This is a genomic window from Streptomyces sp. NPDC056503 (genome assembly GCF_042794995.1).
GTDB lineage: Bacteria > Actinomycetota > Actinomycetes > Streptomycetales > Streptomycetaceae > Streptomyces.
On sequence record NZ_JBHTST010000022.1, the window covers coordinates 1 to 55,718 of the forward strand.

At 73.5% G+C, this 55,718-nt stretch carries 51 protein-coding genes and 2 pseudogenes; 23 read left to right on the forward strand and 30 right to left on the reverse strand.

Going from position 1 to position 55,718, the window contains the following annotated elements:
• Positions 1-72: 72 nt before the first annotated feature.
• The gene (locus ACFQ8C_RS09335; protein WP_383453933.1) at positions 73-504 is read right to left on the reverse strand and encodes a VOC family protein; all 432 of its coding nucleotides are present in this window, start codon (positions 502-504) and stop codon (positions 73-75) included.
• A gap of 211 nt (positions 505-715) precedes the next feature.
• Between ACFQ8C_RS09335 and ACFQ8C_RS09340 the strand changes: the two genes are divergently transcribed.
• Positions 716-2,056: a phospholipase D-like domain-containing protein gene (locus tag ACFQ8C_RS09340; RefSeq protein ID WP_383453935.1), complete on the forward strand. Its 1,341-nt coding sequence runs from the start codon at positions 716-718 to the stop codon at positions 2,054-2,056.
• Between the two features lie 209 nt (positions 2,057-2,265).
• On the opposite strand, the gene ACFQ8C_RS09345 is transcribed toward ACFQ8C_RS09340, so the two are convergent.
• On the reverse strand, positions 2,266-3,666 hold the full coding sequence (locus tag ACFQ8C_RS09345) for a Mucin-2 (RefSeq protein WP_383453938.1): 1,401 nt from the start codon (positions 3,664-3,666) through the stop codon (positions 2,266-2,268).
• Between the two features lie 442 nt (positions 3,667-4,108).
• Complete coding sequence (locus ACFQ8C_RS09350; RefSeq protein WP_383453940.1) at positions 4,109-4,684, reverse strand: helix-turn-helix domain-containing protein; 576 nt, start codon at positions 4,682-4,684, stop codon at positions 4,109-4,111.
• A gap of 122 nt (positions 4,685-4,806) precedes the next feature.
• Here ACFQ8C_RS09350 and ACFQ8C_RS09355 point away from each other — a divergent pair, with 122 nt between their 5' ends.
• The 5 genes from ACFQ8C_RS09355 to ACFQ8C_RS09375 all read left to right on the forward strand — a co-directional run bounded on the left by ACFQ8C_RS09355 (position 4,807) and on the right by ACFQ8C_RS09375 (position 9,647).
• Positions 4,807-5,643 carry an EamA family transporter gene (locus ACFQ8C_RS09355; RefSeq protein WP_383453943.1) on the forward strand — a complete coding sequence of 279 codons (837 nt, stop codon included), beginning with the start codon at positions 4,807-4,809 and terminating at the stop codon, positions 5,641-5,643.
• Positions 5,644-5,683: 40 nt separating this feature from the next.
• Positions 5,684-6,391 (forward strand): B3/4 domain-containing protein, encoded by a 708-nt coding sequence (locus tag ACFQ8C_RS09360; RefSeq protein ID WP_383453945.1) that lies wholly within the window; start codon positions 5,684-5,686, stop codon positions 6,389-6,391.
• A 124-nt stretch (positions 6,392-6,515) separates the two neighbouring features.
• Positions 6,516-7,415: a dihydrodipicolinate synthase family protein gene (locus ACFQ8C_RS09365; protein ID WP_383453947.1), complete on the forward strand. Its 900-nt coding sequence runs from the start codon at positions 6,516-6,518 to the stop codon at positions 7,413-7,415.
• Positions 7,416-8,051: 636 nt separating this feature from the next.
• Positions 8,052-8,363, forward strand: a complete 312-nt coding sequence (locus ACFQ8C_RS09370) for a hypothetical protein (protein ID WP_383453949.1) — start codon at positions 8,052-8,054, stop codon at positions 8,361-8,363.
• A gap of 597 nt (positions 8,364-8,960) precedes the next feature.
• A complete protein-coding gene (locus ACFQ8C_RS09375) occupies positions 8,961-9,647 on the forward strand; it encodes a response regulator (protein ID WP_383453951.1) in 687 nt (228 codons plus the stop codon).
• Between the two features lie 3 nt (positions 9,648-9,650).
• Here ACFQ8C_RS09375 and ACFQ8C_RS09380 read toward each other — a convergent pair whose 3' ends face one another.
• Complete coding sequence (locus tag ACFQ8C_RS09380) at positions 9,651-11,396, reverse strand: GAF domain-containing protein (RefSeq protein WP_383453954.1); 1,746 nt, start codon at positions 11,394-11,396, stop codon at positions 9,651-9,653.
• A 616-nt stretch (positions 11,397-12,012) separates the two neighbouring features.
• On the opposite strand from ACFQ8C_RS09380, the pseudogene ACFQ8C_RS09385 reads away from it, so the two are divergent.
• From ACFQ8C_RS09385 to ACFQ8C_RS09400, 4 genes and pseudogenes are all read left to right on the forward strand, one after another.
• Positions 12,013-12,486 (forward strand): annotated as a pseudogene (locus ACFQ8C_RS09385) (CBS domain-containing protein); the annotation flags it as partial.
• Between the two features lie 156 nt (positions 12,487-12,642).
• Positions 12,643-13,632 carry an Acg family FMN-binding oxidoreductase gene (locus ACFQ8C_RS09390; RefSeq protein ID WP_383454093.1) on the forward strand — a complete coding sequence of 330 codons (990 nt, stop codon included), beginning with the start codon at positions 12,643-12,645 and terminating at the stop codon, positions 13,630-13,632.
• 194 nt (positions 13,633-13,826) lie between these two features.
• Entirely contained in the window at positions 13,827-14,165 is a 339-nt protein-coding gene (locus ACFQ8C_RS09395) for a hypothetical protein (RefSeq protein WP_383453956.1), read from the forward strand.
• 191 nt (positions 14,166-14,356) lie between these two features.
• On the forward strand, positions 14,357-15,019 hold the full coding sequence (locus ACFQ8C_RS09400; protein ID WP_383453959.1) for a DUF4389 domain-containing protein: 663 nt from the start codon (positions 14,357-14,359) through the stop codon (positions 15,017-15,019).
• A gap of 11 nt (positions 15,020-15,030) precedes the next feature.
• Here the strand turns inward: ACFQ8C_RS09400 and ACFQ8C_RS09405 are convergent, their stop codons facing one another.
• The 5 genes from ACFQ8C_RS09405 to ACFQ8C_RS09425 form a co-directional block, all read right to left on the reverse strand.
• The gene (locus tag ACFQ8C_RS09405; RefSeq protein ID WP_383453961.1) at positions 15,031-15,615 is read right to left on the reverse strand and encodes a hypothetical protein; all 585 of its coding nucleotides are present in this window, start codon (positions 15,613-15,615) and stop codon (positions 15,031-15,033) included.
• A gap of 47 nt (positions 15,616-15,662) precedes the next feature.
• The gene (locus tag ACFQ8C_RS09410) at positions 15,663-16,208 is read right to left on the reverse strand and encodes a flavodoxin domain-containing protein (RefSeq protein WP_383453964.1); all 546 of its coding nucleotides are present in this window, start codon (positions 16,206-16,208) and stop codon (positions 15,663-15,665) included.
• Positions 16,205-16,654, reverse strand: coding sequence for an Hsp20/alpha crystallin family protein (locus ACFQ8C_RS09415; RefSeq protein WP_383453966.1), 450 nt, complete (start codon positions 16,652-16,654; stop codon positions 16,205-16,207). Before ACFQ8C_RS09415 ends, ACFQ8C_RS09410 begins: the two co-directional genes overlap by 4 nt.
• Positions 16,655-16,716: 62 nt before the next feature.
• The gene (locus ACFQ8C_RS09420; protein ID WP_383453969.1) at positions 16,717-17,040 is read right to left on the reverse strand and encodes a hypothetical protein; all 324 of its coding nucleotides are present in this window, start codon (positions 17,038-17,040) and stop codon (positions 16,717-16,719) included.
• Entirely contained in the window at positions 17,037-17,945 is a 909-nt protein-coding gene (locus ACFQ8C_RS09425; RefSeq protein WP_383453970.1) for a universal stress protein, read from the reverse strand. The genes ACFQ8C_RS09420 and ACFQ8C_RS09425 overlap by 4 nt, the downstream gene beginning before the upstream one ends.
• Before the next feature lie 835 nt (positions 17,946-18,780).
• On the opposite strand from ACFQ8C_RS09425, the gene ACFQ8C_RS09430 reads away from it, so the two are divergent.
• From ACFQ8C_RS09430 to ACFQ8C_RS09440, 3 genes are all read left to right on the forward strand, one after another.
• Complete coding sequence (locus tag ACFQ8C_RS09430; protein ID WP_383453973.1) at positions 18,781-19,236, forward strand: SRPBCC family protein; 456 nt, start codon at positions 18,781-18,783, stop codon at positions 19,234-19,236.
• Positions 19,237-19,477: 241 nt separating this feature from the next.
• Positions 19,478-20,017: an ArsR/SmtB family transcription factor gene (locus tag ACFQ8C_RS09435; protein ID WP_383453975.1), complete on the forward strand. Its 540-nt coding sequence runs from the start codon at positions 19,478-19,480 to the stop codon at positions 20,015-20,017.
• Positions 20,014-21,309: an MFS transporter gene (locus ACFQ8C_RS09440; protein WP_383453977.1), complete on the forward strand. Its 1,296-nt coding sequence runs from the start codon at positions 20,014-20,016 to the stop codon at positions 21,307-21,309. Before ACFQ8C_RS09435 ends, ACFQ8C_RS09440 begins: the two co-directional genes overlap by 4 nt.
• A 109-nt stretch (positions 21,310-21,418) precedes the next feature.
• Here the strand turns inward: ACFQ8C_RS09440 and ACFQ8C_RS09445 are convergent, their stop codons facing one another.
• Complete coding sequence (locus tag ACFQ8C_RS09445) at positions 21,419-22,219, reverse strand: hypothetical protein (protein WP_383453980.1); 801 nt, start codon at positions 22,217-22,219, stop codon at positions 21,419-21,421.
• Positions 22,220-22,658: 439 nt separating this feature from the next.
• On the opposite strand from ACFQ8C_RS09445, the gene ACFQ8C_RS09450 reads away from it, so the two are divergent.
• Both ACFQ8C_RS09450 and ACFQ8C_RS09455 read left to right on the forward strand, forming a co-directional pair.
• Positions 22,659-23,006, forward strand: a complete 348-nt coding sequence (locus ACFQ8C_RS09450; protein ID WP_383453982.1) for a hypothetical protein — start codon at positions 22,659-22,661, stop codon at positions 23,004-23,006.
• A gap of 198 nt (positions 23,007-23,204) precedes the next feature.
• A complete protein-coding gene (locus ACFQ8C_RS09455; protein ID WP_383453983.1) occupies positions 23,205-24,392 on the forward strand; it encodes a substrate-binding domain-containing protein in 1,188 nt (395 codons plus the stop codon).
• A gap of 342 nt (positions 24,393-24,734) precedes the next feature.
• Here ACFQ8C_RS09455 and ACFQ8C_RS09460 read toward each other — a convergent pair whose 3' ends face one another.
• Both ACFQ8C_RS09460 and ACFQ8C_RS09465 read right to left on the reverse strand, forming a co-directional pair.
• Complete coding sequence (locus ACFQ8C_RS09460) at positions 24,735-25,208, reverse strand: AbfB domain-containing protein (RefSeq protein ID WP_383454096.1); 474 nt, start codon at positions 25,206-25,208, stop codon at positions 24,735-24,737.
• 21 nt (positions 25,209-25,229) lie between these two features.
• Positions 25,230-27,575: pseudogene (locus ACFQ8C_RS09465) on the reverse strand (AbfB domain-containing protein); the annotation flags it as partial.
• Between the two features lie 334 nt (positions 27,576-27,909).
• Between ACFQ8C_RS09465 and ACFQ8C_RS09470 the strand changes: the two are divergent.
• Positions 27,910-28,992 (forward strand): glycoside hydrolase family 43 protein, encoded by a 1,083-nt coding sequence (locus ACFQ8C_RS09470; RefSeq protein WP_383453985.1) that lies wholly within the window; start codon positions 27,910-27,912, stop codon positions 28,990-28,992.
• Positions 28,993-29,029: 37 nt separating this feature from the next.
• On the opposite strand, the gene ACFQ8C_RS09475 is transcribed toward ACFQ8C_RS09470, so the two are convergent.
• The 11 genes from ACFQ8C_RS09475 to ACFQ8C_RS09525 all read right to left on the reverse strand — a co-directional run bounded on the left by ACFQ8C_RS09475 (position 29,030) and on the right by ACFQ8C_RS09525 (position 39,681).
• Positions 29,030-30,502 carry an insulinase family protein gene (locus tag ACFQ8C_RS09475; protein WP_383453986.1) on the reverse strand — a complete coding sequence of 491 codons (1,473 nt, stop codon included), beginning with the start codon at positions 30,500-30,502 and terminating at the stop codon, positions 29,030-29,032.
• Positions 30,499-31,848 (reverse strand): M16 family metallopeptidase, encoded by a 1,350-nt coding sequence (locus ACFQ8C_RS09480; protein WP_383453988.1) that lies wholly within the window; start codon positions 31,846-31,848, stop codon positions 30,499-30,501. Before ACFQ8C_RS09480 ends, ACFQ8C_RS09475 begins: the two co-directional genes overlap by 4 nt.
• Before the next feature lie 2 nt (positions 31,849-31,850).
• Complete coding sequence (locus tag ACFQ8C_RS09485; RefSeq protein WP_383453990.1) at positions 31,851-32,426, reverse strand: DUF5825 family protein; 576 nt, start codon at positions 32,424-32,426, stop codon at positions 31,851-31,853.
• The gene (locus tag ACFQ8C_RS09490; protein ID WP_383453992.1) at positions 32,419-34,329 is read right to left on the reverse strand and encodes a RiPP maturation radical SAM C-methyltransferase; all 1,911 of its coding nucleotides are present in this window, start codon (positions 34,327-34,329) and stop codon (positions 32,419-32,421) included. The genes ACFQ8C_RS09485 and ACFQ8C_RS09490 overlap by 8 nt, the downstream gene beginning before the upstream one ends.
• A gap of 17 nt (positions 34,330-34,346) precedes the next feature.
• On the reverse strand, positions 34,347-35,033 hold the full coding sequence (locus ACFQ8C_RS09495) for a pentapeptide repeat-containing protein (protein ID WP_383453994.1): 687 nt from the start codon (positions 35,031-35,033) through the stop codon (positions 34,347-34,349).
• Complete coding sequence (locus ACFQ8C_RS09500; RefSeq protein ID WP_383453996.1) at positions 35,026-35,712, reverse strand: DUF6445 family protein; 687 nt, start codon at positions 35,710-35,712, stop codon at positions 35,026-35,028. Before ACFQ8C_RS09500 ends, ACFQ8C_RS09495 begins: the two co-directional genes overlap by 8 nt.
• Positions 35,709-36,374: a DUF6445 family protein gene (locus ACFQ8C_RS09505; protein ID WP_383453997.1), complete on the reverse strand. Its 666-nt coding sequence runs from the start codon at positions 36,372-36,374 to the stop codon at positions 35,709-35,711. Before ACFQ8C_RS09505 ends, ACFQ8C_RS09500 begins: the two co-directional genes overlap by 4 nt.
• Entirely contained in the window at positions 36,374-36,997 is a 624-nt protein-coding gene (locus tag ACFQ8C_RS09510) for a DUF6445 family protein (protein WP_383454000.1), read from the reverse strand. The genes ACFQ8C_RS09505 and ACFQ8C_RS09510 overlap by 1 nt, the downstream gene beginning before the upstream one ends.
• Positions 36,994-38,265, reverse strand: coding sequence for an MFS transporter (locus ACFQ8C_RS09515; protein WP_383454003.1), 1,272 nt, complete (start codon positions 38,263-38,265; stop codon positions 36,994-36,996). Before ACFQ8C_RS09515 ends, ACFQ8C_RS09510 begins: the two co-directional genes overlap by 4 nt.
• The gene (locus ACFQ8C_RS09520) at positions 38,262-39,431 is read right to left on the reverse strand and encodes a methyltransferase domain-containing protein (protein ID WP_383454005.1); all 1,170 of its coding nucleotides are present in this window, start codon (positions 39,429-39,431) and stop codon (positions 38,262-38,264) included. Before ACFQ8C_RS09520 ends, ACFQ8C_RS09515 begins: the two co-directional genes overlap by 4 nt.
• A gap of 91 nt (positions 39,432-39,522) precedes the next feature.
• Complete coding sequence (locus ACFQ8C_RS09525) at positions 39,523-39,681, reverse strand: hypothetical protein (protein ID WP_383454008.1); 159 nt, start codon at positions 39,679-39,681, stop codon at positions 39,523-39,525.
• Positions 39,682-40,217: 536 nt separating this feature from the next.
• On the opposite strand from ACFQ8C_RS09525, the gene ACFQ8C_RS09530 reads away from it, so the two are divergent.
• The 4 genes from ACFQ8C_RS09530 (at position 40,218) to ACFQ8C_RS09545 (ending at position 44,427) form a co-directional block, all read left to right on the forward strand.
• Positions 40,218-40,805, forward strand: coding sequence for an Imm21 family immunity protein (locus tag ACFQ8C_RS09530; RefSeq protein ID WP_383454011.1), 588 nt, complete (start codon positions 40,218-40,220; stop codon positions 40,803-40,805).
• Between the two features lie 245 nt (positions 40,806-41,050).
• A complete protein-coding gene (locus tag ACFQ8C_RS09535; RefSeq protein WP_383454013.1) occupies positions 41,051-41,431 on the forward strand; it encodes a MauE/DoxX family redox-associated membrane protein in 381 nt (126 codons plus the stop codon).
• A gap of 268 nt (positions 41,432-41,699) precedes the next feature.
• Complete coding sequence (locus ACFQ8C_RS09540) at positions 41,700-43,511, forward strand: TerD family protein (RefSeq protein WP_383454016.1); 1,812 nt, start codon at positions 41,700-41,702, stop codon at positions 43,509-43,511.
• Positions 43,512-43,758: 247 nt separating this feature from the next.
• On the forward strand, positions 43,759-44,427 hold the full coding sequence (locus ACFQ8C_RS09545) for a DUF1707 domain-containing protein (RefSeq protein WP_383454019.1): 669 nt from the start codon (positions 43,759-43,761) through the stop codon (positions 44,425-44,427).
• 349 nt (positions 44,428-44,776) lie between these two features.
• On the opposite strand, the gene ACFQ8C_RS09550 is transcribed toward ACFQ8C_RS09545, so the two are convergent.
• Both ACFQ8C_RS09550 and ACFQ8C_RS09555 read right to left on the reverse strand, forming a co-directional pair.
• Complete coding sequence (locus ACFQ8C_RS09550) at positions 44,777-45,943, reverse strand: esterase-like activity of phytase family protein (RefSeq protein WP_383454021.1); 1,167 nt, start codon at positions 45,941-45,943, stop codon at positions 44,777-44,779.
• Between the two features lie 352 nt (positions 45,944-46,295).
• Positions 46,296-47,708 carry a PASTA domain-containing protein gene (locus tag ACFQ8C_RS09555; RefSeq protein WP_383454023.1) on the reverse strand — a complete coding sequence of 471 codons (1,413 nt, stop codon included), beginning with the start codon at positions 47,706-47,708 and terminating at the stop codon, positions 46,296-46,298.
• A gap of 288 nt (positions 47,709-47,996) precedes the next feature.
• On the opposite strand from ACFQ8C_RS09555, the gene ACFQ8C_RS09560 reads away from it, so the two are divergent.
• Together ACFQ8C_RS09560 and ACFQ8C_RS09565 are read left to right on the forward strand one after the other, a co-directional pair.
• Positions 47,997-48,974 carry a GlxA family transcriptional regulator gene (locus tag ACFQ8C_RS09560; protein WP_383454026.1) on the forward strand — a complete coding sequence of 326 codons (978 nt, stop codon included), beginning with the start codon at positions 47,997-47,999 and terminating at the stop codon, positions 48,972-48,974.
• 73 nt (positions 48,975-49,047) lie between these two features.
• On the forward strand, positions 49,048-49,806 hold the full coding sequence (locus ACFQ8C_RS09565; protein WP_383454029.1) for an MBL fold metallo-hydrolase: 759 nt from the start codon (positions 49,048-49,050) through the stop codon (positions 49,804-49,806).
• A gap of 46 nt (positions 49,807-49,852) precedes the next feature.
• Here the strand turns inward: ACFQ8C_RS09565 and ACFQ8C_RS09570 are convergent, their stop codons facing one another.
• Together ACFQ8C_RS09570 and ACFQ8C_RS09575 are read right to left on the reverse strand one after the other, a co-directional pair.
• Positions 49,853-50,200: a hypothetical protein gene (locus ACFQ8C_RS09570; protein WP_383454031.1), complete on the reverse strand. Its 348-nt coding sequence runs from the start codon at positions 50,198-50,200 to the stop codon at positions 49,853-49,855.
• Entirely contained in the window at positions 50,197-50,520 is a 324-nt protein-coding gene (locus tag ACFQ8C_RS09575) for a hypothetical protein (RefSeq protein ID WP_383454033.1), read from the reverse strand. Before ACFQ8C_RS09575 ends, ACFQ8C_RS09570 begins: the two co-directional genes overlap by 4 nt.
• Positions 50,521-50,966: 446 nt before the next feature.
• On the opposite strand from ACFQ8C_RS09575, the gene ACFQ8C_RS09580 reads away from it, so the two are divergent.
• Positions 50,967-51,179, forward strand: a complete 213-nt coding sequence (locus tag ACFQ8C_RS09580; RefSeq protein ID WP_383454035.1) for a hypothetical protein — start codon at positions 50,967-50,969, stop codon at positions 51,177-51,179.
• 89 nt (positions 51,180-51,268) lie between these two features.
• Here the strand turns inward: ACFQ8C_RS09580 and ACFQ8C_RS09585 are convergent, their stop codons facing one another.
• The 3 genes from ACFQ8C_RS09585 to ACFQ8C_RS09595 all read right to left on the reverse strand — a co-directional run bounded on the left by ACFQ8C_RS09585 (position 51,269) and on the right by ACFQ8C_RS09595 (position 55,508).
• The gene (locus ACFQ8C_RS09585) at positions 51,269-51,796 is read right to left on the reverse strand and encodes a DUF305 domain-containing protein (protein ID WP_383454038.1); all 528 of its coding nucleotides are present in this window, start codon (positions 51,794-51,796) and stop codon (positions 51,269-51,271) included.
• Positions 51,797-51,804: 8 nt separating this feature from the next.
• Positions 51,805-53,181: a DUF1996 domain-containing protein gene (locus ACFQ8C_RS09590; RefSeq protein ID WP_383454041.1), complete on the reverse strand. Its 1,377-nt coding sequence runs from the start codon at positions 53,179-53,181 to the stop codon at positions 51,805-51,807.
• A gap of 209 nt (positions 53,182-53,390) precedes the next feature.
• Positions 53,391-55,508: a discoidin domain-containing protein gene (locus ACFQ8C_RS09595; RefSeq protein ID WP_383454043.1), complete on the reverse strand. Its 2,118-nt coding sequence runs from the start codon at positions 55,506-55,508 to the stop codon at positions 53,391-53,393.
• Positions 55,509-55,718: the final 210 nt, after the last annotated feature.

The window sequence follows — 55,718 nt, forward strand, 5'->3', positions numbered from 1 at the left end:
CGGGGAACATCGGGGCAGCCGATGTTCCCCGAGGCCGGAGACGGGTCCCCACCCCGTGGTCCCGGAGGGGAATCAGCCGAGGCAGAACTCGTTGCCCTCGATGTCCTGCATCGTGATGCACGACTCGTTGACGTCATCGGCGCGCTGCGTCAGCACGTGCTTCGCGCCGAGCGCCATCAGCCGTGCGCATTCGGCCTCAAGCGTGGCCAGGCGCTCCTCACCCACGAGCCCGGCGCCGGTCCGCACATCGAGATGCACCCGGTTCTTGACGACCTTGCCTTCGGGAACTCGCTGGAAGAGCAGGCGCGGGCTCACACCCGAGGGATCCGTGCACGCGAAGTAGATCTCGTCCTCGGGCGGCAGCGAGCGGTGGTACTCCTCCCACGTGGCAAAGCCCTCCGGGACCGCCGGTACGACGTACCCCAGCACCCCGCACCAGAAGGCGGCGAGGCGCGCAGGCTCCGCACAGTCGAAGGTCACTTGGAACTGCTTGATCGTTGACATCGGCGCACGATAACAGGGCCCTTCCCATCTCCCCAGGTCGGGAGGTCCGCACGTGGTCGGGAGGAGGCGCCTGCCACGCGCTGCCGTGGCGTGCGGTCGCAGGGGCGGACCGAGGTCCGTGCCTCCCCGAAGGGAACCTGGGACGCGATCCCGGCCGGCCACTCCCCTGCTGCCAAAGACCGGTTACGGGACAACCCTTAAGGTGGCGGCCGTGATCAAGAACAGGTTCCTCACCGCCCTCCTCATCGTGGGCCTCCTCGGGGCGGGTGCGCCGGCCGCCACCGCGCAGGACGAGACGTACGTGAAGACCGGCGTCGTCTTCAACAAGCCGACCGGCACGACCGCCGAGCAGGGCGCGATCCTCAGCCACCTCGGGCGCCTCGTCAACGGCGCCCCCAGCGGGTCGACCATCCGCATATCCCTGTACGCGTTCGGGTCGTCCTGGCTCGCCGACCAGCTCGTGAAGGCGCACCAGCGCAACGTGAACGTGCAGGTCCTCGTCGACGACACCACCATCGGCGCGACGTGGATGGGCACGTCCGGGAAGACGGTCCGGGACAAGCTCCAGGCCGCCTTCGCGACGCAGTCCGCGCCCGGTCAGACCTCGTGGTTCCGGGTGTGCGCGGCAGGCCGGCCGTGCCTGGCCGCGGGAACGAGCGGCGTGAACCACAACAAGTTCTTCCTGTTCTCCCACTCCACCGGCAGCGGCTCGCCGACCACGGGCGCGGTGGTCGAGAACATCGTGGTGCAGTCCTCCGGCAACCTCACCACGTGGGACCGCGAGTCCGGCTGGAACGACGCGATGACCGTCACCGACAACGCCGCCCTGCACGCCGGCTACGTCCGCTACTTCGACCTGATGGCCGCTTCGCAGGCGCAGCCGGACGGGTCGAAGACGGTGAGCGACCTGGCGATCGACGTGGAGGCCGGGCAGGCCAAGGGCTACTTCTTCCCGCGCTCCTCGACCGACGTCGTCGAGAACATCCTGAGCATGGTCGAGACCCGCGTGCCGAACGCCGACGGGACCACCGCTCCGGTCTGCCACGGGAACACCCCCGGGCACGGCACGGCGGACGGCCGCACCGTGATCCGCATCGCCAACGGGCACATCTCGCGTCCGGCCGTGGCGGAGAAGCTCTGGACCCTCGCCGACGCGGGCTGCTACGTCGACGTCGTCTACGGCAAGCTCTCCGACTACTCGGCCGTCGGCACGCACCGGGAGACGGCGTACTGGCTGACCCGGTCGACCGAGAAGGGGAAGATCTCCCTCCACCGCCTGGAGAACGACGACGTGAAGAACCCGGCCGCGCCCGAGGTCTCCGGCACGGCCACCCACACCAAGTACCTGCTGATCGAGGGCTCGTACAAGGGCGTGAAGGACCAGAAGCTGGTCTTCACGGGCAGCCACCCGTACACCGGCCTGGCACTCACCGCCAACGACGAGGCGCTCCTGAAGTACGTCGGCGCCGAGATGCACGACGCGTACGTGACGAACTTCCGCGACCAGCGCGCCGCCGCCCTCGCGGAGTCCCAGTACGGCGGCGTCTTCTAAAGGCGTGGTGTGGACGTCGTCGCCCGACGCGGTCGCGCCCCGCGGCGGCGGGCCGGACCGGAGTCCCGCCCGGCCCTCGCGTCCGCGGTGTCGCCGGGCACCGGCCCGGCCCCGGCCGTGACCGCTGGGTGTCGGCTTCGATGCCGACCCGCGCGTTCGCCGAGAACCGGTCGTCACGTGAGGTCGCGGTACGAGCGAGTCGGTTCTGCTCAACGGGCCCGCGGAACGCCGGCCCGGTCCAGGACGGCGGCCATCTCGTCCTCGGGGAGCGCCGGGTTGGCGCCCGCGCTGGAGGCCAGTTCAGGGACGTGGAGGGCCTCGCGAAGCCGGTGGAGCGGCAGGCGCGGGTCGCCGGCCGCCGCTTGGCGCGTCCAGACCTCGGGGTCGTGGCTGAGCCGTTCGATCAACGCGGGCGTCGCGGCCGGGTCCCGGACGGCCAGCCGACGGTAGTTCCCGTCCGTGTGGTCCGCGTAGCGTGCGGCGAGGCCCTCGCGGGGAAAGCGGGGGTGCGTCTCCGCCATCCAGGCGGAGAACGTTCCGCCGAGGCGCGCGTACACACGCATCAGGACCTCCTCCGGGGTGTCGGGGTGGTGGATGCCCAGGTTGTTCTCCACCACCGGGTCCTCGACGCGTGCGAGGAGTCGCAGCAGCTCGGGCGTCAGGTGGCGGCTCCGGGCGGCGGTGCGCCGGAGCAGGGGGTGGGCTGAGGTCACGGCCCGGCGCAGCACCTCGGGGTCGGCGAGCCCGTCCCGCACCCACCGCACGCCGTCGCCCCTGTCGAAGTCCCCGACCGTGAAGTCGATCGCCATCCGCCGTGTCTCGTCCAGCCCGGGCCTGAGGGAGACCGCGAGCCGTACGTCCTCGTCGGGGTCGACGGCGAGCCGCTCCACGAGGTCGGCGGGCAACGACGGGTTCTCGGCGAGGGCGGTCAGGTGGGTCCGCTCGGCGAGGCACCGCTCGGCGTCGGCGCGGGCAAGGAGCCCTCGGCGCAGCGCCACGGCGGTGGACCTCGGATCGCGGAGGAGCGCGGCGGTGACGCGTGAGTCCCGCCGGCACTCCCGCAGTTCGGCGGCCCGCCGTACCTCGGGGTCCGGGTCGACCAGCAGCGCCGACCGCTCGCCCGGCGGCAGGGTCTCCCATGCGCGCACCGCTTCCCGGCGCGCCGCCGGATCACGGTGCGTGGCCAGCGATGCCACGAACGACGGCGCCAGATGGGGAGATTCCAGCAGGGCCGTCCGTACGGAAGGAGCGGGGTCGTCGAGCAGGCGGACGCACACGGCGTCCGAGAGCGGCGCGACCTTTGTGCGCGGGTCGTACACCTCGGGTCCGTACGCGAGAGCGGTCCGCACCTTGGGAGAAGGATCGTCGGCGAGCCGGGCCCGCTGTGCGGGCTCCGCCCTGGCGCTCATGGCGAAGTCGATCCGGGCGCCGGGGTTCGGGTGGGCCAGGATCACCACGACGGCCGACTCGGGAAGTCCGGCCCGCTGGAGGGCATGACGGGGCGGACCGTCACCGCCCCCGTCGAAGGCGAGCAGGCGCAGCAGCAGCGGTGTCGGCAGCGCCGGATTGCGGGCGACTCCGTCCAGCGCGGACGCGTGGAACGCCACCATGATTCCTCTTCCCCCGTGTGTCTTCCTCGGTCGGTCCGCGACCATGGTCTTCCGTCGGCGAGACGCCGCCGGTGGTCGGGTGGTTGGTGTCGGGTGGTTGGTGTCGGATGGTTGGTGTCGGCTCGGTGGCGGGTCCGCCCGGCTGGTCGTCAGGGCAGCCCGATGGGCGCTGCCTTCAGTGGGTGGCCGTCGAGCTCCTCGCACCCTTCCTCGTCCCACCAAAGCTCACCGTGAGGGGTGAGGTAGGGGTGGAGGCCGCGCACGTCACCGCCCTCGTGAAGCGCATGCGGACGCCGCGTGGGTCGCCAGCCAGGCGTCGATCCGGCGCCAGGATTCCGACGGGGGCAAGATCTGCTGTGCCATGACGCCATCGTGCCCCACGCCCGCGCCAGGGGGGATCGCGGTCCGGCCGGCAGTCTGGCGCCTGCCGTTCGGCGAGGTGCTACGCGGGGCCCGGGGGCAGGTGGACGGTCATGATCAGGTGGCAGGTTCCGGTGCCTGCGCCGCGGTAGGTGTGGGGGGTGTCGGCGTCGAAGGTGGCTGTCTGACCGGCGGCGACGGGGTACTCGGTGCTGTCGACGACGAGCACCATCCCGCCCGTGGTGACGCTGACGGTCTCGGTCACGCCGGCCTGGTGGGGATGGCTGGGGTACTCCTCGCCGGGTTCCAGGGTCCAGCGCCAGACCTCGGTGGCCGCCGGTCCGCCGGTGGTCAGCATCAGCCGGGCCTCGCCGCCGTGCTCGCCCTTCCACAGGGGGACGACGGCGTCGGCGCTCACCACCCTCACGCGCTGTTCGGAGCCGCCTTCCATGAGCGCGGAGACGGAGACGCCGAGGGTGTCGGCGAGGCGGACCAGGGTGGCGAAGTTCGGGTTGCCCTGGGCCTTCTCCAGTCCGACCAGGGCACCCTTGCTGACCTTGGCGCGGCGGCCGAGTTCGTCCAGGGACAGTCCGGCGCGGGTACGGGCCGCGCGGACGTTGTGCGCGAGTGTCCGCAGTGCCGCCGCGGTCTCGGTCATCGCTGTCGCCTCTCCCGGCAGGTGGGTCGCCGCACTGGACCGTGCGGTCGTTCGGTTGACGACGGTCGGTCGATGCGCTGTACGGTGTGGTCGTTCCATTGATAGTAAGGGATGTACCCCCCGTGATCGCTCTGCTGCTGGCCCTGGGCAGCTCCCTGGCCTACGGATGCGCCGACTTCCTCGGCGGTCTCGGTGCCCGCAAGGCCCATGTCCTGCGCACCGTGATGATCGCCGCACCGGCCTCGCTCACCGTCGAGCTGCTGCTGTGGCCCTTCCTCGGCGCCTCCTTCGCCCCTGCCACCGTCGCCTGGGGCGCCGCCTCCGGCGTCGCGTCGGCCGCCGCGTTCGCGCTGCTCTACCGCACGCTGGCGATCGGCCCGATGAACGTGCTGTCCCCGATCACCGCGCTGGTCTCGGCGATGCTCCCGGTCGGTGTCGGCCTGCTGCAGGGCGAGCACCTGGGCCTCGCCGGACTGATCGGCCTGCCGCTGGCGCTGGCGGCGGTGGTGCTGGTCAGCGCCGGGCACGGCGCGAGGTCGGCCCGGCCGTCGCGCACCGCGCTGCTCCTGGCCTTCGGCGCCGGAGCCGCCATCGCCCTGCAGCTGGTCTTCCTGCACCAGGCTCCCTCCGACAGCGGTGTCGGCCCGCTGATCGTCGGGCGTGCCGTGTCCTCCGCGGTCACCCTGGCCGCTGCCGGTGTGATGTTCCGGCGGCTGGGCCGGGAGAAGCCCGCGTACGCGATCTCGGCGGCGGCCGGAGTCCTGGACTCCCTGGCCAACCTGCTGTTCCTACTCGCCGCCCGCGGCGGCGACCTCGCGGTCGTCGCCGTGATCACCGCCCTGTACCCGGCCGGCACCGTCCTGCTCGCCCGCGGCGTCCTGGCCGAGCGCGTCCACCGCGGCCAGCTGATCGGCCTGGGCACCGCCGCCGTCGCCGTCGGCCTCCTCGCCCTCACCTGACCCCGCGGCCCCCGGCCGCCCTCCCGGAACGGAGCACCTGATGACCACCTTCCGTATCAGCCCCGCCGTCGCCGACGACTTCCCCGACACGCTCGTCGTCGTCGTCACCGCCACCGGCCTGCGCGGCGGCGCGCCCTGGCCCGCCACCACCGCCGCCCTGGAGGAGCTGGAGACCCGGCTCGCCGACGGCACCTGGGCCCCGGCCGACGAGAGCGACCCGCGCATCGAGGCGTGGCACACCGCCTACCGCTCCTTCGGCACCAACCCCCGCCGCGTCCGGCCCAGCGTCGACGCCTTGGGCCGTCGCCTTGCGAAGAAGGGCGCCCTCCCCCGGATCGCACCGGCCGTCGACTCCTACAACGCCGTCTCCGTCCGCCACGGCCTGCCCGCCGGCGCCTTCGACCTCGACCAGGTCACCGGCGACGTCGAGATCCGCTACGCCGACGGCAGCGAGACCTTCACCCCGCTCGGCGAGCCCGGCACCGTCGAGAACCCCAAGCCCGGCGAGGTCGTCTACACCGACACCACCGACGTGCTCACCCGGCACTGGAACCACCGCGACGCCCACCGCACCCGCGTCACCGAGGACTCCACCCACGTCGCCTTCGTCCTGGAGACCGTCGCCGCCACCCGCGACGGGCACCTGCTCAGGACCGCGGCCGACGACCTGCGGACCCTGCTCCAGCCGCACTGCGACACGAGCGCCGTCCTCTACCTCGGCCCGGCACACCCCTACGCCACCGCCTGACCACCACTCCCGGCCGGCCCCCGGCCCAGCCGCCGGCCCGTACGACGGCATCCGGCACGGCGGGCGCGGCATGGCGGACGCCACCACGGCGGCAGGGCCGCCCGCACCCCTTCGGAGGTTCGTCTTGTTCACCGGTCTGAGCGCGTTCCCGCTCACTCCCGTCCCCGGCAACGGCAGCGTCGACGAGAAGGCGTTCGCCGCGCTGGTCCAGCGGCTCGCCGCCGCCGGCGTCAACTCCGTCGGCGCGCTGGGCTCCACCGGCTCCTACGCCTACCTGACCCGCGAAGAACGCGCCCGCGTCGCCCGCATCGCGGTCGAGCACGCCGACGGAGTACCGGTCATCGTCGGCATCGGGGCGCTGCGCACCCGACAGGTGCTCCAGGCCGCCGAGGACGCGCAGGACGCCGGAGCCTCCGGCGTCCTGCTGGCGCCGGTGTCCTACCAGCCGCTGACCGACGAGGACGTCTTCGGCCTGTTCGAGGAGGTCACCGCGAACCTGTCGGTCCCTCTGGTGATCTACGACAACCCCGGCACCACGCACTTCACCTTCACCGACGAGCTGTACACCCGTCTGGCCCGGCTGCCGCAGGTGGCGTCCATCAAGATCCCCGCACTGCCCTCCGAGCCCGACCAGGCACGAGCCCGCGTCGAGCACCTGCGCCGACTCCTGCCCGACACGGTGACGGTGGGCATCAGCGGAGACGCGGCCGCCGCCCGGGGGCTGAACGCGGGGTGCGACGCCTGGTACTCGGTGATCGGCGGTACCTTCCCCGGGCCGGCACTCGCCCTCACCCGTGCGGCACAGGCCGGGCAGCACGAGCAGGCCGAAGAGGAGTCGAGGCGGCTCCAGCCCCTGTGGGACCTGTTCGCCCGGCACGGAGGCTCCCTCCGCGTCGTCGCGGCGGCGGCCGCGCACCTGGGTCTGACCGCCCCCCTCAACCTCCCCCTGCCGCTGCGCGGCCTGGACGCCGAGGAACGCGCCCACCTCGCCACGGTGATCGAGCAGCTCCAGCTCCACGCCTGACAGCCCGTCGGCCCGTCGGCCCGAAGGTCGGAGCACACGAGCGGGCGTGGGCCGGCCCACGCCCGGTGAACCCCGGGCGAGCGAACCCGATCGAGAGGCGGTTCGAGACCCTGGCACCATGTCCGGCATGACGACCCACCGAAAGGCCCATGCCGCGTAGACGGCCAGGACGCGTCCGGTCCGGAATCCCGGACCGGCAGCGGTCACAGGACTCCAGGCCGGCCATCGACCGCCTCTCCCCGCGAGCGTTGTCCGAGATCGTTCGCCTTGAACGCACGCGGAACTACCTCAGACCGGGAGACACCAGCACGGCCGTGCGCCTTTGGAAGGAGTACGTCCATCGCCCGGAGCGCGAGCTCTGGCACGACGACGAGTTCGGCAACGTTCACCGGTACTGCTGCGGCGACCCACTCGAAGCCCGTGCCCTGCTCGACGACGTGATCCGAGCGATGTCGCCTCGTGGATCCCGCGAACTCCGCAGGATCATCGCAGGGCTTGACGCCTTCATGGGCCCGTCCCGCCCAGCCGCGGACCGCCGAAGCCGAAGGACAGACTGACCACCTGCCCCCTGCCCCGGCGACGCTCCCCTGCCGACGCGGTCCGGGTCCGTGTAGCGTCGGCGACAGGGGGGATGAGATGCACTTCGACGAAAACGAACCGCAGTCCGTTCGCGACGAGCGCTTCGCCGCGCAACGGGCCAGACGCAGAGCGGCACGCAAGGCCGCGTCGCTCGACCTCGGGGGCGCCCACGTCGGCGTGGTCGTCGCGGCCATCGCCCTGATCCTCCTCGGCTGGTTCGGCAAGCTGCTCGCTCTGGGCATCGTCAGCGGCGTCTTCCTGCTCTGGTTCGCCGCAGCCCTCGCATGGGCCTACGCCGACGGCGACCATGGCCGGCACGCACTCCAGCGCGCGTACACCATCACCTTCGGATGGGGCGACGGACTCTGAGTACCGAGGCGGACGTGGACCGGCCTCTGGGCGCTGACAGCCACCCTGAACGACGCCGGTGGAAGGGCCGTTCCCGCTGGGCGAGAGGCGGAAAGGGGGTGCGCCGAGTGCCCGCGTCCCTGGATGCCGAGGGGCGCTCTCGCCCACTCGTGATCACGGATGGATCGCCGGGCATGGACTCTCTTCCCTTCGCCGCCGCTCACGCCGCCACGGTGGCGGGCCGGCCCGGGTCCGTCAGGGAGGTCTTATGGATCGCCGGGCATGGACTCTCTTCCCTTCGCCGCCGCTCACGCCGCCACGGTGGCGGGCCGGCCCGGGTCCGTCAGGGAGGTCTTCCTGCGCGTGCATCCGGACGACGAGACCGCCCTGGCCCGCTACCGGGGCGCCGGGTTCGCCACCGTCGACGCCGACCTCGCCGCAGGCCCGAACGCGGCGCGGCCCGTCGGTCACGTCCGGCTCCAAGGGCCCGCGCTCGTGCCGCCCGCGCCGTGGAGGGGGTCGTCGACGTCCGGAGGGGGTTCGGTGCACAGGAAGGCGCCTCGTGACGGACAATTCTTGGTGGGGGCGGGCAGGTACCCGTCGAGCACAGGGGTCGCCATGACCGAGCTTCCGGCAGCCGAGGAACCCACGCGGGTCTTCCTGGTGGACGATCACGAGGTGGTCCGCCGGGGGCTGCGCGACCTGATCGACGACGAGCCCGACCTGCGGGTCGTCGGGGAGGCCTCCACGGCGGACCAGGCTCTGGCCCGGGGGCCGGCCCTGCGCCCGGACGTGGCGGTCCTCGACGTACGGCTGCCCGACGGCGACGGGATCGCCGTGTGCCGGGAGCTGCGGTCGCGGATGCCGGAGCTGGCGTGTCTGATGCTGACCTCGTTCGACGACGAGGACGCGCTGCTCGACGCGATCATGGCGGGGGCGGCGGGGTACGTCCTCAAGCAGATCAAGGGGTCCGACCTCGTGTCGGCGGTACGGACCGTGGCGACGGGGCAGTCGATGCTCGATCCGGCCACGACCGCCCGCCTGATGCGATCGCTCCGCGCCCCGGAGCCGGCACAGCCGCCCGAGGACGAGCGGCTCGCGGCGCTGTCCGAGCGTGAGCGGTCCGTGCTGGAGCTGATCGGGGAGGGGCTGACCAACCGGCAGATCGCGAAGCGGCTCTACCTGTCGGAGAAGACGGTCAAGAACCACATCTCGCGGTTGCTCGGCAAGCTGGGGGTCGAACGGCGGGTACAGGCCGCCGTGATCGCCGCGCAGGCCCATGAGCACGGACGGGAGCCCCGCTGAAGGTCAGCGGTCCTGCCCGTCGTCGGCGGGCAGCGGGATGCGCCAGGTGAGTCGGGTGCCGCCGCCTGGTCCCGCCGGGGAGTGGACGGTGAGCGAGCCGCCGAGGCGCTCGGCACGCTCGGAGAGGTTGCGCAGGCCCCTGTCGACCCGCTCGGGCGGGAGGCCGGTCCCGTCGTCCCCGACGGTCACCTCCAGGACTCCCGCGTCCGTGAACACGGTGACCTCTGTCCGGTGGGCGTGGGCGTGCCGGGCGACGTTGGTGAGCGCTTCGCCGAGGACGGCGACGACGTCGTCGGCGATGTCGACGGGCACGTCGGTGTCCAGCAGGCCTTCCATGCGGAGCGCGGGAGCGAAGCCGAGGGTCGTCGCGGCCGCGTCGACGGCCGTGACGACACGGCTTCTGAGCTTGGGCGCGGTGCCGGGGGTCTCGTGTTCGCGGAGACCGAAGATGGTCGACCGGATGATCTTGATGGTGGCGTCGAGGTCGTCGATCGCCCGGGTCAGCCGGTCCGCCGCCTCCGGGTGCTCGACGAAGCGCCGGGCGCTCTGCAGCGTCATGCCGGTGGCGAAGAGCCGTTGGATCGCGAGGTCGTGCAGGTCGCGGGCGATCCGGTCGCGGTCCTCCAGGAGGGTCACCTGCTCGGCGTCGCGGCGGCGGTCGGCCAGTTCGAGGGCCAGGGCCGCCTGTCCGGCGAAGCCCGGGAGGGCGGCGGTCTCCGCGCTCAGGAAGGGCACGCGGCCGCTGTGCCGGGCGAGGATCAGGACGCCGCTGAGTCGTTCCTTGGTGCCCACCGTGACCGCCACGGCCGGGCCGAACCCCTGCCACCGTTCGGGCTGGACCGTCACCCGTGGGTCACTGGAGACGTCCGCCACGGTGATCAGGCCGTCGGTCTCGGCGAGGGCGGCGGCCGCCAGGGTGCCTTCGCTGCTGGGCAGGACGACCCCGCGGTGGGTGTCGGCGCCGTCGCCCCGCGCCCGCGAGCCCCGTAGCTCGCCGCCGGGGCCGACCAGGTAGAAGACGCCCATGTCGGCGCCGGCGATGTCCACGGCCTGTTCCAGCATCCCGTCCAGGACCTCGGTCTCCTCCGTGCCGGAGAGCAGGGCGCTGGTGAAGTCGGAGCTCGCGGCGAGCCAGCGCTGCCGGCGCCTGCCCTCCTCGTAGAGCCGGGCGTTCTCGATGGCGATGCCCGCGGCGACGGCCAGGGTCGTCACGACGGCCTCGTCCTCGGCGTCGAAGTCCGCTCCTCCGCGCTTCTCGGTGAGGTAGAGGTTGCCGAAGACCTCGTCGCGGACCCGGATGGGGACGCCGAGGAAGGAGTGCATGGGGGGATGGTGGGCCGGGAACCCGTACGAGGCGGGGTGCTCGGACAGCTCGGTCAGGCGCAGCGGCTCGGGGTGACGGATCAGCTCGCCGAGGATGCCGTGTCCGGAGGGCAGGGCGCCGATCCGTTCGCGCAGGTCGTCGTCGATGCCGATGGGGAGGAACTCGGACAGCCCGCGGTCCTCGCCGATGACGCCCAGCGCTCCGTACTCGGCGTCGACGAGGGAGACGGCTGCCTCGACGATGCCTCGCAGGACCTGCGGCAGGTCGAGTCCCCGCCCCACGGAGATGACGGCTTCCAGGAGACCCGTGAGGCGGTCCCTGGTGCCGCGCACCTCGTCGATACGGACCTGGAGCTCGTCCAGCAGCTCGTCGAGCCGGAGCCTCGGCAGTCTGGTGTCCGCCGGTCCGGTGCCTGCCCGGCCCATCAGAACCTCCGGTCCGTCCGGGACGCACGGCGTCTGCCGTGCCCGCTTTCACGGTAGACCGGATGCCCGGGCCGTTCCCGCCGGACCGGTGGGCCGGAAGGCGGTGCGGACGGCTCGCGCCGCGAGGGATCCGGCAGGCGCGCGGGCCGCCGTCAGGGCGGTCCCCACGCCTTCGGGCGGGTCCGTGTCGGGGGCCGTTCGGAGGAAGGGACGGAGAGCGCCGCCGGGGCCGACAGGCCGGAGGCGGGTACCGAGAGGGGAAGGAACGGGTTCTCGCGGAGGGCGTCGCCGCGTCCCCGGCGGCGACGGCGACCCTTCCCTGGCCCCCGGGGTCGCGCGGTCGCTGCCATGGCTCCTCCCGGCCGGGTGCGCGAGGTCCGCTCTCCGGCCTTCGCACCGCACGCCGGGGGCCGGAGGGCCGGTGGGGGCACAGGTGGGGCCGAAGGTCCCGGCGGCCGGGGCCCAGGAGTCGGCAGAGGCCCGGTCGGGCCCGGCGGGGGACCGTTCGGCCCCTCGTCAACGCGTCGACGTCGGGGGACGGTGGTGGCGTGAAGTCCCCTCCTTCGGCCGCTGGAACGGGAGGACCGCGATGAAGCACATGAAAGTCGGCGGGCTGATGACCGACGAGGTGGTCTCCGCCCTGCCCGGTACGTCGTTCCGGGAGGTGGCGAAGCTCCTGGCCGAGCACGACATCGGCGGGCTGCCGGTCGTGGACGAGGACGACCACGTCGTCGGCGTGGTCTCCGAGAGCGACCTCCTGGCCCGCAGGGCGCCGACCGCCCAGGGGGTGATGAGCGAGCCGGCCGTCACCGTGCACGCCGAGGAGGCGGCGCCGGACGCGGCCCGGCTCATGGTGCGGCGCGGGGTGGAACGTCTTCCCGTGGTCGACGAGGAGGAACGGCTGGTGGGCATCGTGACCCGTCGCGACCTCCTGCGCGTCTTCCTGCGCCCGGACCCCGAGATCAGGCGCCGCATCCGGGAGGAGATCCTCGCGGACGCCATGGAGCTGCCGCAGGACGCGATCGACGTGCACGTGCTGGACGGTGTGGTCACCCTGGCGGGCCGGGTCCGGCTGCGGAGCCAGGGCGTGATGCTGCTGCGGCTCGCCGAACGCCTGGAGGGCGTCGTCACCGTCGTGGACCGGCTGTCCGCCGCGCGCGACGACGACACGCGCCTCGCCGCCTCGTCCCCACGGACGGCCCACGACTTCTCCGAGCGACCCTCCCCCGCACAGACAGGACGTACCGTGTCCCCCCTCCCCCTTCTCCGTCCGCTCGTGTCCTCGCTGGTCGAGGAGGCCGTGCTGGCGCCGTCGATGCACAACGCCCAGCCGTGGAGGTTCGTCCACCGGAGCGCGGCCACCGTCATCGAGCTGCACGGCGACCCGTCGCGCGGCATGCCCCGCCAGGACCCGGACCACCGCGCACTCCACATCGGCTGTGGTGCCGCCCTGTTCGGCCTGCGGGTGGCCGCCGAGCACCAGGGGCTGCGCCCTGACGTCCGGCTGCTGCCCGATCCCGAGGACCCCTGGCATCTCGCCGACGTCGGGTTCGGCCTCCCCTCGGACGCCGGCGGCGACCTGGACGTGCTGCACGGCGCGCTGGCGCGTCGGCACACCAGCCGTTTCCCCTTCACCGAGGAGCCGGTCCCGGCCGAGATCCTCGACGGGCTCCGCGCGGCCGCCCGTCTGGAGGGCTGCCGCCTGACCGTCCCGGGCGAGTGGCACACCGACACCGTGATGGGCCTCGTCCACGCCTCCGAACTGTTCGAGGCCGCCGACGACGCCGTACGCGCGGAGATCGCGTCCTGGACGCGTACGGGCGCGGCCGGCGAGGGGGCCGGCGCCGACGGGGTCCCCGCCTACGCCTTCGGTCCTCGCCAGTACGACGTGACCGCACCGGTCAGGGACTTCGGGTCCCCCGACCGGATGCCGGGGCGTCCGTCGGCCCGCTTCGAGAGGACACCGCAGATCGCCCTGCTCGGAACCGCCGCGGACACGCCCGAGGCCTGGCTGACGGCGGGCCAGGCCCTCCAGCGGGTCCTGCTTCAGGCCACCCTGGACGGGCTCGCCGCGTCGCTCATGTCGCAGCCCCTCGAATGGCCGGAACTCCGCTTCGACGCTCGCGACCCCCTCTCGGCGGTCGGCTACGTCCACATGGTCATCCGTCTGGGCTACGGCCCCGCCGGCCGGGCGACGCCCCGACGCCCTGTCTCCGAAGTGCTCGACTTCGCCTGAGAGCCGCCCCGGCGGGGCCGGCGGACGTCCGGATCATCGCGAGCGGCGGCCCCGACGCGTACGAGCTCGACCGGCTCGCGCGGGAGGAGGCCCCGATCGACGCGTACGCCGTCGGGACCAAGGTCGGCACGGCCGCCGACGCCCCGTACCCGGACGCCGCCTACAAGCCGGTCGAGTAGGCCGGCAGGCCCGTCGTGAAGCTGTCTTCCGCCAAGGTCACGGCGCCCGGCCCGAAGCAGGTCCTCCGCGGCCCGGGCGCGCGTGACGTGCTCGCCCTGGCGAACGGGGCACCGCCCGAGGGGGCGGAGCCGCTGCTGCGGACCGTGATGCGCGGCAGGCCGCGCACCGGGCCGGCCGACACCCTGGCCGCCGCCCGAGCCCGCTTCGAGGAGGACCTCGCCCTCGTGCCGGACGAGCGCTTCCCGCGCACGGGCGGAGGGCCGGACCGGGTCTTCGCCGCGTACGCCCGCGACCACGCCCGGTCATGGGGGCCGGACAACCCTCCCCCGCCCGGCCGGCACGGGCGATCCTGAGAGGTGGGGGCACACGGAAGGAGAGCGGAGACGAGGCACCGAGGCGCTGCCGAGCCGATGACGCCCACGGCGGTCCGGAATCCCCGGCTCGCGCCGGTTCCGCTCAGGCACTGCGACGGCGTCGACGGGGGCGTGGGAGTCGTCGACCGGCTCCGGCACGCCGACCCGGCCGGCGCGGGAAGGTGACGATGATGGACGCAGGACGAACGCCCCACCCGTCGGTCCGGGTCACGGCCGTGCTCGACACCCCGCTCTCCCGCTGGCTGTGGCTGGTCAAGTGGATCCTGGTGATCCCGCACTGGATCGTGCTGCTCTTCCTGTGGATCGCCTTCCTGGTCGTGACGGTGATCGCCTTCTTCGCGATCCTCTTCACCGAGCGCTACCCGCGGGGCCTGTTCGACTTCAACCTCGGCGTGCTCCGCTGGTCCTGGCGGGTCTCGTACTACTCCTACGGCGCGCTCGGCACCGACCGGTACCCGCCCTTCAGCCTCGGCCCCGAACCCGACTACCCGGCCCGGCTCGACATCGTCTACCCGGAGCGGCTCTCCCGCTCGCAGGTGCTCGTCAAGTGGTGGCTGCTCGCCATTCCGCACTACCTGATCCTGGCGTTCTTCAGCGGCGGCATGCGCGCCGGGTGGTGGAGCGGCGGCCTGATCACGCTGCTCGCGGTCATCGCCGGCTTCACCCTGGCCTTCACGGCACGCTATCCGCGCGACCTGTTCGACCTGGTCGCCGGGTTGAACCGCTGGGTGCTGCGGGTCGCGGCCTACGCGAGCCTCATGACGGACGCCTACCCGCCCTTCCGCCTCGACCAGGGCGGCGCGGAACCGGCGACCCCGCCCACGTCCCCCTGACGGCGGCGCCGTCAGACATCGTCCGCCCCGGAGTCGTTCCCCTTCCGGAGCCGGCCGGACCAGACCGGCTCGACCCGCTCCCACTCGCGCTCCACCGCGGCGAGGGTGCGGCCGTCGATCCTGCGCCGGAACAGGACGAGGACCCCGGCTCCGGTCGCGGCGACCGCGCCGGCCGTCGCGGTACCGCCCGCGACGGAGGTCAGCAGCAGACCGGCGGAACCGCCGGTCTGCCTGACGAGGGCTCCCGTGTCGTCCACCGACACGGTCACGGTCCGCCCCTGGGCCGTCCTGGCCGGGACCTCGACGGTGCCTGAGCGGCGTACACCGTCCGGGTACTCCCACACCGCGGGCGCGACGGCCGCGCCGCTCCGCACCAGGGCGGGCTGCTCCCGGGCCGGTCCCGTGGTGGTCGCCGTCACCTGGTGGAGGTGCGCGGCCCTGTCGCGATCCGCCCGGGCTCCGAAGCTCCACAGGTACACGGCGGCGATCGCGCCGCAGATCAGGGAGAGCGTCAGCACGACGATCACGGCCGTTCGGCGGCCCGGGCCGCCGTGCGACGGTCGTGGCCCCGTGCGGGGCTGTTCGCGGTCGGTCATGAGACGCCTCCGGGCGCTTGTCCCTCGGAGCGGGAAGGCGGAGGGGTTCAGCCGGCTCCGTCGAGTGCGGCCCCGATGCGGTGGGCCCGGGCGCGGATGCGGGCGGGGTCGCGGAAGTCCCCGCCCTTGCCGTGGCGGACCATGGCGCGGGCGACGAGATCCGGGGTGTCGGCGGTGAGGGCTCCCCCGAAGGTCACGTGCTCCCTCGCGCCGAGCTTCTTCATCCGGCGGGCGACCCCGCGTACGGGTGGGATGTCGTGCAGTTCGGCGGAGCTGTCGACGGGACCGCTGCTGAACAGCCGGACCGGGCGGTGACGGAGCTGCTCGGCGTTGCGCCGGGCGCACCGGCGGGCCTCGCCGTTCCGGTGTCCGGCGTAGAGGGCCCCGCCGAGGACGACGCCGTCGTAGTCGCCGACGTCGGTGACGGTGTCGGCGACGGCGACAGCGACGGTGACGGCGACGGCGACGGCGTCGGCCGGCCGGACGTCGGTGTCGAATCCGTCGTCCCGGAGGGTCCGTCCGATCTCGTCGGCGATGCCGGCGGTGGAACCGTGCTTGCTGCCGTAGGCGACGAGTACGCGCTTCGCGGTCATGACCGGTCCCCTTCGTCGTCGGCCCGCTTGACGCGGATGGTCCGTGCCGTGCGGGCGTCCTGGGCGGGCATCGGGATCCGGACGGCCAGGATGCCGTCCGTGTAGGAGGCGTCGACGTCGTCCGCGGGGATGGTGGCGGGGAGGCGTACGGTCCTGCGGAACGCGCCGTAGCGGAATTCCGAGTGGTCCTTGTCCTCGGCGCCCTCCCGGTGCTCCGCGCTCACGGTGAGGAGGTCGTCGTCGACGGTGAGGGTGATGTCGTCCGGGCCCATGCCGGGGAGTTCGGCCCGCAGCGTGTAGATGCCGTCGGCGCTGGTGACCTCGACCGGGATGGCGTGGGCGGCCGTGGCGGGGCGCCATCCGGGGAGGCCGGGGAACTCCCGGCCGAACCAGGTGTCGAAGTCGGGGAGGAAACCGTGCCCGCGTTCCGGCTTGGCTCCGGTCATCGTTCTGCTCCTCTTCCACGGTGCCGGGGTGGCGTCCCGGCGCGGGATGTCCGGTGGGGAAGTCAGGTGGGGAAGTCCGGTGGGGCCCCGCAGTTCCAGCCTCCGCCCTTGCGCCGGGAGGCGCAGCGTCCGAGGGGGCTGTCGGGGAGGGCCGAACGGTCCTGTTCCCGAGGGGCCCGACCGGCCCTCGAAGCGGTGCCCGGACCACGACGACGGGGCATGGGGCGCGCGGTGATCCGTACGGCCTTCAGCGGGTCGTGGACGGGGAGGTACGGGACGACGAGGCGCAGCCGCAGCCGCAGCGGGCCGCGGGCCGCTTCGTCCGCCGTCCGCACCCGGGCGGGTACGGATCCCCCGGGGCCCACTCCGCGCACGGGGCCGTTCACGGCGTCTCGCCGCCCCGCGTCCCGAAGTCGACGGGGACGATCTCCACGGGGCAGTGGGCGTGGTGGATGAGGGCGTGGGCGACGCGTCCGAGGGCCGGTCCCACTCCGAGGGGCCGGTGTCCCCGGCCCATCACGATCAGGTCGGTGTGGGCGCTCGCCTCGACGAGGATCCCCGGTGTCGAGGTGCCGGTCTCCACGTGGTGGGAGACGGTCAGGTCGGGATACCACGCGCGGACGCGGTCCGCGAGGGTCTTCGCCTCGTGCACGCGCCGGTGCGCGGCCGCGTCGAGGTCGTCGAGCATGGTCGTCACGTCGCCGACGTGCGTGAGGATGTTCCACACGCTCAGCAGCCGCAGCGGAGCCTTGCGGACGTCCGCCTCGGCGGCGGCGAGGAGCAGCCACCCGAGGTCCTCGGAGTCACGGACCGCCGCCGTCACGGAACCCGCCTCGGGACGGTCGGCCCCGCCGCGCACGACGACGACGGGCACCTCCGCCCGCGCGGCCATGCCCAGTCCCACGGAGCCGAGCAGGAGGGCGGAGAAACCTCCGAGGCCCCTGCTGCCGACCACGATCGTCTTCTCGGCCCCGGCGGCCTCCCGGAGCCCGTCGAGCGGTTCCTGCCGACCGAGCAGCCGGGTGACGACGAGGTCCGGGAAGCGCTCCCGAACGGCGGCTTCGGTCTCGGCCAGCAGGTCGCGGCCGGTCTCCCGGACGGCCTGGAGCGTCGTGGCGTCGCTCCAGTAGGCGCGCCGGTCGGTGTCCGCGGCGTGGACGAGGTGCAGGGGGCGGGACCGACGGTCCGCCTCCGCGGCGGCCCAGAGCGCGGCCGCCCGGGCCGAGGGGGATCCGTCGACACCCACCACGATGTCCGACAGCTCCGGCCGGACGGGGGGCTCGCTGCTCATGGTTCCTCCTCGGGTACGCGCCCGGGACTCGTACGGCGCCCGGAGGGACGACGACACTCCTCTCACACTGACACCACCGCGCGCCGACCGCGATGGGCCGTTCGGCCCCGAGGGAGATCTGCCCGGCCCTCACCGCGCGGGCGTGGGCCGGGCGAGCCCGGTGTCGTCGACGGCGACGGCCGAGGAGGCCGTGATGACGGCGCGGGTCGCCGTGGGGCCGGACGGCCCGGACAGCCCGGACGGCCCGGACGGCCCGGACGGCCCGGACGGCCCGGACGAGAGCCTGGCCGCGGCACGCCGGGCGGCGGGGGAAGCGCTTCGGCGCGGTTCCTCGGCACCTGGACGCCGCCCGCCGCCTACGGCTGCGCGGCCGTGGTGGATCCGGGAATCGGCGAGGAGCCGGGGGCCGGCGCGCGCGTCGGACTCGAAGAGCCGCCGTCCCCGTGACGCACGCGGTATCCGGGCGCCGACGTCACGACGAAGGCCGTCGTGGGCTCGGCCGCGTACCGGACGACCGAGGCGTCACGGGAGGCGGGACTCGTCGTCGTGGGACGCCGCACCCGCCGGCTTCCGGGCGGCCCGCACCTCGGCCGCGTGGCCCCGAGGCCATCCCCCGGCACTCGGTGACCAGGCGCGTTCAACCGCTCCGTTCACGGCCCGTACCGCGTCGGCCCGTACCGCCGCTCCCGGCTCCCGGCCCCTGACGACCTGCGCCGACGGGCCGGGCCGCGGGGCCCGCCGCCGGCGTCCTCCGGCGCGCATGCGGAGCGGCCCCCGTGCGGTTAGCGTCGTCGGAGGTCCGATCGGACCGTCGGAACACAGGAGGACGGTCGCAGTGTCCCGGAATCGCCGCTTGATCCTCAGCCCTCCCTCGACGGTGTGGGACCTGCTGTCCGACGGCCACCGGTACGGGGAATGGGTCTCGGGCACGCAGCAGGTGCTCACCGTCGACCCCCACTGGCCCGAGGTGGGCGCCCGGTTGCGGGTCCGGGTCGGCGTGGGGCCGCTGACCCTGGACGACTCGTGCGTCGTCCGCGTCTGCGAGCCCGGGCACCGGCTGGAGCTGGAGGCCAAGGCCGATCCCTTCGGCGCGGCCCGCATCGCGATGAACCTGGTCCCCTGGGGGGAGCACACGCTCTTCCTCCTCGAATGGCACCCGCTGCGGGGTCCCGGCACCCGCATGCACGGGCTCCCGGTCGACTACCTCGTCTCCATCCGCAACGGCATGATGCTGACGAAGCTCGCCCGGATCGCCGTCGACGAACAGCGCGCCGCCGCGCGCCCCGTCTGATCCGGAGGACATCCGGCGGCGCCCTGCACCGGAGACTCGCCGGCAGCGGGCGGCGCCTTCGCCGAGGAGCTCGCCGGCCGCCTCCGTCCCGACGAACGGTCCGGGGTGCTCGTCGTGGTCGGCGGGCCAGGGCCGGAGTTCCCGCTCGTTCCCCACCACCCCGCCCACGCGCGGCACCGCGCCGGAAGTCCGCGCGCAATCCCCCTTGCATAATGGTCAAGAAACGTTGACCATTACTCGCATGCCTACCGATGATCTTCCCGAGACGTTTCACGTCACCACGGACGAGCAGCTACGCGCCGTCGCCAACCTCACGCGCCACCGGATCATGGGCGTGCTCCGCTTCGAGCCGGCGACGATCACGCAGATCGCCGAACGGGTGGGGCTCGCGAAGGGAAGTTCCAGCTACCACGTGCGGCTGCTGGAGCGGGCCGGCCTGGTGAAGGTGGTCCGGACGCGGAAGGTGCGGGGGGTGACCGAGCGGTACTACGCGATGGCCGCGCGGTCGATCGTGCTGCCGGATTCGGGCGAAGGAGGCCCGGACGTGCTGATGCGCCATGCGGTGGCGGACCTGGAGGCGTCGTCGGCGGAGGACGAGCGGCACGTACGGATGGCGCATCTGCGGCTCACCGAGGAGCAGTTCGCGCAGCTGGGGGCGCGGCTGGACGCGCTGGCGGACGAGTACCGGGAGCTGTCCGACCCGTCGCTGCCGGACGCGTCACTCGTCTTCGCGCTGTTCCACCCGGCGTCGCGCAAGCAGGTCGAGGAGGGCACCAAGTGACTTCGGACATACGGAAGTTGCCGACCGGCTTCGGGCGGCTGTGGACCGCGCAGACCTTGTCCTCGCTCGGTGACGGGGTGACGCATGCCGCGCTGCCGCTGATCGCGTTGACGCTGACGCGGGATCCGATGGCACTCGCCGTCGTCGCGGCCGCGGGGACGCTGCCGTGGCTGCTCTTCGGGGTGCTCGGCGGTGCGCTGGTGGATCGCTGGGACCGTCGGCGCACGATGTGGGTCGCGGACGCGGCGCGTGCGGCGCTGCTCGCGATACCGGCGGTGGCGGCCGCGCTCGACGTGCTGAGCGTTCCGCTGCTCGCGGCCGTCGCCTTCCTGCTCGGCCTCGGTGGGCTCTTCTTCGACACGGCCGCTACGGCCTATCTGCCGGATCTGCTCGGCCGCGACCCCGCGCTCCTGGAACGCGCCAACTCCCGGTTGCGCGGGGCCCAGACCGCCATGTCCGGTTTCGCGGGGCCGCCCGCGGGCAGCGCGCTGCTCGCGCTCGGGCGGGCGGTCCCCCTGCTCGCCGACGCGGTCTCGTTCCTGCTCTCCGCGCTGCTCGTGCGTACGCTGCCCGCCCTGCCCCGTCCCGTGCCGGAGGCCCGTGAGTCGCTGCTGCGGCAGGCGCGGGCCGGGGCCTCGTACGTCTTCCGGGACCGGTTGCTGCTCGGGCTGGCGCTCCGCCCGGCGATCGGGAACATCGCCTTCCTCGCCGTGGAGACCGTCCTCGCCCTCTTCGCCCACGACCGCCTGGGCATCGGCGCCTTCGGCTTCGGCCTGCTCCTCACGGCGGAGGCCACCGGCGGTCTGCTCGGTGCGGGCATCGCCTCCTTCCTCGGCCGACGACTCGGCACCGGCACCGCGCTGACCTGCACGGCCGCCGTCGAAGGGCTTGCCATCCTGGGACTGGCCACGGCCCCGAACCCGTACGTGGCCGGGCTCGCGCTCGCCGTCTGCGGGGCCGGCATGGGCGCCACGATGGTGCTCGCGCCCTCCCTCCGACAGGCGATCGTCCCCGCCCACCTGATGGGCCGGGTCGCCTCCACCTCCCGCATGCTGGCCATGTGCGCCGCCCCCGTGGGAGCCTTCCTCGGCGGCTGGCTCGCCACCGCCTACGACATCCGCACCCCGCTCTACGCCGCCGCCGGCCTCCTCCTGACGATGACGGCCGTGACGGCGACCATGACCAGCAACCGCCGGGTCGAGGCGGCGCTGCGTGCCGCCGCCCCGGCCGACGGCCCGGATCACCCGGCGTCCGGGGATCCCGCCCGGGAGAAGGCATCCGACGTGGTGTGACGCCCTGCCCCGGAGGCGTCCCGGACGGTCAGGTCGTCGGCGGGGAGGGTGCAGGTGATGCGCCGGTGGGCCCCGGCGGCCAGGGCGACTCCCGGTCGTCCTCGTGGGATCAGTCGCGGTCGAGCCGCGGCAGCGACGCGCAGAGACGCGCGGGCAACTCCGGCAGGACCCGGTGGATGCCCGCGCACCCCGCGTCGCCGTTCATGGCGACCGGCCGCCAGCCCGAGGTCCCGGCCCGGTAGAACCAGCGGTGGGAGACACCGGAGGAGCAGCCGGCGTCGGCCTCACCGCACACCGGCCCCATCCGGGTCGACAGGTCCAGCACCAGCCACGTGTCGTCGCAGCCGCGTTCTTCCCAGCTCGTGTGGTCGGGGATGTCCGTGTCGTCGACGGCCTGCCGGTACGAGGACGGGGTGCACCGCGGGGGCGTGGGGTCGCAGCCGTTCTCACCGCACTTCCGCAGGGCGGGCGGGGTGGCACCGGCGGGGGTGTACACGTCCCGGCTGTTCACCATGACCCTGCGGGAGCCCAGGGGCTCGCCCAGCTTCACCGTCGCTTCGACCCGCTGTGTCCCGGTGCAGCCGGATTCCCGGTCCAGGGAAGGGGACTCGAACGTGACCCGCACGTACGCCGTGCCGTTCTCGACCGTCTCCAGCTCACCGCGCAGGCCGCGCACGCAGTCGCGTGCGCCGTCGGGCACCTCGGCGGCGACCACCAGAGACCGGCCGCCGTCGGCGGTACGGACGCCGTCGATGCGGATCGGAGCGGCGAGCGTCCAGGCCGTGGCCGTGGCCGTGGCCGTGGCCGAGCCTGTCGCCTCCGTCGCGGTCCCGACGGTATCGGAGGTACCGGCGGTCTCCGCGGTCCTGGAGCCGCAGCCGGCCAGGATCGCCAGAACCGCACCGAGCACGACCGTCCGTATGCCCCGCTGCCCCATTGCCGCGCCCCCGTTCGCCGAAGATCGACAGCCTAGCGCGCCCCCGGGTGCCCCTTGCGATCTCCTTCCGGGCAGGGCCGACCGGTAAAGAGTGACGATCGGACCGCGAGGTCAAAGGACCGTTTCCCCTGGTGAACCTTGTCCCCCACAGGAGGGACGAACCGCGCATCAAGGCACGTCGGCGCGCCCGGGGCCACTATCCCTGTCGTTCGTGATCAGGAACCCGGACCTGGCGAAGGTCGGCTTCGACCACCTGGCCCGCTCACCGAGGCGTGGCACTCGGGCGCCTCCGCCTGGACCACGTGTGCCGTACGCCGTGCGGCCTACGCCGACGACCGCGCCTCACCGGCCGGTTCGGTCGCCGTCATCGTCCGGACCGACCGCAGCCGCCCCACCACCGAAGGAGACCTCCATGCCCAGCATCCCCCGCACCCTCGCTGCCGCGCTCATGAGCGGCGCCCTCACCGCCGGGCTGTTCGTCGTCGCCTCACCGGCGAGCGCCGCGACCTGCCCGACCACCCGCTCGCCCCGTATCGACGGCGGCGAGGCCCACTGGAAGCTCTCCTGCCGCGACGGCGACCTGCGGATCACCGGCTGGGTGGACGACACGCGCGCCGACGCCAAGTGCGCCGTCGTACGGATCGACCCCCACGTGGGATCCCTGCGCGAGATCAAGGCCTGCGGTTCCGGCTCGCGTGAGACGTTCGACGAGACCTTCTACAGCACCGACACCGCGAACGTCACCCTCTTCCTGCGCTGAGCCCGGTAGCACGACACACTCCGGATCCGTCCGGGACCGTCCGGGACCGTCCGGCGCCTCTTCGCCCGTCCGGTCCTGGATGCGGTGTCCACTTCCGCCCGGCGGCAGGTGGCGGACATCCACATTGTCAGCTTCGAGCGGTGCCGGGGACGCTACGGGCAACTCGCCCCCCACTCCGTGCCGAGGAGCCGTTCCGCCATGCGCAGATCCGCCGTTCTCCGCCTGACCTCGGCCCTCGCGGTCGCCGGGCTCGTCACCTCCTGCTCCGGTCCCGGCTCCGCGGGCGGCGGCAGGCCGGAGGAGTACAAGGTCGCCCTCGTCAGCACCACCTCGGGCCCGTTGGCCTCCTACGGCGAGCAGTACCTGCACGGGTTCGAGGCCGGCCTCGACTACGCGACCGGCGGTACGGGCGAGATCGACGGCGTCCGGGTCGCCGTGACGCGGGACGACGACGGCGCCGACCCCGCCAAGGCGGTGTCCCTGGTGAGGAAGCGGGTCGGGGAGGGCGCGCAGATCGTCGCGGGCACCATCTCCTCGGGTGTCGCGGTGCGGGTCGCACCGCTGGCGGCCCGGAACAAGACGCTGTACATCTCCGGGCCCGCCGCCACGGACGCGGTGACGGGAGTGGACAAGTACGTCTTCCGGTCGGGGCGGCAGACCCACCAGGACGTGATGACGGCGGTGCGGATACTGGGCGCCGTCAGGGGCAGGAAGGTCGTCGTCGTCGCCCAGGACAACGCCTTCGGACGGGCGAACGCCGGCGCGGTCGAGACCATCCTCGGGGCCGAAGGGGCCGTCGTCCGGCCCGAGCTGGTCTCGCCCGCCACCACCGACTTCACGCCCACCACCGGCAAGGTGAGGTCGGCCGAACCGGACCTGGTCTACGTCGCCTGGGCCGGCAGCACCGCGACCGCGCTGTGGGACGCCCTCGACCAGGAGGGCGTGCTCGACTCCTCCACCGTGGTCACCGGCCTCGACCTGCGCGCGAGTTACCCCGTGCTCGGCAAGGCCAGGAAGAAGATCACGCTGCTCGCCCACTACGTGCCGGAGGCCACGGACAACGTCGAGGCCCGGGCGATGCGGGCCTACTTCAGGAAGAAGGGCTGGGAGGAGGACCTGTTCGTCCCCGACGGGTTCAACGCCGCCCAGATGGTGGTGAGGGCCCTGAAGGTCGGCGGTGCGAGGAGGGACACCGACGCCATGGTCAGGTCCCTGGAGGACTACGGCTTCCTCGGCGTCAAGGGTGCGATGACCGTGCGTGCCACCGACCACGCCCTTCTCCAGCCCATGTTCCAGGCGAAGTTCGGTGGCACGGGTGATCTGCCGGTGGTCGAGAAGGCGTTCTCCAACCCGCAGGTGGCGCCCGACGAGAAGCCGATCGGCTGAGACGACGGCGGACGTACGCGGGGATCCGCCGCCGGATGGGCCCGGCGGACGTGCGCGCCGTGCTCGCCCGCGTACGCTCGGCCGAGCGGGCCACCGGGGCCGCGCCTCCGGGCCTGCGGGGACCGCGACCGCACCGGCGGGCCTCCCGGAACGCGCGGCGGCCGCGGCCTGGAAGCGCTCCGCGCCGACGGCAGTACTCCGACCCGCGGGGCGACGTCCACCACCACGAGACGGCCGGTCCGGCGATCGGCTGGACCGGGCTCCGCGTCCGACGCGTACCCGCACGGTCGCTCACGGCCGGGCCCCGGGGCGCCTCGCGGCGGCCGGGGCCCGGTCGTGCGGTCAGGGTGCCCAGGGCGCCTCCAGGGACCAGCTGCTGTCGGCGGTCAGTGTCTGCGGGCGGTCGAAGCCGCCGCTGCCGGAGCCCGACGCGAGGTACACCGCGGACTCGAAGTGGCGCAGGAACGAGCCGGGGACGTTCAGCGCCTCGAAGGTGGTGCCGGTCCCGCCGAGTCCCGGGCGGGCGCACCAGGTGGCGTCCTCGCGGAAGAGGGCGGTGCCGTCGGACGGGGCGTTGCTGACCCGGCTCGCGGCGTGCCGGAGGAACCGGCCGGGGTAGTTGACCGACTCGAAGGAGTAGCAGGACGAGTCGGCGAGGCCACGCCGCACGGTGTAGGTGGCGTCCTGCTTGAGCAGGGCGCCGCTGCCCGTGTTCACGACCTCGGTCCAGGCGAGGCTGTCGGCGTGCCGCAGGTAGCGGTCGGTGTGGCCCCAGGTGGTGACCCGCAGGGACCGGCGGACGTCGGTGGGGAGCAGGACGGAGCTGCGCCAGAGGGCGGGTTCGGTCGTGTTCCAGGTGGCGTCGGCGGCGAAGGAGGTGGCGGTGTCCCAGGGGTCGGGGCCGCCGCTGCGGGCGAGGTGGACGGCGTCGGCGTAGTGGCGCAGGTAGGAGCCGGGGAAGTTCAGCGACTCGTACGAGGTGCCGCCGGCGGCGAGACCGGGGCGGGCGCACCAGGTGGCGTCGGCGGCGAAGGTGCCGCCGGTGTCGGCGTCGACGCGGGCCCGGCCGCCGGCGTGGCGGAGGTAGCGGCCCGGGAGGTTCACCGACTCGAAGGAGAGGCAGCGCGGGTCGGCGAGGCCGGGGACGGTGCGGAAGGAGGCGTCCTGGCGGGCGCCGTCGGCGGAGGCGGTGGTGAGGACGTCGGTGCGGGCGAGGGAGTCGGCGTGGCGTAGGTAGCGGGTGGCGTGGCCGGGGGTGGTGACCCGGAAGGAGCGGACGTGGCCGAGGGTGTGGCCGCGGGTGGCGTCGAGGTTGCGGGAGGCGGCGATCAGGTCGCCGTGGGCGGCGCGGAGCCGGGCGGTGTCGACCTTCTGGATCCTGCGGTCGTAGGTGAGGAGGCCGTTGTACTCGCCCTCGACGTCGGTGATCTCGGTGTAGACGTAGGCGGAGACGCCCTTGGTGGTCATGAGCCGCCGGACGTCGCGGACCATGCCGGTGTAGCGGTCGTCGAGCTGGGCTGCGCTGCCGACCTGTTCGTAGGCGAAGAACCGGCCGTCGGGGCTGTACTCGTGGCCGGGGGTGCGCAGTCCGATGCCGCCGAACTCGCCGAGGACGGAGATCCGGGTGGCGGAGGGGCGGGGGGCGTCGGGGCCGGTGTAGACGTGCCAGTCGATCATGTCGCCGGTGCCGGGGTCGCCCTTGGAGGCGCAGCAGTTGTAGCCGCTGTGGGCGTTCATGAGGCGGGCGGGGTCCTGGTTCTCCAGGGCGGTGGTGATCCGGCGGGTGTCGTCGAGGTTCCATTCGCCCCAGCCCTCGTTGAAGGGGACGTAGGCGACGACGGCCGGGGAGAAGCGGTGTTCGTCGACGATCTCGCGCGCTTCGGTCTCGAACTGCGCGGTCTGGGCGGGGGTGCGGGTGGCGTCGAAGGCCTGGGTGGAGGGGATGTCCTGCCAGACGAGGAGGCCGAGGCGGTCCGCGTGGTAGTACCAGCGGGCGGGTTCGACCTTGATGTGTTTGCGGACCATGTTGAAGCCGAGGTCCTTGTGCTTGACGAGGTCGGAGGCGAGGGCGGCGTCGGTCGGCGCGGTGTAGAGGCCGTCCGGCCAGAAGCCCTGGTCGAGGGTGCCGATCTGGAAGACGAACTCGCCGTTGAGGGTGGGCCGCAGGACTCCGTCGACGAGCTTGGTGCCGATCTCGCGCATGCCGAAGTAGCTGGTGACGGTGTCGACGGCGACGCCGGAGGCGTCGCGGAGGGTGACTCGGAGGTCGTACAGGAAGGGGTCGTCCGGCGACCAGCGGCGGGCGTTCGGGACGGGGACGGCGAATTCGGTGAGGCCGCCGGTGGCGGTGGAGACGACCTGGCCGCCGCTGAGGGCCTCGGCGCGGACGGTGTGGCCGGTGGCGGTGCCGCGGGTGAAGACCTTCACGCGGGCGGTGCCGGCGGCGAGGTCGGGGCGGATGTCGACGGAGTAGACCGAGGTGGCGGGGGTGGGCTCCAGCCAGACGGTCTGCCAGATGCCGCTGGTGGGCGTGTAGAAGATGCCGCTGGGGTGGGTGGTCTGCTTGCCGACGGGCTGCTTCTCGCCGCGGGCGTCGGTGGGGTCGTAGACGCGGACGACGATCTCGTTGGCGGCCCCGGCGCGCAGCTGCGGGGTGATGTCGACCTCGAAGCGGTCGTAGCCGCCCTTGTGGCTGGTGACGCGGGTGCCGTTGACCCAGACGGTGGACTCGAAGTCGACCGCGCCGAAGTGGAGTTGGACGCGGCGGCCGTTCCAGTCCGGTGGGACGGTGAAGGTGCGGCGGTAGAACATCAGGTCGCGGTCGTCGTTGCGCATGATGCCGGAGAGCGCGGACTCGACGGGGTACGGGACGAGGATGCGCTCGGGCAGGGTCCGGCCGAGCGGGGGCGCGGCCTCGCGGTCGACGTTGCCGGCGCCGTCGGTGGGCGGGTTGAGGAACTCCCACTCCCCGTTCAGGGACATCCAGTCGGGCCGCGTCATCTGGGGGCGCGGGTACTCGGGCAGGGGGTCGGTCGTGGACACCTGGCCGGTCCACGGGGTGGTGAGGGGCGGCGTCTTGGGGACGACGGCGGCGTCGGCGGCGACGCCGGTGCCGGTGCCGGCGAGGACGAGGCCTCCGGCCGTCATCAGCAGGGCCGCGAGAAAGGCGACGATGCGTCGCATCGAACTCCTCCTGGGCAGGACGGCGCGCGGAGTCCCCCGCGCGCCGGGCGGTGGGCCGGCGACGTCGGGAGGTCCGTGCGGAGTTGGCGAGCGGCTCGTGCGGGGGGGGGGGGGGGGCGAGTGCCCCGAACCTCGGCGAACCGAGGTGCCGGGGAACCTAACACGGAACAGACATCAACGGAATCCCTCCAGGAAGTCCATGGAATCAAACATTTACTGTCATGCATGCCGGACGAACCCGTCCGCACGCATTGACATGCCCATTTCACATCGCGATGCTTCCTTCAGGGATTACATCGTTGTACACCGCGCCGATCCGCTCACGGGAGCAACCATGAAGCGTGCCCGACGGTGGCCCGGGGCGCCCGTCGCCCTGGTCCTGACCCTGCTCCTCACCCTGCTCACCGCCGCGGTCGCGACCACGGCGGCCACCCCCGCCGCCGCGGAGCAGACACCGCTGCGGGCCGCCGACCCCAGCGTGCTCAGGGTCGGCTCCACGTACGTCGCCGTCCAGTCCGCCGGCGGCTCGATCGTCGTCCGCCAGGCCACCGACACCGCCGGACTCGCCACCGCGCCGGCCCGCACGGTGTGGACCGACACCGGAGGGCTGGGCGAGGTCTGGGCCCCCGAGATCGTCCGCGACGGCGGACGCTACTACGTCTACTTCGCCGCCGGGAAGGGAGCCGCGCACCGCATGTACGTCATCAGCTCGTCCGCCCCCGACAGCGGCTACACCGCCGCCACCCGGCTCGCCCTGCCCGACGACAAGTGGGCCATCGACGGCACCCTGTTCACCTTCGGGGGGCAGCGCTGGTTCGTCTGGTCCGGCTGGGCCGGCGACACCGACGTCGAACAGAACCTCTACATCGCCCGGATGAGCGGCCCCACCACCCCCACCGGCGCCCGGTACGTCATCTCCCAGCCGCGCGAGAGCTGGGAGCGGGTGGTCGGCAACCCGTACATCAACGAGGGCCCCGAACCGATCAAGGACCCCGGCGGGCAGCTGCACGTCGTCTACTCCGCCAACGGCAGCTGGAGCGACCGCTACTGCCTGGCGGACCTGCGGCTGCGGGCCGGCGGCGACCCCACGTACGTATGGGACTGGTACAAGTCCAACGGCTGCCTCTTCGGCTCGCACCGCGACACCATGATGGCCGGCTGGGACCCCACGCTGTACGTCGACGGCCCCGGCCACCACACCTTCGTGCTGCTCGACGGGGACATCGCCACCAGCCCGCCGGCCGGCCCGAGGTTCCCCCTGATGTTCCACGCCGTACGCAAGGGCACCCCGTACGCGTGGGAGAACCGCTACTGGCACACCGGCACCTTCTGCTGGTGGGGCGGCACGACCTACCGCCGCGCCAACGTCCCCGGGCCGACCTCCGACACCGGGTGGAGCCTGAAGTTCTTCGAGTAGCGCCGGGCGCGGACCCGGCGCCGACACCGACGCCCCGTCAGCGCACCGGCTCCCCGGCCTCCTGGAGGTCGGGGCCCCGCGTCGGCCCCCGTACCCCTGCCGCCGGGCGACGGACGCACGCCGCTGCCCGGCGGGCGTAGGCGGCGAGAGCGTCCGTGGCGGGGCGGTGCCGCGCGGCGTCCGCCAGGGCCGCCACCACGGCGTCCGCGTCGACGGTGGCGCCGTCGACGACCACGGCCGTTCGCTCGGGTCCCATCAGTCGCGCGGCGGCCCGCCGGAAGTCGTCCGGGGTGGGTTCCGCGGACCGGCGGCCCGCGAACGGGTCTCCCCCGGACGGCCGTTCGCCGGTCGGCGTCGCCCGCGCGGCGCGGGCCGCCGCCACGGCCGCGGGGCTGCCCCAACCGGCGCCGTCCCAGCGGTGGGCCCGGACCGCGTCGCGGAGGTCCTCCTCGCCCGGCGCGCGGGCCGCCAGGCCGAGGACGACGTCCAGCGCCTCGACCGCGGCGCGGGGCGCGTGCTCGGCGGGGACCTCGAAACGCAGGCGCAGCGCGGACCGCGGCCCCTCGTGGACGAGGTCGGCGTGCACCGCGTACGCCAGTCCCGACGATGCGCGCAGGGTGCGGGTGAGCAGGGAGGCGGGGGTGGCGGTGAGGAGGAGGCCGGCGAGGCCGAGCCAAGCGAGGTCGACCGCGCCGTCCGGCGCCCTCACCCCGATCATCACCACGCAGGGAGAGCCGGCGGAACCGCGGCGCACGGTAAGGGCCTCGGGCGGCCCGACCTCCTCCGGCGGACGCGCCCGGCCACCCGGGGCGGCGGACGCGGGACGAGCGGCGCGGAGCGGAGCCGGGGCGGAGCGGACGACGGACCGCAGGTCGACCCGGGAGAGGTCGGCGGCGACCACGAGGTCGCGGGGGGCGTTCCGAACGCGCCGGTGGAAAGAGAGCACGGTCTCGGCCTCGGAGGCGTCGGTCGCCTCCGTCGCGCCGTCCCGCGTGCGGTGGTCCCCGTCCCGGGGGAAGAGCGCGGCGTCCAGGAGCGCGCCGGGCGGGTCGCCGTGGGTCCGGCGGACAGCGGTACGGGCCCGGAGCCGCCGGCCCACCAGGGCGTCGACCTCGTCGGCGGTGGGGGCGAACGCCTCGACGGTCCGGGTCAGCAGGGCGAGCGCGTCCGCGAGCAGTTCCGGTGTCGAACGGAGCACGATCCCCACCGCGTGCCGGTCCACGTCCACGGTGAGGATCGTGCCGAGGTCCTCCAAACCGTCCTCGACGCTCACTCCCCCGCACCAGCCGCCGCCGCGCCGGAGCAGCAGCGCCCAGAGGCGGGCGACGGCTTCCGGGACCGGCGGGTCGTCCGTCGTGCGGAGGTGCAGCACGAGGTGGGCGACGGCGGTCAGCCTGCCCGGCAGGTGCACGGGGAGCAGCCGGGTCCGGAGCCGCACCGGCGCGGGCGGGAGCTCGGCGGGGCGCGCGGGCGGGGACGCGGCGCGGATCGTGGACGGAGAATCGGTCACGCGGCTGCCTCCGGCGCGTTCCGGGCGGCGGTGGGGTCGTAGACGAGGTACGTCGCTCCGGGCAGGGACGTACGGGCGGCGCGCACCACCTCCTCCTCGGTGACGCGGGCGATCTCCTCGGCGGACGCGTACGCCTGCGACGGGTCGCCGCGGAGGCTCGCGTGCGCGGCGAACGACTCCGCGCGCGCGGCCGGGTCGTCGAGTTCTTCGAGCCGCTCCCTGAGGACCAGTCGCACGGCCCGCGCCAGTTCGCCGGGGGCGAGCCCGTCGGCGACCGACGCGAGGACCTCGCGCACGCCCGCGAGGAGTCGCGGCCCGGAGGTCCCCGGGGTGGCGATGACCGATCCGAAGATCACGGAGCCGCCGTGTTCGAGGTTCCAGGGTGCCGTCAGTTCCGTGGCGGGGCGGGCGACGCGGGCGTCGCGCACGGCCCGGCGGAAGAGCCGGCTGCCCCTGCCCCTGCCGAGCACGGCCGCGAGGACGGACGCGGCGGCGTGCTCCCTCGTCCCGTACGGGGCGGTGTGCGCGAGCACGTACAGCTGGGCCGGGATCCCGGGCGGGCAGACCGCCCACCGCGTCCCGCCCGTGCCGACGGCGGAGCCGGGGGGCGCGACGCCGGGGCGGTCCGCGCGGGCGGCTCCGTCCGGGGCGGTGCCCGGCGCCGAGGGCGTGGCAGGTCCTCGGTCCAGGGCGCCGAGGGTCGCGGTGGCCGCGTCGAGGACCGTCTCGCCCGGCAGGTCGCCGACGACGACGAGGGTGGCCCGCTCGGGCCGGTAGTGCTCGCGGTGGAAGGCCGCCACCCGTGCGGGCGTCAGCCGGGCGAGCGCGGCCGTGTCGCCCATCGAGACGTGCCGGTAGGGGTGACGGGGCGCGAACGCCTCCGCGAACAGGCGGCCCGGTGCCTCGGCGAGGGCGCCCCTGGCGCGCTCCTCCTCCTCGCGCACGACCAGTGCCAGGTGCCGGGCGAGGGCGCTCTCGTCGAGCGCCGCTGGCAGGTGCGCCATCCGGTCCGCCTCCATCGCGAGGGCCCGGGGCAGCAGGGCGGGCGGCACCGTCATGAAGAAGGCCGTGCGGTCCTGGCCGGTCGTGGCGTTGACTCCGCGCGCGCCGCCGCCCTGGAGCTCGCCGAGGAAGTCCGGGTGGCGGGGCGTCCCCTCGAACATGAGGTGTTCGAGGAAGTGCGCGACCCCGTGCAGCCCCGGCGGCTCGTGCCGGGACCCGACGTCGTAGCGCAGGTGGACGTGGAGTCCGCCGAGGATCCGGTCCTCCTGGGCGACGACGGTCATGCCGTTCGCCAGCCTGGTGGAGAGCAGGCGCCCGTGGGGGGCGTCGTGGGAAGTCCCCACGCTCAGGACCTCGCGTAGGCGAAGCGCACCGGCAGGGCGAGGCAGAGTTCCGCGTCCGGCCCGCCCAGCCGGAGGACGAGGTGGCGGGCCTCCAGCTCGGCGAGGTGGCGCCGGTCCGAGGGGCGGGGGGCGGTGGGGGCCGCGTACCGGCGCAGGAGTTGCCCGTAGGGCAGGTCGGGGACGACGGAACGGCGGGGCGCGGCGGGGTCGCGCACGTCCTCGACCGTGACGAAGTCCGGCCCTCGGCGCACGGTCAGGAGCGGGCCCGGCGGGACCGCCCAGAGCGGCACGCCGTTCTCCCGCGGCGGGTCGAGATGGCGGAGCGGACCTGTCGGCACGCCGTCGAGTACGCCCTCCCAGTAGACGCGGAGTCCGACGCCCGCCGCTTCCACGAGCAGGTGGAGGAAGCGGGCGGTGGCCGCCGGTTCGTCCGCGGCGAGCCGTACGGGGCGCTCGACCAGCAGGCCGCGCATGCCCTGCCGGGCCCGGGCGGCGAGCGCGTCCCGGTCGTGCTCCTCGTCGGGGTCGTGGCGTGCGAGGAGGGTGGAACGGCGGGGGGCGGAGATGCGCTCACTCATGGGCGAGTCCTGTCGGCAGGGCCACGTACCGTCCTCCTTCGCGGAACAGCCAGCGTCTCTCCCGCCATTCCTCCAGCACCTCCGTCACCTGCTCCTCGGTCGTGCGGTGGCCGCGTGCGGTCACCTCCCGCAGGACGCCCGCGGGCGAGCGTCCCTTCCAGGTGGCCAGGAGGATCGCGACGAGCAGGGGGTCGGTGACGCGGTCCTCCGTCGGCGCGGTGGTCCGCTCGTCCACGACCCGGAGCGCGTCGCCCTCGGCGACCGCCACCAGGCGCCGGCCCTGGTGGTTGGCGCGCCACGTGTCGACGGCGGCCCGCAGGCGCTCGGCGGCGGACTCGTCGAGCCCGGCGGGTCTGCTCTCGAAGACGTAGCTGATGTGGGCGACCTCCTCCGCCGGGAGCCGGTAGACCTTCTTGAGGAGGCCGGAGGGGCCCAGGTTCTCCAGGCCGAGCGAGGGGTCGTCGAAGAAGGGGCTGAAGCGGGTCAGGACCGCCCGGTAGACGCCCTCGGGCGGGGTGAGGTGCCACAGTCCGGGCATCTGCTCGATGATCTCGTCGTAGTCGGCCTCGGTCTCTCCGGGGAAGCCGTAGAGGAGGTTCCAGCCGGGGAAGACGGCCACGGTCCGGCAGTCGCGGAGCAGGCGGACGTTCTGCCAGCCCGTCACGCCCTTGCGCATGAGGTCGAGCACGTGGGTGCTGAGGCTCTCGATGCCGGGCTGGACCTGCGCGACGCCGGCGTCGGCGAGGACCTTCAGCTGCCGCATCCCGAGGTTGGACTTGATCTCGAAGAAGAGGCGCAGGTCCCAGGGCTGTTCCGCGAGCCGGGGCAGCAGCTCGCGGAGGTACCCCATGTCCATGATGTTGTCGGCGAAGACGACGTCGAGCATCCGGTGGCGCCGGACGGCGTTCTCCATCTCCTCCAGGACGCGGTCGGACGACTTGGCCCGGAACGCCATGAGGGAGCCGTTCAGGCCGCAGAAGGTGCAGTGGTGCTTCTCGCCCCACCAGCAGCCGCGTCCGCCCTCGATCTGGATCTTGGGTTCGACGTCGTCGACGGACCGGGCGGCCCGGAAGGTGTCGAAGTAGCCGCTGAGGTCGGCCTCGGGGATGGCGTCCACCGGGACGACCGAACGGGGCTGGCGGTTGACCGTGGTCCCGCCGTCGGCGTCCCGCCAGCACAGGCCGGGCACGGCGGAGAGCTCCGGCGCGGGCGGACGGAGGCCGGGGCGGGTCGCGGACAGCAGACGCAGCAGGGCGGGGAACACGATCTCGCCCTCGCCCCGGACCACGTAGTCCAGGCAGTCGAAGTTGCGGTGCAGGGCGGACCCCTGCACGTCGTCGCAGTTGGCCCCGCCCATCACGGTGACCACGTCGGGGGCGCGTTCCTTGAGGGCGCGGGCCAGCGCGAGGCTCGGCATGTTCTGGTCGAAGGTGCTGGTCATGCCGACGACGTCGTAGCCGCCCGCGACCAGTTCGTCGGCGAGCCCCTCGACGAAGCCGGCGCTCAGGCGGTACATCTCCGCGGCGGCTTCGAGGTCGGCTCCGCCCGCGGTCGCCGCCGTGTGGAAGGGGGATCCGACCGGCTCCTCGAAGCCGTACAGGGCGGGCGAGAAGACCCATTCGCCGGTGGCGACGTAGTACCCGTCGACGATGCGCCGGTAGTCGGCGCTGCCGATCCGGCCTCCCGTGCGCTCGTGGACGTGGTCGGCCCACCGGATGTTGGCGTAGACGGTGTCGACGGCCTCGACGACGTCCAGGCCGCGGGCGACCGGGGCGAGGGTGCTGATCGCCATCGACGGCATGTCGAGGGAGGCCCACGGCATGCACACCAGGGCGATCCGGAGCGTGCGCAGCGGCGCCGACGGGGGGACGGGTGGAAGGCCAAGGAACTCAGCCGTGGTCATGGTGGTCGCCGGTCCCTTCAGACGCGCGCGTTCTCGGGCTTGGGCAGGTGCGTCCCCCGGTAGTCCGCGCGCTCGATGTCGGCGCCCTCGGTGAACGCCTCGTCGAAGGGGACGTCCCACACGTACGCGGACCAGAAGTCCGCTCCGCGGAAGGCCGCGCGGGTGCAGGTGCACTGGCGGAGGTCGGAGTGGCGCAGATCGGCGCGTCGCAGGTCGGCCTCGGTCAGGTCCGCGCCGAAGAGGCTGGCCCTGCGCAGGGAGGCGCCCGAGAGATCGGCCGAGCGGAGGACGGCGCGCGCGAGGTCGGCGCTCTCCAGGCGGCTTCCCGAGAGGTCGGCGCCGCTCAGGTCGGCGCCGGTCAGGCGGGCTCCGGTGAGGTCGGCGCCGCGGAGGTCGGCGCCGCTCAGGTCCGTACCGGCACCGTGGCCCCGCAGCAGGAGCCATCCGTCGACGAGGGCCACGGCCCGCAGCGTCGCGTGCTCGACGGTGACCAGGGCGAGCGTGCGCATGCCCAGGCCGAGGGCGGCCACCTCGGCGGCGGTCCGCGCGAGGGCCACCCCGGCGACGGGCAGCGGGCCGGCGAGCACCGGATCGGCGCCGCGCGGGCCCCGCATGCGAGCGTCCAGGGGCAGCAGGGCGTGGGTGCCGGAATCCGGCGTGCCGTCACCGGCCTCGGACAGCACGACGTCGAGCAGGCTACGCATGGGCCCGGGTCCTTTCGGCTTCGTCGCGGAGGCCCGGGTCGGGCTTCCCGGTCATGAAGAAGAAGTTCTGGGTCAGCCTTCCCTCCGAGGCTTCCTCGCCGAACAGTTCGGTGATGCCGTGGAAGAGCCGGCCGCCCCGGAAGACGACGCAGCGGTTGTACGCCAGCTCCACCTGGTGGAGGGGTTCCCACCGGTCCTCCCGGGCGGTGTCGCGGAGCACGTACCGCCGGTCGAACTCCTCGCCGGTGCGGCAGCCGAGACGGGCGAGCTCCTCGGGGCCCGGTGCCCGGTCCAGACCGGTGGGGAGGTGCCGGTAGAAGCCGAGGCCGCCCTGGGCCCGGTCGGGCGGGGTGAGGTAGACGACCGCGGTCCAGTCGACGAAGTCGAGGTGCACGCGGGTCCGTCCGGCGTCCGCGCGGGTCGCCACGCGGAACTTGCCGAAGACCCACCGCCGCGGGTCGTGCCGGACCGGCTCGCCGACGATCTCGGCGAGTCGGCGGGCGTGGCCGTCGCCGGCGAACGCCTTCACGCTCTCCCGGCCGGGGAAGTTCGCCGCTTCCCCGAAGTCGCGGTACTCGGCGGCGAGGGCCATCTCCCGTACCCGGTCGGGGTCCTGGTAGAAGTTCTCGACGACCAGGAGGTCGCCGTCGAGGGCGCGTTCGACGCGCGGTGCGGTCATCGGGCCACCGCCTCCGCGCGGACGGGCAGCGTCCTGACCGCGGACGGGACGGGGGTGATCTCGTTGAAGAAGAAGTTGTGCGTGATGCGGGCGTTGGCGGGACGGTCGCCGAGGCCGCCCAGCGGGGCGTGGTAGAACTCGCAGCCGCGGAAGAGCACCAGCCGGTTGTAGACGGGCGCGACCCGGTCCACCAGTTCCCACTTGTCGAGGTCCGCCATGTCGCGTCGGGCGACGCCCTCCTCGAACGCGTCGGCGTCGGCGTAGCCGAGCGAGCGGGCCACCCGGTCGGAGGGCGGCCGGGTGAAGCCGGTCTCGCGGTGCCGGAAGAATCCGGTCCCCGCGGACGGCGGCGCGCCGGGCGTCAGGTACACCATCCCGGCCCAGTCGACGGCGGTGTCGGCGTGCACCTTGCTGCCGCGCCCGGTCTCCTCGGTGATCACCCGGAAGCCGCCCCAGGTGAGCCGGTCGCCGTCGACGTGCACGCGCGATCCGACGGTCTCCTCGATGGCGCGCTGGAGGGCCTCGGTGCTCAGCGCCTTGCTGCTCTGCCAGCCGGGGTAGTTGTACCGGCTGGCGCTGCGGAAGTCGGAGCGGAGCGCGGCGGCGCGTACGCCGTCGGGGTCGGCGTAGAAGTCGTCGACGACGATCAGTCTGCTGCGCATCACCGGGACCTCGCCTCGTCGAAGAAGAACCGCTGGGTGAGCCGGCCGTCGGAGGGACGGCTGCCGTATCCGGAACTGGCGCGGTGGAAGAGGGCGCCGCCTCTGAGCAGGACCAGGCGGTTGTAGACCATGGAGACCCGGGAGATCTCCTCCCACGCCTCCGGTCGTACCTTGTCGGGGTAGTAGACGTCCTCGACCCAGTGGCCCCGGTCGCGGTATCCGAGCTCCGCGGCGCGCGCGTCGTCGGGCGGACCGGTGAGTCCGCTGGCGCGGTGGCGGAAGAAGGAGAGGCCGCCCCGGCACCGGTCGGGGGGCGTCAGGTAGACGATGCCCGCCCAGTCGGTGTCGTCGAAGTGGGTGGTCAGCGTCGCGTTCGCGTCGTCGCCGGTGAAGGCGAAGACCCCGAACCCCATGCGCGCGGGGTCGTGGCGCACCTCGATGCCGAGCAGTTCGGCGAAGGTGTCGGCGGTGCCGCGGCCGGCGAAGGAGTTGTACGTCTCCGCGTCGTACGTACGGCCGCCGTCGGTCTTCTGGGGTGACCAGTCGCCCTTCTCCAGGGCCAGGGCGCGCACCCGGTCGGGGTCGGCGTAGAAGTCGTCGACGACCTGCAGGGTCTTCCTCATCGCAGGTCTCCTTCCTCTCGTACGTCGGCGCGGCCGTGCCGGAGGCGCGGCCTGAGGAATGCGAGGAGCAGCAGGTAGGCGGCGCCCGCCACCCAGTAGGGGACCCGCAGGGCCGTCTCCGGTCCGAGCGGGCCGGAGACGGCCTCCACCAGGAGGCCGCCGAGGAGCATGCCCACGACGCTCATCCCGAAGGTGACCATGCGGAAGGTGGCGTTGACCCGGCCGAGGGTGCCGTCGGGCACGGACACCTGACGGAGCGTGAGGGTGCTGACGCTCCAGAAGGCGACGGCGGCCGAGGCCACCGCGTAGAGGACCACGACGACCGGCACGGTCGGCACGAGGCCGACGCCCAGGAAGCAGAGGGCCATCGTCAGCAGCGCGGTGAGCAGCGACCTCTCCGTGCCGAGGCGTTCGAGGAGCCGGCGCGCGAACTGGCTTCCGGCGACTCCGCCGACGGCGGCGGCCGAGAGCAGCAGCGCGTACCCGAGTGAGCCCAGGCCGAGCGTGTCCCGTACGAAGAGGACCTGTCCGGCGAGCATGGCGGCGTACAGGGAGTTCAGTACCACCGCGCTGAGCACGAGCACCCGCAGGATCGGTTCGGCCCGGATCAGTTTCAGGCCCGCTCCGATCTCGGCGGTGAACCGGCCGCGGTCGGCGGAGTGGACCCCGGGGTCGTCCACCCGCCGGCGGAGCATCAGGAGGGCTGCCGCGGAGACCCCGTTGACCAGCGCGTTGCCGAGGAACGGTACGGCCAGGCCCGCCTTCAGGAGCAGTCCGCCGAGGGGGCGTCCGACGAAGTCGTTCGAGAGGATCTGGCTGGTGCGGATGTGGCCGTTGGCCCGGGACAGCGCCCCCTCCGGAGCGAGCAGGGGGACGGCGGTGTCGGCCGCGATGCCGTAGGCGACCTCGGTCGTCCCGAAGAAGACGGCGAACACCAGCAGGGTGCCCATCGTCACGTCGGTGGTCAGCAGCATGAGGCCCAGGACGAGCATGGCGGCCGCCCGCAGCCCTCCCGAGGCGGCCATCAGCGCGATGCGGGGCAGCCGGTCGACGACGGCGCCCAGGGGCAGGGCGAACAGCAGCCACGGAAGCCGCTCGGCCATCGCGACCAGCGATATCTGCAGGGGACTGTCGGTCACGGTGGAGGCGGACCAGGTCAACGCGATGAGCGTCATGCCGTCCGCGACACCGCCGCCGGTCAGGCAGCTCCAGAAGAGCCAGAACCTCGACGGCAGTCGAGTGGTCCGGGCCACGTGCGCGTCGGTCATCGCACGGCTGCCAGTGCGGTCGTCCGGTCGAGGAGCTTCCCGGTCCACGGCCAGGCGGGCACGAGCGGGTTCGCCGCCATGGCGAGGGCCTGCGGGAGGGCGGTGCGCACCAGCCAGTCCGGCAGTTCCGCGGCGAGTTTCTCCGCCTCGTCCGCCATCCACTCCCCGTACCAGCCGAGCGACGTGTCGCCGGCGAAGGTCAGGCTCGCGGAGACATGGGGCAGCAGGGCGGCGGCCGGATGGCCGCGGCGGGCGAGTTCGAGGGTGGTCGGGACCGCGATGTCGGGGCGGTCGTAGAAGGCGCGGGTTCCGACGGCCGACGCGTCGACGCCGGCGGCTTCGGCGTGCGCGCGGACGGCGTCCAGCATCGCGGGCCACCGTCGCGCCATCTCGGCGTCCAGCCGTTCCGGGGTCGTCGGCACGTCCGTGAGGGCGGCCGGTTCGGCGTCACCGCCGTCGGGGAGGCGGAAGGGCTCGGCCCGGTGCAGCCGCATCCGCTGGAGGCGCAGGACGGCGGCGTCGGTGGGCGTCAGCCGCACGTCGAGGTCGGAGGGGAGCGCGGGGAGGCCGGTCTCCGGGTCGGGCCAGGTGTCGCGGAGGACGACCGTCATGTTGCGGCGGCACGGAAGGTACCGGGCGTGGGGCCAGAGGGGGGCGAGGAGCGTGGCGAGCGTGTGCTGCGGCGACGGCGGGGAGAACGGGTCCAGGTGGCTGGGGAGGCCCCAGGCGTTGAGGAGGACGGTGCCGCCCCGCGTGACGCGGTGTACGCGCTGCCAGAAGTCCGCGTCGAGGATGAAGGAGGGGTACGACTCGCCGGCGTAGACGTCGATGAGCACGAGGTCGAAGCGTCGGTCCCCGTCCAGGAAGGTGGCGGCGTCGGCGACTTCGGTACGGAACTCCGCCTGCGGGAAATGCTGTCGGAACAGGGCGCGGGTGACGGTCGCCATGCCGGGGTCGAGGTCCACGGCGGTGACGCGGCTCGTGGGGGACGCCGCCAGCAGGGGGCGCAGGGACCCGCCGTATCCGAGGCCCAGTACGCAGACCTCGTCGGCCGGTCCGACCAGGGGCCCCACGGCGAAGTCGTCGGGCTGGTTCCCCACGAAGACCCGGTCGCCGGCGAGCAGTGTCGCGGAGGTGCTCAGCAGCAGGGGGGTGGCGCCGTACATCGCTCTCCTCAAGGTCGTACTGCCGGGCCACGGCTCCGCCGGTGGGGGCTGTCGCCCACACCAGCGGGGCCGCGCCCGTGCGGCGAGGTGGTCAGGAGAGGGCCAGCGCCTCGTCGACCACGGCCTGCTCGTCCTCGCTCAGCGGGACGAAGGTCGCGAACATGGGCATGTTGTTGTTCGAACAGCGCGCGTAGACCGCGTGGTCGAACTCCTCGAACAGGGGCTCTTCGTGCTGCGCGTGCTCAGCCATGTGCTCTCCAATCGGAAGACGGGATTCTCATCCCTCACTGGCCCCGATACGGACGACGTCACAACATCCCGCACAGACCAGGGTGTTGGATCTTCCGCGGCGGGCTCGGCGCAATTGTTCAGTCATCAACACCTCGTTATCAAGGGTGCGTCGAACCTTTGCTTCCGCACCGCCGACCCCGTCGGGGACAAGTCGCCGCAGAGGTGAAAGGTCCTCAGAAGGCGGGATTCCCCCGTGTGCATCCCGCACAGAGCCGGGCATAGTCTCCGCGGCCTCGGCCACGCGCCCCGCCCGCCGCATGGGCGCGGACGGGCATGTTCCATGACATCCTTCCGCGTTCGGGGCGGGACCCGTGGGGAGCGTGGCGCCGAGGGCACGAAGGGACGAGCCGACGACGTGCAAAGCCCTTCGCCGCACACCCGGCCCTCCGCCCCCGAAGCACACGCACCCGCCGCCGCCCGCCTCCTGCCGCCTGCCGCCTGCCGCCTGCCGCCTGCCGCCTGCCGAGGGCTGCCCGCTGAGGGCACACTGATCACATGAGCGCCTCTTCGTCCGCCGCACCCGCCGCCCCCCGCCCCCCTCTCACCTGGGTGGAGTCGATGGGCGGCCCTTTGATCGTCGTCCCCGTCTCCGCCCTGGCCGCATGGCACGGGAGCACGGAGAGCGGCGTCATGGCGGGAGACGCCACCGCTCCGGACGACTATGACCGGGCCTGCGCCGTGGACGACCTGGCCGGGGTGATCCCCGTCGGCGAGAACGGCGCGCAGGCACTGGTACTGGCGGACGAACCGGCCACCAGCCGCTACCTGCCCGGACACCGAGCGTTCCTGCGGTGGCTTGGCGCCGACTCCGAGGCCGGACTGAGCAGCGCGGCGGCCGCCGTCCTCGCAGACCCGGACACGGTGTGGGAGGAGTGCGGCACCTGGGTGTCGGACGGTCCGGCCGTGCTCATGGACTCCGCCAACGCGGGCGCCGACCTGGGCGTCGAGTACCCCGGCGGCGGGGTACCCGCCGAGGCACCGGTCCCCCTGCCCGCCGGCCGCTGGACGGTCCTCGCCGCGCACACCCAAGCGGACGAGGCGAACCGGGTCGGCCTGGTCCGGCTCCTTCCCGCCGAATCCTGAACAGAGGGGGGTTCAGGCCGACACCGTCCCAGCGATCCGGGACGAACGGAACCGTCCGAGAGGACCGGCGCGGGAGCACCCCGCGCACACGGAGAGCGGAGGCGGAGAGCGGAAGCGGAGAGCGGGCCGTGACGGCCTTGTGAGAAAGGACGGGGTTCCCTCGCCCGCACCCGGGCCCTACTGTCAAGTAACTTCACCGTGCCTCCGCACCCCGGCAAGGCACCGCCATCGACAAGGAACGGGACATGCCCTCTTCCACGACTTCCGCCCGGCTGCTCAGCGGTCTGCTGATCGGCGCCGGCATCGCGCACTTCGCCGCTCCGCGGCAGTTCGACGCCATCGTGCCCCGAAGCCTGCCCGGCTCTCCCCGGACATGGACCCACCTGAGCGGCGTCGCGGAGATCGCCGTCGGCGCGGCGATCGCCGCGCCGCGCACCCGCCGGGCGGGCGCGCTGGCCGCGGCCGGGCTGTTCACCGCGGTCTTCCCGGCGAACGTGAAGATGGCCTACGACTGGCGCCACCGGCCGGCCCCGCTCCGGGCGGCGGCCCTGGCCCGGCTCCCGCTCCAGGCCCCGCTCGTGCTCTGGGCGCTGCGTGTCCGCCAGGCGGGCCGGTGCGACGACTGACGCATCGCCGTCAGGCACCGCGACCACGCCCTCGGGCGGGACGCCCCGGGCGCCTCCGGCCGGTGATCCGGGAGGCCGCCGCGGGACAGGCGGCACGCGTGCGCGGAGAACGCGCCGGCGCCACCGGCCCTCTCCCGTGGTCACGAGAGGGCCCGCGGGGAGTCGGCGGTCGGTCACGAGGAGATCCGGCCGGGTTTTCATGCGGCATAACACTACAAATCGCCCTTCGAGTTGAACTGATGATCGCGTCCGGATCATCCTTATCGACATGCTTTCGACAGCCTCGATCCTCGACGTGTCCCACCTGCCCGACTACGCCTACGACTGGGCACTGGTCGATGTCGAGACGTCCGGGCTCATCGCCCGACGCGACCGGGTCCTCTCGATCGCCGTGCTGACCTTCGGGCCGGACGGGACCCGGACCGGGGAGTTCAGCACCCTGGTGAACCCCGGCTGTGACCCCGGCCCGGTGCACATCCACGGACTGACCCCGGAACGGCTGGCCGGCGCCCCCACCTTCGACCAGGTCGCGGGGCGTATCGGAGCGCTGCTGCAGGACCGGGTCCTGGTGGCCCACAACGCGCAGTTCGACTACGACTTCCTGGCCCACGAGTTCGCCCGCGCCCGGCTCCACCTGCCCGTCACCCAGCGCCTGTGCACGCTGGCCCTGAACCGGCGGGTGGAACCCCCCACCGACGATCTGAGCCTTGCCTCCCTGGCCGCCCACTACGGCGTGCCGCAGACCCGGGCACATGACGCGCTCGACGACACACGCGTCCTCGCGGGGATCTTCCGCGCCTCCCTGGCCGAGGCCGTACGGCTCGACCTCCCGCTGCCGCTGGTCCCCTGTCCTCCTCGCCAGGACCCGCAGTTCGCGCCGAACCCTCCGAAGACCCCGTGCGCCTACCGCAACCCCGGCCGTCTGGAACCCGGCGGTCCGCTCGTCCAGGGCATGAAGGTCGCCATCACCGGCGAGACGGCCACCCCCAGGGCCGAGCTCGTGGCCCGGTCCGTCGGCGCGGGCCTCAACGTGATGTCCTCGGTCAGCCGGCACACGAGCGCTCTCGTCACCAACCAGGCGGCATCCGACTCGGCCAAGGCCCGGCGCGCCGCCGCCGAAGGCGTCCCGGTCCTGGACGAACACACCTTCCTGAAGCTGCTGGGCGAGGTCCGGCCCGGCACGCCCCATACTCGGCAGGCGCCGGAACCGGCTGCTGCCGCGCCGGCGCCGTCCGCCCCTCCGTCGGTTGCCGCGGCCCGGACCGCACCGGCCCCTGCCACCACCCCGCCCGCCCGGCGCCGGGTCCTGGCACTGGGCGGCACCCACGAGGAGGCGTCCGCGGCGCGCGCGCGAATCGTGGGGTTGGGTTGGGCCGCCGCCCTCAACCTCTCGGCAAGCGTCACCGATGTCGTGCTCCTGCCCGGCGGCCGGGATGACCGGCGCATGTCCCGCATCGCCTCACTGGGGCTGCCGGTCCACGATCCCTCCTGGCTCGGCGCGGCCACACCCGAGACCGCCGACGTCCCCGTCCGCCGGGGAGGGGCCCCGACCGCCGCCCTCCTCCCCCGTGGCGGAGTGATCGACCTCCCCGCCCTCCCCACCGCCGAGCGCTGGCATGCGGGAGCCTCCTGGGCCCGGCAGACGGACTGCGAGATCGACGTCGTGGCGTTCGTCCTCGACGAGGACGAACAGGTCTCCAGCGACGGCGACTTCGTCTTCTACGGCGCCCCCGAGAGCCCCGACGGAGCCGTCCGCCTCCTGTGCGACGGCCCGACCGAACAGTCCGTGACCGTCGACCTGACCGTTCTCCCGCCCGCCGCCCGGAGGATCGCGATCGCGGCCGCCATCGACGGCACCGCCACCTTCGGCGACATCGGCGCCGTACAGATCACCCTCGCACCGGGCACCGACGCTCCGACCACGGCCCAGGCGACCCTGGACGCCGCCACCAGCGAACGCACCCTGCTCCTCGCCGAGCTCTACCGCCGGGGACCGCTGTGGCGCTTCCGCGCCGTAGGGCAGGGCTACGACCACGGCCTGGAGGCGCTGGTCCGCGGGTACGGCGTCGAGGTGCGGTAGTCGCCGGTCCGAGGAGCACCGACTCCTCGGACCCGCGTTCGAAGGCGGTCGCCAGGTCCGCGGCACCGGTCCCGCGGCCGCCGAGGACTCCCGGACCCGAGGCAGCCGACCTCCCGCAGCGGAGGCCGAGCATTGTCAGCGCGGTTCGGCGACGGCTAGGTTCTCTCGGCAAGGGCCGGACGGCCGCTGAGGGCCGGCGTCGTCGCCCGCGTCACGCGGAGACGTTCGACAGGACCAGGACGGAAGCATGTCAGGAGAGATCTCGCCCACCGGGAAGCACTCCGGCCCCGGCTCGTCGCCCGGGGTACGGGCGTCTCACGCCGACCGGGACCGCGTGGTGGACGTGCTGCGCATCGCGGCGGGGGACGGCCGGCTGACCGCGGACGAGCTGGACGAGCGCCTGGAAGCCGCCCTGTCGGCACGGACCCTGGGCGAGCTGGCCGTGCTCACCGCCGACCTGCCGGCCGTGTCGATCGCGGCTGACGTCACCGCCGCGGAGATCGCGGAGGCCAAGCACGTCATCCGGATCGAGCAGGGGTTCGGCGGCCCTGTCGAGCGGACGGGCCGCTGGGTCCTGCCGCGGCGGCTGGAACTCGCGGTCACCTGGTGCGACGTGACGCTCGACCTCACCCAGGCCGTGATCACACAGGACACCCTGCGGATCGACGTGGCCATGGTGGGAAAGACCCTGACGCTGGTCACGAGGCCGGGCATCGAGGTCGACGCCGACGGCCTCACCCTGCTCCACTGCCGGCTCGGACACCACCGCGCGGAGACACCTCCCCACACTCCCACCGCACTGCGCGTCGAGCTGGTCGGCCAGAAGACCCACGGCAGGGTGGTGGTAGGCCCCCCTCGTCGGACGCTCGGGCAGTGGCTGCTGCGCAGGCCCGCGTCTCCTTCCCCGGGCGCCTGATCCCGCCGCGCCGGATCCGGCTTCCCCCACCACGGGGAGTCCCCCGAGAACCGCTCACCCCTCACCTCGACAGATCGGTGGAGGGGCGCCCGGGGACCCTCCCCGCACCTGCGGGGAGCAGCCCTCGACGCTGCCGCCGGGCGCCGGACGAAGGGGTCGTCCTCGCGGACCCGGGCACCGCCGTGACCGGCTGGGCGGCCTGGACCGGGGCACCGGGCCGGACGCCGGCGCCTGGACCGGGGCGCCGGGTCGGACGGGGTCCCGAGGCATGGGAAAGGGCGCCTGAACCGGGCTTTCGCCCGGCAGGCGCCCTTTCGTCGTGTGGGATGGGTGACGGCGCGGGCTCCGGTCAGCGGATGCCGAGGGCGACGACCTGGGTGATCGCGTCCTCGACGAAGTTGTCATCGCTGACGAGGATCAGCAGCCTCTCGCCGGAGGGCAGGTCCGGACCCCACGTCATGCCCTCGGTGTTGTCGATGGCGGAGAGGCCCAGGGTGTCGAAGTCCGCGACGAGCTTCTTGCGCATCGGCGCGACGATCCGCCCGGCCAGCGACTCCACGTCCCGCACGTCGGTCGCCCCGCGCGTGGTGGCGTCGAAGAGGCGGATCTTGTAACCCGCGCCGGCGACCCAGGTGCGTTCGAGCACGAGGTAGCGGTTGGGCTGGTCGGGGAAGGCGAGGATCGACGGGACCCCGGTGTCCGGGCCCCAGGGGCTGTTCGGGTCGTTCTCGGCGAAGATCTTCTCCAGCGGGTAGGCGAACTGCCCGAGCACCCGGCCTTCGCGGTTCTGCTGGGTGACGCGGACCAGCGCGCCGTTGTCCACGTCCGGGGCCGGGCCGTCCTGGAGGAGCGGGCCCTCGACCGCGCTGGTCACCACCTTGCCCTTGGAACCGAAGGTGATCGCCTCGATCGCCTGGTTCCGGCGCGGGCCGCGCTCTTCCCTCGTGACCTCGTAGTTCGACGGCAGCCGCAGCTGTCCGAGGTGGTCGCCGGTGGCGGAGGCGTACTGGATGGACGGCTGGATGACCGGCGGGCCGGCCACCGCGGGCCGGTCGCCCTCCTGCGCCCACCAGTAGTCGCAGCTGCGCGGGTCGACCCGGATCTCCTCCGGGTCGACCGCCTTGCCGTCGCCCAGGGTCGGGGACGGGTAGACCGAGCCGTCGGGCTGGAGGAAGGGATGGGTGCCGGTGAAGTCGACGGCGTGCACGCCGCCGGCGTCCACGTCCAGCCTGGCCGTGTAGAAACGGGCGGGCTGGAGGAACGAGCGGTCGTCACTGATGAAGACGTACTCGCCGGTGCACGGGTTGCGGTCGACACCGGAGAGGCCGCCGACCGTGGTGTCCTGGAAAGCCAGCTTGTGCGGAACGGTCTTTTCGCCGAGCAGGCGGGCCTGCACGGCACGCCCCAACCCCTTTCCGGGATCCCCCGGTTGGGCGGCGGCGGCCACGGCGGGGGCCAGGGCCGAGGTCAGAAGCAGGGCTACGGCGCACGCGCGGCGCGTCAGAGAAGAGCTCACCAGTTGATCTTGGCCCGTGACGGGCTGAAGCACAGTCACCCAATCGGGTAAGGCTGCCGGGCACCTGGCCCGTGATCGTCCGGTGGCGAGGCCGCGGTCCGAGGGAGGAGGACAGGCCGTGGCGGGTGGTCAGCACTGTCGGTCTCCTCGTGCTCCACCAGCGCCTCGACGCGGCCGCGTGGACGGCCGTCCCCGTCATCGTCGGCGCCCACACCGTGACCGTCACGGCGCGACGCGAGCCATCGACCCGGCGGGTCGGCGACTTCCGAGACACGCCCCGACCCGGCACCGGGTTCTGGCGTCGGAGTGCCGGAGCGTCGGAACATCGGAGCGTCGGCGAGGAGGGCGTCGCTCAGCCGGAGCGGTATCCCCACCGGGCCATGCCGTCCTTGCCCATGAAGCACTTCGCCGGACGCCCGTCGGCGGTCGTGGCGGTGGCCCCCACCGGGGAGCAGGACTGGCCGAAGCCGACACCGGAACCGGTGCCGGAGCCGCCGCTCGTGCCGCCCGTGGCATCCGAGTTCCCGGAGGAACCGTCGTCCCACGACCCGTCCCCGTCTCCTCCCGACGCGCCACCGTCCGAGGCGGAGTCGCGAGACGGCTGCACACGCGGCCGGGGCTTCGAGGTCTCCTGCGAACCCGACCCCGATCCGGACCCCGATCCGGACCCAGACCCGGACCCGGACTCGGGCTTCGGCTTCGGCTTCGGCTTGGGCTTGGGCTTGGGCTTCGGCTTGGGGCTCGGGCTCGGACTGGGCTCGGTACAGGAGACGCCCGGACCGATGAGCCACAGGTCCACCCGCGTGGTGACGGGCACCTCGATGCCCGCCTCCGGTTGCTGCCGGCAGACCTGCCAGTCCGCCAGGCCCTGGCTCCCGTCGTCCAGGCGCTGCCCGGTGTGCGCGTGGAAGCGCGTGACGCGGTCGAGGTCGAGCGCGGCGAGCTCTCGCGACGCGGCGTCGAACCGCTCGCCGACGAGGTCCGGCATCACCACCCGCCGGGTCCCGTCCAGTCGCGAGGGACACGGCTCCGCCTCCGGAACCGCGTAGAGCGTCAGCGTCCTGCCGTACGGGCGGGTCCGCTCGCCCGCGGCGGGGTTCTGGAAGCAGACGCGCCAGCGGACCTGAGAGCCCGTCACCGTCCGGTACGCGGACGAGGCGTCGGCAGCCGCCACCCGCCACGCCCCGCGGCGCGCCGTCGCGGCGGCCGTGGCCAGGGAGGTCCCGCGGAAGTCGGGCAGGGCGGGCGCGTGATCCGCCCCGCCCCGCGCCGCGGCGTCGGGCTGCCCGGGCCCGCTCAGTCCGGCGACCAGCACCCCGGCGGCCACCACGGCCACCGACACCGGATGCCGCCGTATCCACGTGGAGGTCCGCTTCCCGCCGCCGGGGCGCAGGGGTGAGCCGGGGGGCAGGAGCTCTCCCGCCGCTTCCAGGAGCTCTCCCTTCGGATCGAGCTTCGAGCCGTGCAGCTTGTGCGGCTTCCCGTCCACGAGGATCTCGACGGAGTCGAACATGCCGTACGCGCGCCGCAGGATCCGCAGCGGTCCGGCCACGCGGGTCGGCTTCGGCGCCAGGAGGTTGCGGAGGAGGATGAGCCCCTTGCCGGTGAGTACGGCGTAGCCCCAACCGTCGTGGTAGACGGACCGGACGACCTCGCCCACCCCGAGCTCCCGCAGCAGGGCCTTCTTGTCGTTGTCGGAGAGGGAGATGCCCTCGCCCGACGCGACCGTGGCGGTACGCGGGTCGTCGGCCAGCGGATCGGACACAAGCTTCCCCGTGCTCGGAGGTACGACGGACGGCCCGGGGAAAGCCCGCACGGCGGCCCCGGACGTACGGATGCTAGCCGCTGCCCGGCGAAGCCGCTGGTCCGGGCCTCTGTACCGCCGATTCCACGCACACGCCGGGGATCCGGCGCAGGCGGACCGGTCGTGGGGGGGGCGGCCCCTCCTGAGCCCCGCGTAACGAGCCCCGCCCCGGCCCGGCTTCGCGTCGATGGCCGGATGTGACAGAACATGGTCATTGCGGCCTTCGCGGCCGGGCGGAATGATCGGCGCATGCTCCCAGCGCACAGAGTCGTCGTCGCGGCCTTCCCCGGGGTCGAACTGCTCAACGTCACGGGTCCGTCGGAGGTGTTCTCCATGGCCACCCGGATCGCCGGCACCGGTCGGCCCGGCTACACCGTCCGCGTCGCGACCGCCCAGGGCGAGCCGGTGGCCACCTCCGGCGGGATCCGGCTGATGGCCGACCTGACGCTGGACGAGGTGGACGGCAACGTCGACACCCTGCTCGTATCGGGCGCCGTCCGCGTGCGCGACCACGACGTGGAGCCGGTGCTCGACCACGGGATCATCGACTGGCTGCGCGAAGTGGCTCCCCGTACGCGCCGGTTGGGGTCCGTCTGCTCGGGCGCGCACCTGCTGGCGGCGGCGGGGCTGCTGGACGGCCTCTCCGCCACAACCCACTGGCGGACGGCCCCCAGGCTGGCCGCCGACCACCCGCTCGTCACCGTCGATCCGGACCCGATCTTCATCCGGGAAGGCCGGCTGTGGACCTGCGCCGGCATCGCCTCGGGGATGGACATGGCCCTGGCCATGGTCACCGAGGACCACGGCCCCGGGCTCGCGCTCGCCACCGCCCGGACGATGGTCATGTACGTCAAACGCGCCGGCGGACAGAGTCAGTTCAGCGTCCCGCTCGCGCCTCCGGCCGCACCCGGCGACCGGTTGGACGACCTGCGGGTGTGGATCGGCGAGCACCTCACCGAGGACCTGTCCGCCGAGGTCCTGGCGGCCCGGCTCCACCTGAGCGTGCGTCACTTCTCCCGGCTCTTCCGGCAGCGTACCGGCACCACCCCCGCCGCCTACGTCGAGTCCGTCCGGCTGGAGGCCGCACGCAGGCTGCTCCAGGACAGCGCCCACGGCCTGTCCGAGATCGCCGACCTCAGCGGCCTCGGCTCCGTGGAGACCCTGCACCGCGCCTTCCGGCGCCGTCTGAACACCACACCCGCCGAGTACCGGCGCCGCTTCCGCTGATCTCCCCACCTGCTCCCCCGACCGCCCGCGGACCGCCGCGCGGCGGAAGACAGCCATGCCCAAGGAGAGAACCGTGTCACGAACCAAGGTCGTCCCCATCCCGGTCATGGGCCGGCACCACATCAACGCGTACCTGCTGCTGGGCCGACGGCCCGTCATCGTCGACGCGGGGACCCCCGGCAGCGGCCGGAGGATCTACGAACAGGTCGCCGCCCACGGCGTGGACCCCGCCGACGTGGCCCTGATCGTCATCACCCACGGCCACATCGACCACTTCGGCTCCGCCGCCGAACTGCACCGGCTGACCGGGGCGCCCGTCGCGGGACACGTCGCCGACCTCGGCCCCTACCGTGCCGGTCGGGCCCGCGAGCCGTACCTCCCCACCGGACCGATGGGCCGCCTCATGGCCAGGCACAAGAACCTGCACATCAAGGTGGAACCGGTCGAACCCGACGTCCTCGTGAGCGGCGAGACCGATCTGGAGGACTTCGGGGTCGCGGCGCGCATCATGCCCACGCCCGGACACACCGCCGGTTCGGTCTCCGTCCTCACGGAGCGGGGAGACCTCGTCGCCGGCGACCTGGTCGCCAACTCCCTCTTCGGTCTCGTACGGGGCCGGCCGGCCAACCCTCCCTTCCACGACGATCCGCTGGGCAACCTCGCCAGCCTGCGCAGGATGCTCGCCCTCGACCCCACCCGACTCCACGTCGGCCACGGCACGCCGCTGGAACCCGACCGGGTCCGGCGCTGGGCCGACCGCGAACACCGGCGGCTGGCCCGGCTCGAAGCGGCGGGGCGGCTCCCCACCCGCCCCCAGGACGAAGTGGTCTGACCCTGAGAAAACCCCGGGGTCCGCTCCGGCGCCGGTACCGACCCGCCTACGGCCTCGCGGGCGGGCGCGGTGCGCCTCGGTCCTGGCCGGCGAACGCGCGGGGCGGGCGGGTGACGAGGAGGACGCCGTTCAACGGGGCCGTGGTGTGAAGACCGGCGCCCAGGAAGAGCGCGGTGAGGGCGTGGTCCACGACGCTGCGGAGGCCGGCGACGGTGGCGTGGTCCCGGAGCTCGGGGTCGGAGGCGTGCGCGGCGATCGTCGGCCGGATGATCGCGTCGGCCTTCCAGGAGACGCGTACCCCGTCCTCGCAGTCCTGGAAGGTGAGGCCGCTCCCGGGGCCGAACCCGGCGTCGGTGATGACCGTGTGGATCTGGTCCAACAGCGCGCTGGTCACGGCGACGCTCCCGCCTGCGCGCCCTGCCCGGTATCCGCGGTGACCAGGGCGGCGGGGGCCGGCGGCGCGTCGGGGGCGAGGGTGAGCGGGACGCCCAGCGTCTCGCACAGGCGCCGCAGCCGGGCCACGGCACTGAGCGCGGCGGGCGACGGCTGCCCGGGCGTGACACGGACGTGCACGCGGCCCGGCCGATGGGCGAGGACGAGCGCCTCCATGCGCAGGGCGGTGGCGGCGCGGCCGTCGACCGCGAGGTCGGAGACGAGGTCCAGGCAGAGCGTGTCGCCGGAGACGGCCCGGGGCGGCCCGGTGAGAGGGGGCATGGCGTGGCTTCCTTCCGCCAGCCGGACCAGGTCGGCCCGGGAGCGTGCGCGGGGCGCGGCGCTCCGGGGACACGCGAGTCGGGGAGGCCGGACATCGAGGAGAACGCGGGCGGGCGGGGCCGCCATCGACGTATCGACGACCTGGGCCGGGAACGAGTCCCGGCCGTGCGGCTGGCGGAGGAGCCAACCCTCCTCGGGTTGGGATGCGGTACGGACCAGTACGGTCCACCGGCCTTCGGGTACTCCCCACGTTACGCCGGTCCCGGAGGAACGCCCCCACGCCCTGCCCGGAAACCTCTCTGAACCGACCCCCGAAACCCGCCCTGAACTGCGGCGGAACACCCGTCGGCGCCCCACTCCGGCTCACCGGACCCGGCACTCTTCAAAACCGGTCGCGTTCCGTCACACACGGTGGTGACCGAGCGCCTTCGCGTCATGGCCGCCAGGTGGGGACCGCTGTGGCCATGGGCGTCGCGCCCGTCTCGGATCAGATGCCCGAGCGGCTCAGGACCGCCGGCACCGAGGGGAGCCACCTGGCGTTCATGAACGGCGTGCGCACCGCGGTGCTGGTCGCCGGCGCGCTGTGCGTCGTCGGCGCCGTGCCGGCCGTGCTCGGCGTGCGGCGCACCGCCCCGGAGACGGCCCCGGGGCACGGCTGACGACGGGCCCCGGTCCTGCCGGGTGCCTCCGGGGGTCGCCCTCTCCGCCTGTGGTCACGGGCGGAGAGGGCTTCGTGGGCAGCTGCCGGTCAGGGGCGGTGGAGGGCGGCGAGCCGGTCGAGTTCTTCCGCCGCGTTTCCTTCGATGGTGGCGGCCAGGTCCTTCGCCTCCTTCGCGCCGCCTGCGGCTCGTTCGCTCGCGCAGAGCGTCCTGGACTGCGCGAAGTGGGCGCGGAGGCTGTCGGTGAGGAGCCGTTCGAACTCCTCGCCCGTCGCCGTCTTCGCCCGGGTGAGGGTGTCGAGGCCGACCATCCCCGGCATGTCGTGGCCCTCGTGGGGGCGGGTGTCGGGAACGCCCGAGAGGTCCAGAAGGGCCCGCAGCCCCTCCTGCTCCCCCTCCAGTCGCGTGGCGATCCGGGCCACGAGGTCGGTCAGGGCGGGGTCCGTCGTGCGTGTGGTCGCCAGGCCGGCCAGGCGGTGGGCACGCTCGCCCATGGGGATCATCAGCTGGATCCACGCGGTGTCGGTGGCGTTGAACGCCTCCGCTCGCGACGGGCCGGTCACCGGCTGCGTGGTGCAGCCGGTGACGACGAGCGCCGCGAGCAGGGCCCCCGCCATCCGCGCGATCAGAAGGTGCCGGCGGAGTTGCACTTGGCGCTCTGCACGATGCAGTCCTTCACTCGCTGTCCCAGTGCCGCGTTGTCCCAGGCGTTGAAGAAGTCGCCGTGGATGGACGATGCCATGCCGGAGGACAGGGAGAAGCCCGCGGTGTTCCCGGAGGTCGGGTAGCCGATGACGAAGGAGACGGACGGGATGGCGACGGGGTGGTCACCGCCGCACGTGCCGTTGTAGGTGAAGGCGACGTGCGCCTTGTGGTCCGGACTGTCGAGGTGCTTGCCGTCCCAGCAGTCGGGGAAGAGCAGCTGGTAGACGAGCTTGGCGGTCGGGGCGCAGACGGGCCAGTTGCCGTCGGCGCTGCGGCCGATCTCGCCTCCCTCTCCGGCGCAGAAGAACTGGTTGGCCGAGCCTGCCGGGGTGGGGATCTGGGACTTGGCGTTGCCGGCGATCATGCGGAAGCCCTGGGGGAAGGGGACCGTCGCCGAGGGGTCGGGCAGCCGCGATCCGTAGTAGACGATCACGCCGTCGCTCTCGATGGCCTTGCCGTCCTGGTAGAGGGTGGGGATCCAGTAGGCGGACAGGTCCTTCGCGGGGGTGCAGCTGGTGCCCGGGTTGGCCAGCAGGCTTCGGGTGGTGGTGAACGCGTCGGTGCTCTTGTTGCCGAAGAAGCTGTGCATGTGGGACGCGCCGGGCAGGCCGGGGGCGACGATCGGGTCGTCGGGCTTGGAGTGGCTGTAGGTGCAGGTGGCGTTGAACTCGGGGACGCGTACGTTGCCGGCCGGGACGGTGGCCGGGGTCATGGCCCGGAACTGTGCGAGCTGGGTGTCCCACGCGGCCTGGTCGACGGCGACCCAGCCGGGCGCGGTGCCGCCGGTGGTGCCGTCGTCGAAGGAGAACCAGTTGATGTTGACGAAGTCGCCGGGTGTGGTGCTGCGCATGACGGCGAACAGCGTCTGCGGGCCGGTGGGGTGGGTGGCGACGGAGGCGGTCCGGGTGGTCCAGTTCTGCCAGCCGCCGGTCGGGGTGACGGGGAAGGTCGCGAGCAGCGGTCCGGTCGGCGAGCCGGTGCGCAGTTCCACGGTGCCGGGTCCGCCGGTGGCGGAGGCGACGCGGGCCGAGGCGGTCAGCGGGCCCGCGGCGCCGAGGTCGACGTTGTCGAAGCGCATCCAGTCGCCGTCGGCGAGGTAGGCGACGTTCTGGCCGCCGCCGGTGTCCGAGGTCGCTTCGACACCCGCACCGGACTGCGCCGCGTAGGACTCGGCCTGGACGACGAGGGTGGCGGCCCAGGCCGGCCGGGTGGTGAAGGTGAGGCTGAGTGCGGCGGCCAGGACGAGGGCCAGTCCGCCGGCCATCAGGGTGTGGAGGCGGATGGGTTGTCGGTGCATGTCTGTTCCTCTCGTGTCACGGGTGGGGGAAGAGGAGGTTCGGGGGCCCGGGCCGGTCCCGGGTGTGTGGAGGTCCGAGGGGTGCGGGGTGGGCGGGGCCGCCGCCGGGGTGCGGGGTGGGCGGGGCCGCCGCCGGGGTGCGGGGTGGGCGGGGCCGCCGCCGGGTTCCGCGGTGGCCCCGCCGGAGTCCTCCGCCGACGGGGTGCCGGCTACTGGTACACGCGTACGTAGTCGACGAGCATCCTGGCGGGGAAGGGGGTGGTGGGGTCGGTGGGACCGGGCCAGTCGCCGCCGACCGCGAGGTTGAGGATCATGTAGTGCGGGTGGTCGAAGATCCAGGGACCGCGGGTCTGCTCGACCTGTTCCTTGTCGAGGGTGAGGACGGTCCGTCCGTCGAGGCTGTAGACGATGCCCTTGCTGGTCCAGTCGGCGGCCCAGGTGTGGAAGTCGTCGGAGAAGTCCGCTTCCTGGGGCAGCTTGTACGGCGCGCCGATGCCGCCGGCGCCGTTGTAGGCGGGCGCGTGGACGGTGGAGTACGAGGTCTTCACGTCCTTGCCGAGGACTTCCATGATGTCGATCTCGCCGTTGTAGGGCCACGGGCGGCCGCTCAGGAAGTCGGCGCCCATCATCCAGAAGGCGGGCCACAGGCCGTTGCCCTTGGGGACCTTGATGCGGGCCTCGACCCGGCCGTAGGTGAACCGGAACGTGGTCCCGGTGTTCATCCGGGCCGAGGTGTACTGGCACGTGGTGCTGCCGGTCAGCGGGTCGGGCGGGCAGCCCTTTCCGGGGGTGGCCTGCTTGCGCGCCTCCATGACGAGGTGTCCGGCGCCGTCGAGCGAGGCGTTGTCGTGGTCGGTGTAGTACTGCAGCTCGGCGTTCTGGCCGGTACCCGGGTCGGCCTTCCACTTGGCCGGGTCGGGCTTTCCTCCGGCGGCGCCATCGAACTCGTCGCTCCAGACCAGCCGTGGCGGGTTCGCCGGGTCGGCCGGAAGCGGCGGGGCCGGGTTCGGAGCGCCCCCGGTGCCGTACACCTGGAACTCCCACAGGGAGTAGCCGTAGGCGGTGGCGCGCTGCGTGCCGTACATGCGGACGTGGCGGCCGGTGCCGGAGACGGTGAGGTTCTGCTTGAGGCCGGTGCCGGTCGTGGTGGAGTAGATCGGGGTCCAGTCGGTGCCGTTGTCGGACACCTGGATCTGGAAGGACCTGGCGTAGGCGGGGTCCCACTGGAGGACGATCCTGTCGATCCGGGCGGGGGCGCCGAGGTCGACGGCGATCCAGGCGGGGTCGGTCCAGCCGTTGGTGGAGCTCGTCGCCCAGCGGGAGGCGGGGTCGCGGTCGAAGGCGCGGGCGGGGGTGCATTCCCAGCAGTTCTGGTCGCTCTGCGAGGAGGAGGCCGAGCCGGGGCGGCCGTAGGAGAGCAGGGTGCCGCCGCTGTTCCCGCCGTCGGTGCCGGTGGTGCGGACGGCGAAGGTCCACAGGGAGTAGCCGTAGGCGGTGGCGCGTTCGGTCGCGGTCATGCGCACGTAGCGGCCGGTGCCCGAGACGGCGAGGTTCTGGACGCCGCCGGTGCCCGACGTCGTCTCGTGGAGCGTGGTCCAGGCGGTCCCGTCGGCGGAGACCTGGACGCGGAAGGACCTGGCGTACGCGGCCTCCCAGGCGAGGGTCACGCCGCAGAGGCGGGAGGTGGCGCCGAGGTCGACCTGGAGCCATTCGGTGTCGGTGAAGGCGCTGGACCACCGGGTGCCGGCGTCGCCGTCGACCGCGGCGGCCGGGGCGAAGGCGCCCTCGCTGCTGGAGGCCGTGGCGTTCCGGCCCTGGGCGGTGTCGGTGCTTCCGCAGGCGGTGCCGACGGTGCCGTGGACCTGGAACTCCCAGAGGGAGTAGCCGTATCCGGTGGCGCGTTCGGCCGCGGTCATGCGCACGTAGCGGCCGGTGCCCGAGACGGCGAGGTTCTGGACGCCGCCGGTGCCCGACGTCGTCTCGTGGAGCGTGGTCCAGGCGGTCCCGTCGGCGGAGACCTGGACGCGGAAGGACCTGGCGTACGCGGCCTCCCAGGCGAGCGTGACCTGGCTGATGGCGGCACTCGCGCCGAGGTCGACCTGGAGCCACTCGGTGTCGGTGAAGGCGCTGGACCACCGGGTGCCGGCGTCGCCGTCGACCGCGGCGGCCGGGGCGAAGGCGCCCTCGCTGCTGGAGGCGGTGACGTTCTTGCCCTGGGACAAGGGGACTTCCGCGGCGCGGGCGGAGGTGGAGGGGATGGCGGTGAAGGTGAGCAAGGTGGCCACGACGGCGACAAGCAGACCGACGCGGCGAAGCAGCGGACGCACGGCGTCTCCTCAAGAGGGGAAGGGTGAGGGAGCGCTCCCTGAGGGGTGAGAATGGGCCGGTCCGAATCGGCTGTCAAGGCTTTGGTTCACTTGCCTGACACGCCATCGACTCTCCAACTCCCTTTCCGGGAACGGTTTCTCGTGTGTGTTCCGGCAAGGCCGGGTGTTCCCTGACCGGGGGGAAGGTGCCGTGCGGTCGGCGGCGCGTGA

Excerpts from the sequence above, each read along its gene's own strand:
- ACFQ8C_RS09335 (WP_383453933.1), bottom strand. The coding sequence starts at position 504 with ATGTCAACGATCAAGCAGTTCCAAGTGACCTTCGACTGTGCGGAGCCT.
- ACFQ8C_RS09345 (WP_383453938.1), bottom strand. The coding sequence starts at position 3,666 with ATGGTGGCGTTCCACGCGTCCGCGCTGGACGGAGTCGCCCGCAATCCG.
- ACFQ8C_RS09350 (WP_383453940.1), bottom strand. The coding sequence starts at position 4,684 with ATGACCGAGACCGCGGCGGCACTGCGGACACTCGCGCACAACGTCCGC.
- ACFQ8C_RS09360 (WP_383453945.1), top strand. The coding sequence starts at position 5,684 with ATGACCACCTTCCGTATCAGCCCCGCCGTCGCCGACGACTTCCCCGAC.
- ACFQ8C_RS09370 (WP_383453949.1), top strand. The coding sequence starts at position 8,052 with ATGCACTTCGACGAAAACGAACCGCAGTCCGTTCGCGACGAGCGCTTC.
- ACFQ8C_RS09375 (WP_383453951.1), top strand. The coding sequence starts at position 8,961 with ATGACCGAGCTTCCGGCAGCCGAGGAACCCACGCGGGTCTTCCTGGTG.
- ACFQ8C_RS09380 (WP_383453954.1), bottom strand. The coding sequence starts at position 11,396 with ATGGGCCGGGCAGGCACCGGACCGGCGGACACCAGACTGCCGAGGCTC.
- ACFQ8C_RS09400 (WP_383453959.1), top strand. The coding sequence starts at position 14,357 with ATGGACGCAGGACGAACGCCCCACCCGTCGGTCCGGGTCACGGCCGTG.
- ACFQ8C_RS09405 (WP_383453961.1), bottom strand. The coding sequence starts at position 15,615 with ATGACCGACCGCGAACAGCCCCGCACGGGGCCACGACCGTCGCACGGC.
- ACFQ8C_RS09410 (WP_383453964.1), bottom strand. The coding sequence starts at position 16,208 with ATGACCGCGAAGCGCGTACTCGTCGCCTACGGCAGCAAGCACGGTTCC.
- ACFQ8C_RS09415 (WP_383453966.1), bottom strand. The coding sequence starts at position 16,654 with ATGACCGGAGCCAAGCCGGAACGCGGGCACGGTTTCCTCCCCGACTTC.
- ACFQ8C_RS09425 (WP_383453970.1), bottom strand. The coding sequence starts at position 17,945 with ATGAGCAGCGAGCCCCCCGTCCGGCCGGAGCTGTCGGACATCGTGGTG.
- ACFQ8C_RS09435 (WP_383453975.1), top strand. The coding sequence starts at position 19,478 with ATGCCTACCGATGATCTTCCCGAGACGTTTCACGTCACCACGGACGAG.
- ACFQ8C_RS09450 (WP_383453982.1), top strand. The coding sequence starts at position 22,659 with ATGCCCAGCATCCCCCGCACCCTCGCTGCCGCGCTCATGAGCGGCGCC.
- ACFQ8C_RS09455 (WP_383453983.1), top strand. The coding sequence starts at position 23,205 with ATGCGCAGATCCGCCGTTCTCCGCCTGACCTCGGCCCTCGCGGTCGCC.
- ACFQ8C_RS09470 (WP_383453985.1), top strand. The coding sequence starts at position 27,910 with ATGAAGCGTGCCCGACGGTGGCCCGGGGCGCCCGTCGCCCTGGTCCTG.
- ACFQ8C_RS09485 (WP_383453990.1), bottom strand. The coding sequence starts at position 32,426 with ATGAGTGAGCGCATCTCCGCCCCCCGCCGTTCCACCCTCCTCGCACGC.
- ACFQ8C_RS09490 (WP_383453992.1), bottom strand. The coding sequence starts at position 34,329 with ATGACCACGGCTGAGTTCCTTGGCCTTCCACCCGTCCCCCCGTCGGCG.
- ACFQ8C_RS09495 (WP_383453994.1), bottom strand. The coding sequence starts at position 35,033 with ATGCGTAGCCTGCTCGACGTCGTGCTGTCCGAGGCCGGTGACGGCACG.
- ACFQ8C_RS09500 (WP_383453996.1), bottom strand. The coding sequence starts at position 35,712 with ATGACCGCACCGCGCGTCGAACGCGCCCTCGACGGCGACCTCCTGGTC.
- ACFQ8C_RS09505 (WP_383453997.1), bottom strand. The coding sequence starts at position 36,374 with ATGCGCAGCAGACTGATCGTCGTCGACGACTTCTACGCCGACCCCGAC.
- ACFQ8C_RS09510 (WP_383454000.1), bottom strand. The coding sequence starts at position 36,997 with ATGAGGAAGACCCTGCAGGTCGTCGACGACTTCTACGCCGACCCCGAC.
- ACFQ8C_RS09515 (WP_383454003.1), bottom strand. The coding sequence starts at position 38,265 with ATGACCGACGCGCACGTGGCCCGGACCACTCGACTGCCGTCGAGGTTC.
- ACFQ8C_RS09520 (WP_383454005.1), bottom strand. The coding sequence starts at position 39,431 with ATGTACGGCGCCACCCCCCTGCTGCTGAGCACCTCCGCGACACTGCTC.
- ACFQ8C_RS09525 (WP_383454008.1), bottom strand. The coding sequence starts at position 39,681 with ATGGCTGAGCACGCGCAGCACGAAGAGCCCCTGTTCGAGGAGTTCGAC.
- ACFQ8C_RS09530 (WP_383454011.1), top strand. The coding sequence starts at position 40,218 with ATGAGCGCCTCTTCGTCCGCCGCACCCGCCGCCCCCCGCCCCCCTCTC.
- ACFQ8C_RS09535 (WP_383454013.1), top strand. The coding sequence starts at position 41,051 with ATGCCCTCTTCCACGACTTCCGCCCGGCTGCTCAGCGGTCTGCTGATC.
- ACFQ8C_RS09540 (WP_383454016.1), top strand. The coding sequence starts at position 41,700 with ATGCTTTCGACAGCCTCGATCCTCGACGTGTCCCACCTGCCCGACTAC.
- ACFQ8C_RS09545 (WP_383454019.1), top strand. The coding sequence starts at position 43,759 with ATGTCAGGAGAGATCTCGCCCACCGGGAAGCACTCCGGCCCCGGCTCG.
- ACFQ8C_RS09560 (WP_383454026.1), top strand. The coding sequence starts at position 47,997 with ATGCTCCCAGCGCACAGAGTCGTCGTCGCGGCCTTCCCCGGGGTCGAA.
- ACFQ8C_RS09575 (WP_383454033.1), bottom strand. The coding sequence starts at position 50,520 with ATGCCCCCTCTCACCGGGCCGCCCCGGGCCGTCTCCGGCGACACGCTC.
- ACFQ8C_RS09585 (WP_383454038.1), bottom strand. The coding sequence starts at position 51,796 with ATGGCGGGGGCCCTGCTCGCGGCGCTCGTCGTCACCGGCTGCACCACG.
- ACFQ8C_RS09590 (WP_383454041.1), bottom strand. The coding sequence starts at position 53,181 with ATGCACCGACAACCCATCCGCCTCCACACCCTGATGGCCGGCGGACTG.